The 57,671-nt window shown below is 64.0% G+C and carries 48 protein-coding genes, 1 other RNA gene and 1 pseudogene (2 of these 50 running past the window's edge); 28 read left to right on the top strand and 22 right to left on the bottom strand.

Annotation, left to right across the window (positions count from 1 at the left end; all coding sequences use genetic code 11):
- Positions 1-2,189 carry the 5' portion of a pyruvate dehydrogenase (acetyl-transferring), homodimeric type gene (gene aceE / locus JAB1_RS18875; RefSeq protein WP_034786560.1) on the bottom strand. 508 nt of this gene lie to the left of the window's left edge, so 2,189 of the gene's 2,697 nt are visible here — the first part of the coding sequence; its start codon is at positions 2,187-2,189; its stop codon lies beyond the left edge, outside the window.
- Positions 2,190-2,854: 665 nt separating this feature from the next.
- On the opposite strand from aceE, the gene folD reads away from it, so the two are divergent.
- The 5 genes from folD to JAB1_RS18900 all read left to right on the top strand — a co-directional run bounded on the left by folD (position 2,855) and on the right by JAB1_RS18900 (position 8,018).
- Positions 2,855-3,700: a bifunctional methylenetetrahydrofolate dehydrogenase/methenyltetrahydrofolate cyclohydrolase FolD gene (gene folD / locus JAB1_RS18880; protein ID WP_070281365.1), complete on the top strand. Its 846-nt coding sequence runs from the start codon at positions 2,855-2,857 to the stop codon at positions 3,698-3,700.
- Positions 3,701-3,735: 35 nt separating this feature from the next.
- Entirely contained in the window at positions 3,736-5,817 is a 2,082-nt protein-coding gene (locus JAB1_RS18885; protein WP_175445086.1) for a M3 family metallopeptidase, read from the top strand.
- 8 nt (positions 5,818-5,825) lie between these two features.
- Positions 5,826-6,251 (top strand): DNA polymerase III subunit chi, encoded by a 426-nt coding sequence (locus tag JAB1_RS18890; protein ID WP_070281367.1) that lies wholly within the window; start codon positions 5,826-5,828, stop codon positions 6,249-6,251.
- Positions 6,248-6,610, top strand: coding sequence for a hypothetical protein (locus tag JAB1_RS18895; RefSeq protein WP_070281368.1), 363 nt, complete (start codon positions 6,248-6,250; stop codon positions 6,608-6,610). Before JAB1_RS18890 ends, JAB1_RS18895 begins: the two co-directional genes overlap by 4 nt.
- Before the next feature lie 265 nt (positions 6,611-6,875).
- Positions 6,876-8,018, top strand: coding sequence for a branched-chain amino acid ABC transporter substrate-binding protein (locus tag JAB1_RS18900; RefSeq protein WP_070257968.1), 1,143 nt, complete (start codon positions 6,876-6,878; stop codon positions 8,016-8,018).
- A 91-nt stretch (positions 8,019-8,109) separates the two neighbouring features.
- On the opposite strand, the gene JAB1_RS18905 is transcribed toward JAB1_RS18900, so the two are convergent.
- The gene (locus JAB1_RS18905; RefSeq protein ID WP_070281369.1) at positions 8,110-9,012 is read right to left on the bottom strand and encodes a LysR family transcriptional regulator; all 903 of its coding nucleotides are present in this window, start codon (positions 9,010-9,012) and stop codon (positions 8,110-8,112) included.
- Between the two features lie 91 nt (positions 9,013-9,103).
- Between JAB1_RS18905 and JAB1_RS18910 the strand changes: the two genes are divergently transcribed.
- Positions 9,104-10,117, top strand: a complete 1,014-nt coding sequence (locus tag JAB1_RS18910) for an NAD-dependent epimerase/dehydratase family protein (protein WP_070281370.1) — start codon at positions 9,104-9,106, stop codon at positions 10,115-10,117.
- A gap of 21 nt (positions 10,118-10,138) precedes the next feature.
- Here the strand turns inward: JAB1_RS18910 and JAB1_RS18915 are convergent, their stop codons facing one another.
- On the bottom strand, positions 10,139-10,450 hold the full coding sequence (locus JAB1_RS18915) for a c-type cytochrome (protein WP_034786554.1): 312 nt from the start codon (positions 10,448-10,450) through the stop codon (positions 10,139-10,141).
- Positions 10,451-10,795: 345 nt separating this feature from the next.
- Positions 10,796-12,661 carry a dihydroxy-acid dehydratase gene (gene ilvD / locus JAB1_RS18920; protein WP_070281371.1) on the bottom strand — a complete coding sequence of 622 codons (1,866 nt, stop codon included), beginning with the start codon at positions 12,659-12,661 and terminating at the stop codon, positions 10,796-10,798.
- A 170-nt stretch (positions 12,662-12,831) separates the two neighbouring features.
- Here ilvD and JAB1_RS18925 point away from each other — a divergent pair, with 170 nt between their 5' ends.
- From JAB1_RS18925 to JAB1_RS18935, 3 genes are all read left to right on the top strand, one after another.
- Positions 12,832-13,743 carry a LysR family transcriptional regulator gene (locus tag JAB1_RS18925; RefSeq protein WP_070281372.1) on the top strand — a complete coding sequence of 304 codons (912 nt, stop codon included), beginning with the start codon at positions 12,832-12,834 and terminating at the stop codon, positions 13,741-13,743.
- Between the two features lie 79 nt (positions 13,744-13,822).
- Complete coding sequence (gene lgt / locus JAB1_RS18930; protein WP_034786551.1) at positions 13,823-14,653, top strand: prolipoprotein diacylglyceryl transferase; 831 nt, start codon at positions 13,823-13,825, stop codon at positions 14,651-14,653.
- Positions 14,654-14,845: 192 nt separating this feature from the next.
- Entirely contained in the window at positions 14,846-16,327 is a 1,482-nt protein-coding gene (locus tag JAB1_RS18935) for a diguanylate cyclase (RefSeq protein ID WP_070281373.1), read from the top strand.
- Here the strand turns inward: JAB1_RS18935 and JAB1_RS18940 are convergent.
- The 5 genes from JAB1_RS18940 to JAB1_RS18960 form a co-directional block, all read right to left on the bottom strand.
- Positions 16,324-16,788: an EVE domain-containing protein gene (locus JAB1_RS18940; protein WP_070281374.1), complete on the bottom strand. Its 465-nt coding sequence runs from the start codon at positions 16,786-16,788 to the stop codon at positions 16,324-16,326. The genes JAB1_RS18935 and JAB1_RS18940 overlap by 4 nt on opposite strands.
- A 79-nt stretch (positions 16,789-16,867) precedes the next feature.
- Positions 16,868-17,045, bottom strand: a non-coding RNA gene (gene ssrS, locus JAB1_RS18945) — 6S RNA.
- 189 nt (positions 17,046-17,234) lie between these two features.
- Positions 17,235-17,546, bottom strand: a complete 312-nt coding sequence (locus JAB1_RS18950) for a cell division protein ZapA (protein ID WP_034747344.1) — start codon at positions 17,544-17,546, stop codon at positions 17,235-17,237.
- Positions 17,546-17,836 (bottom strand): DUF904 domain-containing protein, encoded by a 291-nt coding sequence (locus tag JAB1_RS18955; RefSeq protein WP_343215998.1) that lies wholly within the window; start codon positions 17,834-17,836, stop codon positions 17,546-17,548. The genes JAB1_RS18950 and JAB1_RS18955 overlap by 1 nt, the downstream gene beginning before the upstream one ends.
- Positions 17,837-17,965: 129 nt before the next feature.
- Positions 17,966-18,712, bottom strand: coding sequence for a hypothetical protein (locus tag JAB1_RS18960; protein WP_070281376.1), 747 nt, complete (start codon positions 18,710-18,712; stop codon positions 17,966-17,968).
- Positions 18,713-19,225: 513 nt separating this feature from the next.
- Here JAB1_RS18960 and groES point away from each other — a divergent pair.
- From groES to JAB1_RS18985, 5 genes are all read left to right on the top strand, one after another.
- Positions 19,226-19,516: a co-chaperone GroES gene (gene groES, locus JAB1_RS18965; protein ID WP_010400979.1), complete on the top strand. Its 291-nt coding sequence runs from the start codon at positions 19,226-19,228 to the stop codon at positions 19,514-19,516.
- 50 nt (positions 19,517-19,566) lie between these two features.
- A complete protein-coding gene (gene groL / locus JAB1_RS18970) occupies positions 19,567-21,216 on the top strand; it encodes a chaperonin GroEL (RefSeq protein ID WP_070281377.1) in 1,650 nt (549 codons plus the stop codon).
- A gap of 234 nt (positions 21,217-21,450) precedes the next feature.
- Positions 21,451-21,927 (top strand): hypothetical protein, encoded by a 477-nt coding sequence (locus tag JAB1_RS18975; protein ID WP_070281378.1) that lies wholly within the window; start codon positions 21,451-21,453, stop codon positions 21,925-21,927.
- 85 nt (positions 21,928-22,012) lie between these two features.
- Positions 22,013-22,570 (top strand): GNAT family N-acetyltransferase, encoded by a 558-nt coding sequence (locus JAB1_RS18980; protein WP_070281379.1) that lies wholly within the window; start codon positions 22,013-22,015, stop codon positions 22,568-22,570.
- 81 nt (positions 22,571-22,651) lie between these two features.
- Positions 22,652-24,226, top strand: a complete 1,575-nt coding sequence (locus JAB1_RS18985) for an oligopeptide:H+ symporter (RefSeq protein WP_070281380.1) — start codon at positions 22,652-22,654, stop codon at positions 24,224-24,226.
- Positions 24,227-24,277: 51 nt separating this feature from the next.
- On the opposite strand, the gene JAB1_RS18990 is transcribed toward JAB1_RS18985, so the two are convergent.
- Positions 24,278-25,921 carry an alpha-D-glucose phosphate-specific phosphoglucomutase gene (locus tag JAB1_RS18990; protein WP_070281381.1) on the bottom strand — a complete coding sequence of 548 codons (1,644 nt, stop codon included), beginning with the start codon at positions 25,919-25,921 and terminating at the stop codon, positions 24,278-24,280.
- Between the two features lie 168 nt (positions 25,922-26,089).
- Here JAB1_RS18990 and JAB1_RS18995 point away from each other — a divergent pair, with 168 nt between their 5' ends.
- From JAB1_RS18995 to JAB1_RS19045, 11 genes are all read left to right on the top strand, one after another.
- Positions 26,090-26,575 (top strand): sigma-70 family RNA polymerase sigma factor, encoded by a 486-nt coding sequence (locus tag JAB1_RS18995; protein WP_170846370.1) that lies wholly within the window; start codon positions 26,090-26,092, stop codon positions 26,573-26,575.
- A complete protein-coding gene (locus tag JAB1_RS19000) occupies positions 26,575-27,699 on the top strand; it encodes a FecR domain-containing protein (protein WP_070281382.1) in 1,125 nt (374 codons plus the stop codon). The genes JAB1_RS18995 and JAB1_RS19000 overlap by 1 nt, the downstream gene beginning before the upstream one ends.
- 64 nt (positions 27,700-27,763) lie before the next feature.
- The gene (locus JAB1_RS19005) at positions 27,764-30,160 is read left to right on the top strand and encodes a TonB-dependent receptor (RefSeq protein ID WP_070281383.1); all 2,397 of its coding nucleotides are present in this window, start codon (positions 27,764-27,766) and stop codon (positions 30,158-30,160) included.
- Between the two features lie 294 nt (positions 30,161-30,454).
- Positions 30,455-32,716, top strand: a complete 2,262-nt coding sequence (locus JAB1_RS19010) for a TonB-dependent siderophore receptor (protein ID WP_083299814.1) — start codon at positions 30,455-30,457, stop codon at positions 32,714-32,716.
- Positions 32,717-32,789: 73 nt separating this feature from the next.
- Positions 32,790-33,536, top strand: coding sequence for a DUF4198 domain-containing protein (locus tag JAB1_RS19015; protein ID WP_070281384.1), 747 nt, complete (start codon positions 32,790-32,792; stop codon positions 33,534-33,536).
- A gap of 2 nt (positions 33,537-33,538) precedes the next feature.
- Positions 33,539-33,874 carry a DUF3649 domain-containing protein gene (locus tag JAB1_RS19020; protein WP_083299815.1) on the top strand — a complete coding sequence of 112 codons (336 nt, stop codon included), beginning with the start codon at positions 33,539-33,541 and terminating at the stop codon, positions 33,872-33,874.
- Positions 33,871-35,493 carry a PepSY-associated TM helix domain-containing protein gene (locus JAB1_RS19025; RefSeq protein WP_070281385.1) on the top strand — a complete coding sequence of 541 codons (1,623 nt, stop codon included), beginning with the start codon at positions 33,871-33,873 and terminating at the stop codon, positions 35,491-35,493. The genes JAB1_RS19020 and JAB1_RS19025 overlap by 4 nt, the downstream gene beginning before the upstream one ends.
- Positions 35,493-35,846 carry a DUF3325 domain-containing protein gene (locus JAB1_RS19030; protein WP_070281386.1) on the top strand — a complete coding sequence of 118 codons (354 nt, stop codon included), beginning with the start codon at positions 35,493-35,495 and terminating at the stop codon, positions 35,844-35,846. Before JAB1_RS19025 ends, JAB1_RS19030 begins: the two co-directional genes overlap by 1 nt.
- Before the next feature lie 123 nt (positions 35,847-35,969).
- Entirely contained in the window at positions 35,970-36,512 is a 543-nt protein-coding gene (locus tag JAB1_RS19035; protein WP_070281387.1) for a sigma-70 family RNA polymerase sigma factor, read from the top strand.
- Positions 36,509-37,462, top strand: coding sequence for a FecR domain-containing protein (locus tag JAB1_RS19040; protein WP_070281388.1), 954 nt, complete (start codon positions 36,509-36,511; stop codon positions 37,460-37,462). The genes JAB1_RS19035 and JAB1_RS19040 overlap by 4 nt, the downstream gene beginning before the upstream one ends.
- Before the next feature lie 78 nt (positions 37,463-37,540).
- Positions 37,541-39,988, top strand: a complete 2,448-nt coding sequence (locus JAB1_RS19045; protein ID WP_070281389.1) for a TonB-dependent receptor — start codon at positions 37,541-37,543, stop codon at positions 39,986-39,988.
- On the opposite strand, the gene JAB1_RS19050 is transcribed toward JAB1_RS19045, so the two are convergent.
- From JAB1_RS19050 to JAB1_RS19105, 12 genes and pseudogenes are all read right to left on the bottom strand, one after another.
- Complete coding sequence (locus JAB1_RS19050; protein WP_083299816.1) at positions 39,979-41,793, bottom strand: EAL domain-containing protein; 1,815 nt, start codon at positions 41,791-41,793, stop codon at positions 39,979-39,981. The two genes, JAB1_RS19045 and JAB1_RS19050, sit on opposite strands and share 10 nt — an antisense overlap.
- A gap of 168 nt (positions 41,794-41,961) precedes the next feature.
- Entirely contained in the window at positions 41,962-43,590 is a 1,629-nt protein-coding gene (locus JAB1_RS19055) for a methyl-accepting chemotaxis protein (RefSeq protein ID WP_070281390.1), read from the bottom strand.
- 226 nt (positions 43,591-43,816) lie between these two features.
- Positions 43,817-45,292 (bottom strand): xylulokinase, encoded by a 1,476-nt coding sequence (xylB, locus tag JAB1_RS19060; RefSeq protein ID WP_070281391.1) that lies wholly within the window; start codon positions 45,290-45,292, stop codon positions 43,817-43,819.
- Positions 45,293-45,309: 17 nt separating this feature from the next.
- Entirely contained in the window at positions 45,310-46,200 is an 891-nt protein-coding gene (locus tag JAB1_RS19065; RefSeq protein WP_034786532.1) for an AraC family transcriptional regulator, read from the bottom strand.
- A 69-nt stretch (positions 46,201-46,269) separates the two neighbouring features.
- Positions 46,270-47,358: pseudogene (gene ugpC, locus JAB1_RS19070) on the bottom strand (sn-glycerol-3-phosphate ABC transporter ATP-binding protein UgpC); the annotation flags it as partial.
- A 2-nt stretch (positions 47,359-47,360) separates the two neighbouring features.
- Entirely contained in the window at positions 47,361-48,401 is a 1,041-nt protein-coding gene (locus JAB1_RS19075) for an NAD(P)-dependent alcohol dehydrogenase (protein ID WP_070281392.1), read from the bottom strand.
- An 11-nt stretch (positions 48,402-48,412) separates the two neighbouring features.
- Entirely contained in the window at positions 48,413-49,240 is an 828-nt protein-coding gene (locus JAB1_RS19080; protein WP_070281393.1) for a carbohydrate ABC transporter permease, read from the bottom strand.
- Complete coding sequence (locus tag JAB1_RS19085) at positions 49,228-50,118, bottom strand: sugar ABC transporter permease (protein WP_034786529.1); 891 nt, start codon at positions 50,116-50,118, stop codon at positions 49,228-49,230. The genes JAB1_RS19080 and JAB1_RS19085 overlap by 13 nt, the downstream gene beginning before the upstream one ends.
- 81 nt (positions 50,119-50,199) lie before the next feature.
- Positions 50,200-51,462, bottom strand: a complete 1,263-nt coding sequence (locus JAB1_RS19090) for a sugar ABC transporter substrate-binding protein (protein WP_225317477.1) — start codon at positions 51,460-51,462, stop codon at positions 50,200-50,202.
- 145 nt (positions 51,463-51,607) lie between these two features.
- The gene (locus JAB1_RS19095) at positions 51,608-52,138 is read right to left on the bottom strand and encodes a GNAT family N-acetyltransferase (RefSeq protein WP_083299868.1); all 531 of its coding nucleotides are present in this window, start codon (positions 52,136-52,138) and stop codon (positions 51,608-51,610) included.
- Between the two features lie 8 nt (positions 52,139-52,146).
- Complete coding sequence (locus tag JAB1_RS19100; RefSeq protein ID WP_034786527.1) at positions 52,147-52,665, bottom strand: N-acetyltransferase; 519 nt, start codon at positions 52,663-52,665, stop codon at positions 52,147-52,149.
- 36 nt (positions 52,666-52,701) lie between these two features.
- The gene (locus JAB1_RS19105) at positions 52,702-53,976 is read right to left on the bottom strand and encodes an amidohydrolase family protein (RefSeq protein ID WP_070281394.1); all 1,275 of its coding nucleotides are present in this window, start codon (positions 53,974-53,976) and stop codon (positions 52,702-52,704) included.
- Between the two features lie 381 nt (positions 53,977-54,357).
- Between JAB1_RS19105 and JAB1_RS19110 the strand changes: the two genes are divergently transcribed.
- The 3 genes from JAB1_RS19110 to JAB1_RS19120 form a co-directional block, all read left to right on the top strand.
- Positions 54,358-55,209, top strand: coding sequence for a phasin family protein (locus tag JAB1_RS19110; RefSeq protein WP_070281395.1), 852 nt, complete (start codon positions 54,358-54,360; stop codon positions 55,207-55,209).
- A 165-nt stretch (positions 55,210-55,374) separates the two neighbouring features.
- Positions 55,375-57,126, top strand: a complete 1,752-nt coding sequence (locus JAB1_RS19115) for an ATP-binding cassette domain-containing protein (RefSeq protein WP_070281396.1) — start codon at positions 55,375-55,377, stop codon at positions 57,124-57,126.
- Positions 57,116-57,671: the 5' portion of an ABC transporter transmembrane domain-containing protein gene (locus JAB1_RS19120; protein ID WP_070281397.1), read on the top strand. It continues 1,253 nt past the right edge of the window; the window shows 556 of its 1,809 coding nt (coding positions 1-556); the start codon lies at positions 57,116-57,118; its stop codon lies off the right edge, out of view. Before JAB1_RS19115 ends, JAB1_RS19120 begins: the two co-directional genes overlap by 11 nt.

The following is a 57,671-nucleotide window of genomic DNA, read 5'->3' on the forward strand; positions in this document are numbered from 1 at the left end:
TCAGCCTGGCCTTCCTGCAGCTTGTACATGCCTTTCAGGATGCCTTCTTCCTGGCCTGGCTTGATGCCTGGCTGGGCGTAGTTCTCGTTCATGATCGTGATGTAGTAGAACACATCTTCCTGGTTGGCGATCATGCGGCGCAGGCCGTCCTGGATGATGACGGCGACTTCATGGCTGAAGGTCGGATCGTACGGCATGCAGGTCGGGATGGTCGCGGCGAAGATATGGCTGTGGCCATCTTCATGCTGCAAGCCTTCGCCGTTCAGGGTCGTACGGCCAGCCGTGCCGCCCATCAGGAAGCCGCGGGCGCGCATGTCGGCCGAAGCCCATACCTGGTCGCCGATGCGCTGGAAGCCGAACATCGAGTAGAAGGTGTAGAACGGGATCATGATGCGGTCGTTGGTCGAGTACGACGTCGCCGCGGCGATCCACGAGCTCATGCCGCCCGCTTCGTTGATGCCTTCTTGCAGGATCTGGCCAGCCTTGTCTTCGCGGTAGTACATGACCTGGTCTTTGTCGACTGGCTCGTACAACTGGCCTTTCGGGTTGTAGATGCCGATCTGGCGGAACAGGCCTTCCATGCCGAAGGTACGCGATTCATCGACCAGGATAGGCACCACGCGCTGGCCCAGGTTCGGGTCTTTCAGCAGGGTCGAAATGACGCGCACGAACGCTTGCGTGGTCGAGATTTCACGACCTTCCGGCGTCGCTTCCAGCACGTTCTTGAAGGCGTCCAGGCCAGGCACCGGCAGGGTTTCTTCCGACTTCTGGCGGCGCTGCGGCAGGTAGCCACCGAGGGCCTTGCGGCGCTCGTGCAGGTAGACCATTTCCGGCGCGTCGTCGGCCGGCTTGAAGAACGGGATGTCGGCCAGCTTGTCGTCAGGGATCGGCAGCGAGAAGCGGTCGCGCATTTCGCGGATGGCTTCGTCGTCCAGTTTTTTCGTCTGATGCGCCGTGTTGCGCGCTTCGCCGGACTTGCCCATGCCGTAGCCCTTGATGGTTTTCACCAGCAGGACGGTTGGCTGGCCCTTGTGTTCCTGGGCGATCTTGAATGCCGCGTAGATCTTGTGCGGATCGTGACCGCCACGGGTCAGGCGCCAGATGTCGTCGTCCGTCATGTTGGCAACCATTTCCAGCAGCTTCGGATGCTTGCCGAAGAAGTGCTTGCGCACGTAGGCGCCATCTTTCGCCTTGTAGTTCTGGTATTCGCCGTCGACGGTTTCCATCATCACGCGCTGCAGGATGCCTTCCTTGTCCTGTGCCAGCAGGGCGTCCCAGCCCGGGCCCCAGATGACCTTGACGACGTTCCAGCCGGCGCCGCGGAATTCGCCTTCCAGCTCCTGGATGATCTTGGTATTGCCGCGCACAGGGCCGTCCAGGCGCTGCAGGTTGCAGTTGACCACGATGACCAGGTTGTCGAGCATGTCGCGTGCGGCCAGGCCGATCGCGCCCAGCGATTCCGGCTCGTCCATCTCGCCGTCGCCGCAGAAGGCCCAGACCTTGCGGTTGTCGGTCTTGGCGATGCCGCGTGCGTGCAGGTATTTCAGGAAGCGCGCCTGGTAGATCGCCATGTGCGGGCCCAGGCCCATCGACACGGTCGGGAACTGCCAGAAGTCAGGCATCAGCTTCGGATGCGGGTACGAAGACAGGCCCTTGCCGTCGACTTCCTTGCGGAAGTTCAGCATTTGCTCTTCCGTCAAACGTCCTTCGAGGAAGGCGCGCGCGTAGACGCCGGGCGAGGAGTGGCCCTGGATGTACAGCAGGTCGCCGCCGTGGTCGGCCGTTGGCGCGTGCCAGAAATGGTTGAAACCGATGCCCAGCATGTTCGCCAGCGAAGCGAACGAGGACAAGTGGCCGCCCAGGTCGCCGTCGGCACGGTTGGCCTTGACGACCATGGCCATGGCGTTCCAGCGCATCCACGAGCGCAGGCGTTCTTCGTATTCGAGGTTGCCGGGGCAGTGTGCTTCTTGCTTGGTGGGGATGGTATTGACGTAGGCGGTGGTGCTGGAGAACGGGATCTGGGCGCCGCGGCGGCGAGCCAGGTCAACCATGCGCTCCATCAGGTAATGCGCGCGCTCCGGACCTTCATTTTCCAGAACGGCTTCGAGCGCGTCCAGCCACTCCTTGGTTTCCTGCATATCCGGGTCGGTGCCGATCTGTGTCGTTACCTGGTTCAGTTGAGCTGACATCTGTTGAGTCTCCTTTGTGAACGCCCCACCCCGATTTTCCGGATCGCTGTCGGACGGTATTTCGCTGATTATTTACTATTAAGTCGATTTAGTGTGGGGATTCTAACAGCGTATTTACTATTTTTCAAATTACGATATAGCATTTCACATCATGAAATTACCCTATGAAATTTATGCTGCACTGCCGCAAATTCTGCCCGGAAACTAGGGTGATCAAAGTGCCAAAAACGGCGCCAAAAGAACCGCAGGCCCTTGCACTCCCTAGGCCACCAGCACACCAGCAAAACGCATTAACGCCCCAGTCGTCCGCACAGGCATACCGGGCCAAGCGGGCCTGAAAAATGTCGAGGGCAAGGCGCGGCGACGCAGACAGTACGCCAGTACGGCAAGGAGCCGTAACGCAGCCATCGGCATTTTCTCAGGCCCGCGTCTCCGGCCCGCTTTTATGCCGGGCCAGGCGGGCCTGAAAAATGTCGAGGGCAAGGCGCGGCGACACAGACAGTACGCCAGTACGGCAAGGAGCTGCAACGCCGCCATCGGCATTTTCTCAGACTCGCGTCTCTGGCCCGCTGTTGTTACGCCTTTGCATAGCCAAAACCGCCCCTTTGCGCCGCCCGGCTTTATAATCTGACTTTTCCCTCCTACCAGCTCTCAGCCTCCCTACCATGCCAGCACAACTGATCGACGGAATCGCCCTCTCCCAAAAACTGCGCAGCGAGATCGCCACGCGCGCCGCCGCCCTCACGGCCAAGGGCACCCAGCCCGGCCTGGCCGTGATACTCGTCGGCGAAGACCCGGCCAGCCAGGTGTATGTCCGCAACAAGGTCAAGGCGTGCGGCGACGTGGGTTTTCACTCGGTGCTGGAAAAATATGAAGCGGACCTGTCCGAAGCGGACTTGCTGGCACGTATTGCCGGCCTGAATGCCGACCCGGCCATCCACGGCATCCTCGTGCAGATGCCCTTGCCCAAGCACATCAACCCGCACAAGGTCATCGAAGCGATCGCCACGACAAAAGACGTCGATGGCTATTCCGTCCTGAGCGCCGGCGAACTGATGACGGGCTTGCCCGGCTTCCGCCCGTGCACGCCGTACGGCTGCATGAAACTGATCGAAAGCACGGGCGTGGACTTGCGCGGCAAGCACGCCGTCGTCATCGGCCGCAGCAACACCGTCGGCAAGCCGATGGCCCTGCTGCTCTTGCAAGCGAACGCTACCGTCACCATCTGCCATAGTGCGACCCCGGACCTGGGCCACCACACGCGCAACGCCGACATCGTCGTTGCCGCCGTCGGCCGCCGCAATACCCTGACGGCCGACATGGTCCGTCCGGGCGCCATCGTGATCGACGTGGGCATGAACCGCGACGATAACGGCAAGCTGTGCGGCGACGTGGATTTTGCCGGAGTGAAAGACGTCGCGTCGCACATCACGCCCGTGCCGGGTGGCGTGGGGCCGATGACCATCACGATGTTATTGATGAATACCGTCGAGGCGGCAGAGCGCGTGTAAAAACACCGGGGCGGCCTGACCGCCCCTTTTAATATATGGAACCGACGATGAATACCAATCCCCTGCTTGATTTTTCCGGCCTGCCACGCTTCGACGCGATTACGCACGAGCATGTCACGCCTGCCATCGACACCTTGCTGGCCCAGGCGCGCGCCACGGTGGCGCGGCTGGAAGCGCCCATGGAAGAAGTCAGCTGGGAAAACTTCGTCACGCCCCAGGACCAGATCGCCGAAACCCTGGGCCGCGCCTGGAGCATCGTCAACCACTTGAACAGCGTGATCGATACGCCGGAACTGCGCGCCGCCTACAATGCGAACCAGCCCAAGGTGACGGAATTCTTGACCGAACTGGGCCAGAACGAAATCCTCTTCGGCAAATACAAGCAATTGCAGGCCCGCGCCGATTTCGCCAGCCTGTCGCCATCGCGCCGCCGCATCGTCGACAATGCCGTGCGCGATTTCCGCCTGGGTGGCGCCGAGTTGCCTGAGGACAAGAAAGAGCGCTTTGGCGCCATCCAGGAAGAACATGCGGCCGTCTCGACGCGTTTTTCCGAAAACGTGCTCGACGCCACCAATGACTACAAGCTGCTGGTCGAGAGCGAAGCTGAACTGGCCGGCCTGCCCGACGACGTGAAGGCTGCCGCGCGCGCCGCCGCCGACAAGGCGGGTAAGCAAGGCTATGAATTCTCGCTGCACTTTCCCTCTTACTACCCGATCCTGCAATTTGCCGACAACCGCGCGCTGCGCGAAACCATCTACCGCGCCAACGCCACCAAGGCCTCGGACCAAGGCGACGTGTTCAGCAAGAAAGAGGACTGGGACAATACGCTCAACATCGTCACTCTGTTGCAATTGCGCGACGAAGAGGCAAAACTGCTCGGCTACGCCAATTTCGCCGAAGTGTCGCTGGTCTCCAAGATGGCCACCTCGCCCGCGCAAGTCATCGCTTTCCTGGAAGACCTGGCGAAACGCGCGCGCCCGTTCGCCGAGAAGGACTTGGCAGAACTGAAACAATTCGCGAAGGAAGAGCTGGGCATTGCGGAACTGCAAGCGTGGGACGTGCCGTACGCTTCCGAAAAACTGCAGGAACGCCGCTACGCGTTCTCGGCCCAGGAAGTCAAACAGTATTTCCCTGAACACAAGGTGATCGACGGCCTGTTCCGCCAGATCCAGAACCTGTTCGCCGTCGAGATCAAGCCTGATACGGCACCCGTGTGGCACCCGGACGTGCGTTTCTACCGCATCGAGCGCGACGGCACACTGGTCGGCCAGTTCTACCTGGACCTGTATGCGCGCGCGGGCAAGAGCGGCGGCGCCTGGATGGACGACGCGCGCGGCCGACGCGCCGACGCGCAACACGTGCAAACGCCGATCGCTTATCTCACCTGCAACTTCACGGAACCGGCCGTGGTCGACGGCAAGGTACAGCCAGCCCTGTTCACGCACGACGAAGTGATCACACTGTTCCACGAATTCGGCCACGGCCTGCACCATATGCTGACCGTCGTCGACGAGCTGGGCGTGTCGGGCATTGCCGGCGTCGAATGGGATGCCGTGGAACTGCCATCGCAATTCATGGAAAACTTTTGCTGGGAATGGGAAGTGCTCGAACACATGACGGCGCACGCCGTCACGGGCGCGCCGCTGCCGCGCGCGCTGTACGACAAGATGCTGGCCGCCAAGAATTTCCAGTCCGGCTTGCAAACCCTGCGCCAGGTGGAGTTTTCCTTGCTCGACATGCATTTGCACTATGACTACGACGCCAGCACGGGCCAGAGCGTGCAGCAACTGATCGACGGCGTGCGCGCCAAGTTCGCGCTGCTCATCCCGCCCCCGTTCAACCGCTTCCAGAATGCCTTTGGGCATATCTTCTCCGGCGGCTACGCAGCTGGCTACTACAGCTACAAATGGGCCGAGGTGCTGTCCGCCGACGCCTATGCAGCGTTTGAAGAAGCCAGGGCGCTGGGACCGGCCGCTACCACTGCAGCGGGCAAGCGCTACCTGCAAGAAATCCTGTCCGTCGGCGGCTCGCGCCCCGCGCTGGAATCGTTCACGGCCTTCCGTGGCCGCGAGCCGTCCATCGACGCCCTGCTGCGCCACAGCGGCATGGCTGCCTGAGCCCCGCCATGAGCCGCGTCGATTTTCACAGCAATGTGCCGGACAAGCTGGCCTACGCCTGCCGCCTGGCCCGCAAGGCGTATATGGCCGGCAACAAGGTCGTCGTGCTGGCGGCCGACAGCGCCCAGCTCGACGCCTTGAACAGCGCCATGTGGACCATTTCCGCCACGGATTTCCTGCCCCACGTGCTGGCCGGCGATCCGCTGGCGGCGCAGACGCCCATCATCCTGACCGATGACGAGGCGGCCGAGCTGCCGCATCACGACATCCTCGTCAACCTGTCGCAGTTGCCGCCCGCCAATTACGCGCAATTCCAGCGCGTCTTCGAGATCGTTTCCATGGATGAGCAGGATGCGCAGGCGGGCCGCCAGCGCTTCCTGCATTACCGCCAGCAAAACGTGCAGCCGACCCACTACGTGGCAGGGAAGACATGAATCAACCGCCATTCGACCAGGGCATTCCCCTGCTGACGGAGGTGCTGCTGGGACCGGAGGCGGCGCCCGCCATGCCAGTCGAGCCTGTTGTCGAGGCAACGCCGGCGTTGCCGCCAACGGTGGCGCAACCAGACTGGGACGCCATCGAACAGCGGCTGACCCAGCGCATCCTGCACCAGGTGCAGGGCAAGATCGACCATCTGCTGGAAGAGCGCATCGCCCACGTCCTGCAGACGGCCCTGCAAAACGCCCTGATCGGCATGCGCGGCGCCCTGCGCGAAGATCTGCAGCAGTCGCTGGAGCAGATCGTCGCGCATGCCGTGAGCCATGAATTAGGTCACCTGCACCCTCCCGCATAGCCCTGAGCAGTCGGGTTACGCGCTGCGCGCTAACCCGACCTACCCGACCTACCCTATTCTTTCCTCCAACGCCATTCTTTGGTGCGCTCGCGCCTGCGAAATCGGTGCATCGCGCCTCACTTTGGTGATTGTTGCGACAAAATGTAAAAAGCCCGAAATGCGGCTTTGCGCCGCCTGTTTTTTGTTGTACCTTTCTTCACACGTACCGCCTGTCGAAGCGGTTTTCACGAGACGCCGCCGTATCTTTATCCATTGGAGAATGTTTATGCTGCTCAAGACCAAAGTCCTTCCTCTCGCCGTCGCCCTTGCCTTTGCCGGCCATGCGGGCGCACAGGAAATCATCAAGATCGGCCACGTCGCCCCGGTCTCTGGCGCCAGCTCCCACCTGGGCAAGGATAATGAGAACGCGGCCAAGATGGCCATCGAGGATTTGAACGCCAAAGGGTTCAAGATCGACGGCAAAGCCGTGAAATTCGTGCTGGTCCCCGAAGATGACGCAGCCGATCCCAAGCAGGGCACGGCCGTGGCGCAAAAGCTCGTCGACGCCAAGGTCAACGGCGTGGTCGGCCACCTGAATTCGGGCACGACGATTCCCGCCTCGCGCATTTACTTCAATGCCGGCATTCCACAGATTTCACCGGCCGCCACCAACCCGACATATACCCAGCAGAAATTCAACACGGCCTTCCGCGTCGTCGCCAATGACAACAAGCTGGGCGGAACGTTGGGCGCGTATGCCGTGGGCAAGCTGCAGGCGAAGAAAATCGCCGTCATCGATGACCGCACGGCCTACGGCCAGGGCGTGGCGGAACAATTCGTCAAGGGCGCCAAGAAGGCGGCCCCGGGCGTGCAAATCGTCGGCAAGGAATTTACGAATGCCAACGCGACGGACTTCAATGCCATCCTGACCAGCATCAAGTCGAAAAATCCCGACCTGATCTTCTTTGGCGGCATGGACTCCGTGGGCGGCCCCATGCTGCGCCAGATGAAGGCGCTGGGCATCAAGGCTAAGTTCATGGGCGGCGATGGCTTGTGCACGGAGCCGCTGGGCAAGCTGGCGGGCGACGCCGTGGGCGAGGACATGGTCACCTGCGCGGAAGCGGGCGGCGTGACGGGCGCGCAGCAAAAAGGCATGGACGACTTCCGCGCCCGCTACAAGCAGAAATACAATATGGAAGTGCAGCTGTACGCGCCATACGTCTACGATGCCGTGATGACCATGGCCACCGCCATGGCCGACGCGAAATCGTCGAAACCATCCGTCTACCTGCCTTTCCTGGCCAAGGTGCACTACCAGGGCGTGACGGGCCCGATCTCGTTCGACGCCAACGGCGACATCAAGGATGGCGCGCTGACTTTGTTCACTTATCGCGATGGCAAGAAGACCAAGATGGAAGTGGTCAAATAATAGAACCTACTGCGCGGCGCGATTTGCGGCCTGCGATGCTCACTGTGCATTAGCACAGCTCCGCTTCTCAGCCACAACTCACATCCGCTCGCTACGGTTCTTGCTGTCCGGCCACGTAAGCCAGCAAGCCTTCGGCCAGCGCGTCGAAGGCGGCGCGGCAGCGCAGGCTGCCGCGCAAGTCTTCATGCATGGTGACCCACGTTTCCATCGGTAGCGCAAACGCTTGCGGCAACACGCGCCGCAGGGCAGGATCGCGCGCCGCCAGACCCGCCTGGCACACGCCGACGCCGGCGCCTGCGCGTATCAGGGCCAGTTGCGCCAGGTCGCTGTCGCTGCGCCAGGCAAAATTTTCCCGCGCAAATCCGTTGAAAGCCGCGCCCGCGTTGCGCACGAAGGGGCTCGCCTCGTCGTAGCCGATGACGGCATGCTGCGCCAGATCGGCCAGTACCAGCGGCGTGCCATGCCGCGCCAGGTAATCCACGTGGGCATGCAGGCCCAGTTCGATATCGCCCACCTTGCGCGCCACCAGCTGTTCCTGCCGCGGCCGCAGCATGCGCACGGCGATGTCCGCTTCCCGTCGCAGCAAATCCTGCACCTTGTTGCTCAATACCAATTCAATGGTCAAGCCCGGATGGCTCGCGCGCAGGCGGGCCAGGATGGGCGGCAGCACTTCGACGCCCACCACTTCGCTGGCCGCGATGCGCACGACGCCGGCCACGCCCTGACCCTGGCTGCTGGCGGCGCGCTGCATCAGGGCGGCAGTATGTTCCATGGTTTCCGCATGGGGCCGCAGCGCGAGGGCCACTTCCGTGGGCAGCAAGCCCAGCTGGGAGCGCGTGAACAGGGTCGCGCCCAGCGCCTGCTCGAGCGCGGCGATATGCCGGCCGACGGTGGGCTGCGTGATGCCCAGCGCGCGTGCCGCGCCGGACAGGGAGCCGTGCTTCAGCACGGCCAGCAGCGAACGGTAGTATTCCCAGGCGATCGAGGTGGTCATACATAAATGTATAGCCCATGGTCGATACTCGTCAATTCCCAATTAGCCTTGCGCAGCAGATACTGGCGCCATCAACCACACGGAGGACAATATGGACAAAACGGTATTGGTACTGGGCGCGACGGGCGGCATCGGCGGCGAGATGGTCCGCCAACTGCAGGCAGCAGGCTGGCAGGTGCGCGCCTTGACGCGGGGAGAAACGCCATCGCCACGCGGCGATAACATCGAGTGGCTGCGCGGCGATGCCCTGTCGCGCGCGGACGTGCTGGCGGCCGCGAAAGGCTGCGCCGTCATCGTGCACGCCGTCAACCCGCCCGGCTACCGCCACTGGGGCCGGCTGGTGCTGCCCATGCTCGACAACACGATTTCAGCGGCGATTGCCGAGGGCGCCACCATCGTGCTGCCGGGCACCGTGTACAACTTCGGTCCCGACGCCTTTCCCGCATCGGGAGACTTACTTGCGGAAGATGCGCCGCAACGCCCGCTCACGCGCAAGGGCGCCATCCGCGTGGCACTGGAAGCGCGGCTGGAATGGGCCAGCACGCAGGGCGCCAGGGTCATCATCGTGCGCGCGGGCGACTTCTTCGGCCCCCGCGCCGGCAACAACTGGTTTTCGCAGGGGCTGGTGAAACCGGGCCAGCCCGTGCGCAGCGTGCTGTATCCCGGTGCGCACGGCGTCGGCCACCAGTGGTCCTACCTGCCCGACGTGGCACGCACAATGCTGCAATTGCTGGCCATGCGCGCCACCTTGCCGGCGTTCTCCCGCTTTCACATGGCTGGCCACTGGGACCACGACGGCCGGCAAATGACGGGCGCGATTGCCCGCGTGGTGGAACAGGCGACAGGAACTTCGCCCGCCATCCGGCGTTTTCCGTGGTGGCTGGTGGCGCTGGCGTCGCCGTTCGTGGCGACCCTGCGCGAAATGCGCGAGATGCGCTATCTGTGGCAAACGCCCTTGGCCATGGACAATGCGCGGCTGCTGGCGGTGCTGGGCCAGGAGCCGCATACGCCGCTCGACGAGGCGGTGCGGGCGACATTGGAAGGCATGGGCAATCTGCAGAAGGCAGCGGGCAAAAAAAACGCGCCGGGATTGCCGGCGCGCTGATTGCAGTTACTGCGGCACAGATTATTTCTGTGCGAGTACCCATTTGACCAGGGTGTGGGCTTCCGCATCGCTCACTTGCGGGTTCGCTGGCATCGGGATCGCGCCCCAGGTGCCGGAACCGCCCTTCATGACTTTCGCCACGAGCTTGGCTTCCGCGTCTTTCTGACCGGCATACTTGGCAGCCACGTCCTTGAACGCAGGGCCCACCAGTTTCGTGCTCACCGCGTGGCAAGCCATGCAGTTTTTTGCTTTCGCCAGGTCCGGATTGGCCAACGCTGCTTGCGATGCCAAAGCCGATACGGCCAATACACTCACCAACATAAAACGTTTCATTGTCTTTTCTCCAAAGTTACTTCCTGCGGCATTTTACTGTGTTTCCGCAGATGCACCACGAGCCCAGATCAAGCGTTTCAATGTAGTAACGCAATGTAGTCAGGAGGCATGCATATTCTGCCCCATCTGCGCGTCCATGACCATGTTGTTTGTAAGGCGATGTAACGACAGCCGGCCCCGCGCAGCAGATCGGGGCCGGCTGTCTTACCTGCGCAACAGTATCCAACACCTGGCAAAACCGTAGCGAGCGGCAGCGAGTTGTGGCTGAGAAGCGCAGCTGTGCGGATGCACAGTGAGCATCGCAGGCCGCAAATCGCGATGCGCAGTAGGTTTTGCCTGGTGTGGTCAGCGCTTCTTCAGTTGGGAGAGATCGCGCACGGCGCCCCGGTCAGCCGACGTCGTCAGCGCCGCATACGCCTGCAGCGCCTGCGACACATAGCGCTCGCGGTTGACGGGCAGCCAGGCAGCGTCGCCCTTCGCTTCCATGGCGGCGCGGCGCGCGGCCAGTTCACCGTCCGTCACGCGCAAATTAATGGTGCGCTCGGGGATGTCGATGTCGATGAAGTCGCCCTCTTCCACCAGGCCGATGGCGCCGCCTTCGGCCGCTTCCGGCGAGGCGTGGCCGATCACCAGGCCCGAGGAACCGCCCGAGAAGCGCCCGTCCGTGAACAGCGCGCACGCCTTGCCCAGACCTTTGGATTTGATGTACGAAGTCGGGTACAGCATTTCCTGCATGCCAGGGCCGCCTTTCGGGCCTTCGTAGCGGATGATGACCACGTCGCCTTCATGCACGGTATCGGCCAAAATCGCTTCAACAGCGGCATCCTGGCTTTCGAACACGCGCGCCTTGCCCGAGAATTTCAGGATGCTTTCATCGACGCCTGCCGTCTTGACGATGCAGCCCTTTTCCGCCAGGTTGCCGTACAAGACGGCCAGGCCGCCATCCTGCGAGTAGGCGTGCGCCTTGTCGCGGATGCAGCCCGTGCTGCGGTCCGTGTCGACTGCCGCAAAACGCTCCGATTGCGAGAACGCCGTTTGCGTCGGTACGCCGCCTGGGGCGGCGCGGAACAATTCATGCACGGCCGGATTGTCCGTGCACATGATGTCGTTTTGCGCGATGGCGTCGGCCAGGGTCGGCGCGTGGATGGTCGGCAGGGTCGTGTTCAGCAAGCCGGCGCGCGCCAGTTCGCCCAGGATGCCCACGATGCCGCCCGCGCGGTGCACGTCTTCGATATGGTATTTGTCCGTCATCGGCGCGACCTTGCACAGGCACGGTACCTTGCGCGAGATGCGGTCGATGTCGGCCATCGTGAATTCCACTTCCGCTTCGTGCGCGGCGGCCAGCAAGTGCAGCACGGTATTCGTCGAGCCGCCCATGGAAACGTCGAGCGCCATGGCGTTTTCAAATGCGGACTTGGTGGCGATCGAGCGTGGCAGCACCGAGTAATCGTCCTGCTCGTAATGGCGCTTGGCCAGTTCCACGATCAGGCGGCCCGCGCGCAGGAACAGCTGCTGGCGGTCCGAGTGCGTGGCCAGGATGGTGCCGTTGCCGGGCAGGGCCAGGCCCAGCGCCTCGGTCAGGCAGTTCATCGAGTTGGCCGTAAACATGCCGGAGCAGGAACCGCAGGTAGGACAGGCCGAGCGTTCGATCTCCGCCACGTCGGCGTCGGACACCGTGCTGTCGCCCGCCTTGATCATGGCGTCGACCAGGTCCAGCTTGATGATCTTCTGCGTGCCATTGACCACCTTGACGACCTTGCCCGCTTCCATCGGGCCGCCGGAAATGAAGACGACGGGGATATTGATGCGCATGGCGGCCATCAGCATGCCCGGCGTGATCTTGTCGCAGTTCGAGATGCAGACCATGGCGTCGGCGCAGTGGGCGTTGACCATGTATTCGACGGAATCGGCGATCAGGTCGCGCGAAGGCAGCGAATACAGCATGCCGCCGTGGCCCATGGCGATGCCGTCATCGACGGCGATGGTGTTGAATTCCTTGGCTACGCCGCCGGCCGCCTCGATTTCGCGCGCCACCATCTGGCCCAGGTCCTTCAGGTGCACGTGGCCGGGCACGAACTGGGTAAACGAGTTGACGACGGCGATGATCGGCTTGTCGAAGTCGCCATCCTTCATGCCGGTGGCGCGCCACAGGGCGCGGGCGCCAGCCATGTTGCGGCCGTGGGTGGTGGTGCGGGAGCGGTATTGCGGCATGATGGACCTTCCAAAAGTGTTGGTGCCTGTCTGCCCGGATTTTCAGCAAAACCCTGCATGCAGTGGGGGTACGTCAGATTGCCTTGCGCGCGCCCCACTGTCAAATATATGATGCACGTGTCTGTGAGTCATTTTATATATCACAGAACTTATTCCACATGGAAACGCATATGAACCTTGAACTGCGCCAGCTGCGCTATTTCGTCACCGTCGCCGAGGAATTGCACTTCGGCCGCGCCGCCGCGCGCCTGCACATGACGCAACCGCCCCTGTCGCAAACCATCATGGCCCTGGAAGACTTGCTGGGCGCGCCCCTGTTCGTGCGCACGCGCCGCGAGGTGCAGCTGACGCCGGCCGGCACGGCCCTGCTGCCCGAGGCGCGCCGGCTGCTGGCGCAGGCGTTCGATTTGCCCGCGCTGGTGCAACGGGCCGCGCAGGGCGAGGCGGGGCGATTGAGCCTGGCGTTTGTTTCCTCGGCCGACTACAGCGTGCTGCCGCCGCTGCTGCGCGCGTATCAGACGGCTTATCCGCAAGTACAGATCCAGTTGCAGGAGGCCACTTCCGACCTGCAGCTGGACGAATTGCTGGCCGGCCGCACGGATGCGGGCCTGTTGATCCCGCCCCTGCCCGAAAAGGCCAAAGGGGCGCTCGACTACCTGCCCGTGCTGGCCGAGCCGCTGGTGCTGGCCGCGCCGTCCGGCCTCGACATCTTGAACACGCCGGGCGCCGTGCGCCTGCGCGACGTGCCGCCCCTGCCCTTGATCATTTTCCCGCGCGCGATCTCGCCCGCCCTGCACGATGCCATCCTCGGCGTGTTCCGCGCGGCCGGCATCACGCCGCAGATCGGCCAGGAAGCGATCCAGATGCAAACCATCGTCAGCCTCGTCTCGGCTGGCATGGGCATCGCGCTTGTGCCACAATCGGTATCGAATCTGATGCGCCCGGGCGTAGAATACAGGCCGCTGCGGGACGCCACGCCGCTGGTGGAAACGGGCCTGGCCTGGCGCCGCGACAATCCGTCCGCCGTGCTGCAAGGCTTTCTGGCGCTGTTGCGCAAGCAGATAGGCCAGCCAGCACGATAAATTAAGTGGCCGCTAAGGCAAAGAACCGCAAGCGCCCCCATACTACGCAACCTTGGCTTTAAACAAAGAAAGAAACTCCATGCTGATACACCCGATGCCCGACCCGATAGCCATCCAGATCGGCCCGCTCGCCGTGCACTGGTACGGCCTGATGTATGTGCTGGCCTTTGCCCTGTTTATTATCCTGGGCCGCGTGCGCATCAAGCAGCCGCATATCGCCGTGCTGGGCTGGAAGAAGGAAGACCTCGATGACATGCTGTTCTACGGCATGCTGGGCGTGGTGATCGGCGGGCGCCTGGGCGAAGTGCTGTTCTACCGCCCCGAATACTTCATGCACAATCCGCTCGAGATCTTCATGGTCTGGCATGGCGGCATGTCCTTCCATGGCGGCTTCCTCGGCGTCATCCTGGCCATGTACCTGTGGAGCCGCAAGGCGGGCCGCAACCTGTTCGATGTGCTCGACTTCATCGCGCCGCTGGTGCCGCTCGGCTACGCAGCCGGCCGTCTGGGCAACTTCATCAATGCAGAACTGCCGGGCCGCATCGCCCCGGAAACCCTGCCGTGGGCCATGCAATGGCCAGGCATTCCGTATCCCGTGCACCCGTCGCCGCTCTACCAGATGCTGGTCGACGGCATCCTGGTGTTCATCATCCTGTGGCTGTATGCGCGCAAGCAGCGTCCGCGCATGGCCGTCGGCGCCATGTTCACCCTGCTGTACGGCTGCGCGCGCTTCTTCACGGAATACTTCCGCACGCCGGACTGGGAAGTCGTGTGGTTGGGCGTGCCGATCACGTCGGGCCAGATGCTGTCCCTGCCGATGATCGTCGGCGCCATCGCGCTGCTGGTGTGGGCGTATAAAAGCCAGGTAATGGGCACGCCGCCCACCAAGGCCCGCCCGGCCAACACGTAAAACCGCTGTTCCCCCCGATGGCGCGCCAGGCAGGCGCGCCATCACCTCCTCCGGCAACCTTTCCCTCAAAGCAGCATAATTTCCTTGCGGAATGAATCTTCGCTTGCGATAGCGCAATGATCGCTTTACCCTGCAGCAAGAGCAGGGCGTGCAATCATGCTGTGTTGGCAATTCGAGCGGGGAGTCCCATCCATGCAGTATGCGAGGAAGACCACGACATTCTGGCTGGCGCTGGCGGGCGGCTACGTGCTGGCGCAACTGGCCTTGACGGCTTGGGCAGGGACACGCGGTCCCGCCGTAAGCTACCTGTTCGGCGTGATGGCGCCACTGCTGGCGCTGGCCGCCTGCTGCCGCAACGCCAGCCTGAGCCCCCCCGGCGTCGTGCGCACGGGCTGGGGCCTGTTTGCGGCCGCCATGCTGTTCTGGAGCGTAGGCATGGCGTTGTCCGCCTGGCAAGACCTGAGCGGCCATGTGGCGTCCGACACGACGTATTTCTCCGATTTTGCCTATTTCATGTATGGCGCGCCCTTGCTGCTGGCCATTTCCTCCGTCAGCGACCGCCACCCTTCGCGCACCCTGCAATGGCTGGACGCCGTGCAAGTGCTGCTGGCAGCTTACCTGACCTATACGGCCATCTTTTCCGTCTCGCCCTTCGACCAGCGCTCGATCGCGCCGATACCCGCCAGCCTGCTGGTGACGACGTACAACGTGGAAAACCTCGTCCTGGCCTGTTGCGCGTCGCTGCGCCTGCTGGCGCACCGCCGCGATGGCGCACAAGGGCGTTTCTACCTGCTGCTCAGCGTGTTCCTGTGGTGCTACGCCGCCTGCGCGGGCGCCTATAATTACCTGACCCTGCATGCGCTGGCCGAAGCCGGTCCCAGCGAGGTACTGCCCAGCCTGCCTTTCCTGCTGCTGGCGGTGCTGGCCATGCGCGTGCAGCCGGGCGAGGAAGAAGCACGGCCGCCGAGGCCGTTGACCTTGCTGATTGACAACTTCAGCCCCATCTTCTTCACGGCAGCCCTGCTGGGACTGGGATTCGTCGTGCTGCGCGAGCATTTCTACCTGGCGGCCAGCGCCCTGTTCGTCGCGCTGACGGTCCACGCGCTGCGCTCGGCCACCCTGCAAAGCCGCTACATGCAAAGCGAACGGGCTTTGCGCGAAGCCCACGACAAACTGGAAAAGCTGTCGCTGACGGATGGCTTGACGGGCATCGCCAACCGGCGCTGCTTCGACCAGACCCTGCAGTTGGAGTGGCAGCGCGCCGCGCGCAACAATCAACCGCTGGCGCTGCTGATCATCGATATCGACTTCTTCAAAAGCCTCAACGATACCTTCGGCCACCCGTATGGCGACGCCTGCCTGCAGCAGATCGCGGCCGCCCTGCATTCGGCGCTGCCGCGCGCCAGCGACCTGGCGGCCCGCTTCGGCGGAGAGGAGTTTGCCGCCATCCTGCCCGCCACCGATGGCGCGGGTGCACTGGCCGTGGCGCACAAGATGCAGGAAGCGATTGCCGCGGCCGCCATCGTCCACGCGCCGTCGCGCGGCGGCCTGGTGACGGCCAGCATCGGCCTGTCGCTGAATGACGCAGGACAGACGCCGGAACAATTGCTCGCCGCCGCCGACCAGGCCCTGTACCGGGCCAAGCAGAATGGCCGTAACCGGGTCGAAGGCTAGCCTGTCAGCTTGCCGGTAATGACTTTCCATTGCGCCGGCGTCACGGGCGTGATGGACAGACGGCTGCCTTTCTTGAGCAGCAGCATGTCTTCCAGTTCCGGCATCTGGCGCATCTCGGACAGGGGCAGCAGCGCCGTCTTCCTGACGCCGCGCACGTCGACGCTGATCCAGCGCGGCTGTTCTTGCGTGGCCTTGGCATCGAAATATTTTCCGCCCTCTTCAAACTGGCTGTGATCGGGATACGCGCCGCTGGCCACTTCGGCCACGCCCGCCACGCCCGGCTGCGGGCAGCTCGAGTGATAGAACAGCACGCCATCGCCCGGTTGCATGCCATCGCGCATGAAGTTGCGCGCCTGGTAGTTGCGCACACCGAACCACGGCATGGTGTGTTTGGGCGCCGCCATGAGGTCGTCGATGCTCACTTCATCGGGTTCGGATTTCATCAGCCAATATTGTTTCATATTCACTCCCTATCAAAAGCAACAGGCGTAAAAAAACGGTTGCGCATCGATGCTGCAACCGTTTTCTTGGTACTGCAAATTGGGCCCCGCCTGTGCCGCTATGCCGGCATCCCGAACCAAACGGTTCAAGGTGGTCACGTTAGTTCAATTTCGGGTTCGTCGAACGAGCGACGCTCACTCCCATCAAACAAAATTCGCAACCGATGCGCATAAATGGTTCAAGGAATATATGGCAATCGCGAACACCGCAGGGTAGACCCAAGTTTACTCCTTTGATCGCGCATCGCAAAGACAAATCGTACCGTATCCGCTTAAAAACCAATTAATAACACCGAATAAAACCGTAGCGAGCGGCGATGAATTGTGGCTAAGAAGCGCAGCTGTGCTAAAGCACAGCGAGCATCGCAGGCCGCAATGCGCGACGCGCAGCAGGTTTGATTCGATGTTTAAAAAAGGTTTTCCTGGGGCGTCAGAGCGCTATCCAGGACAGTGTGCATGGCCGAGATTTTCTGCTTCACTTCCAGTATCGTCAATTCCGACAGCGGACCTTGCGGCGACTTCACGGAGAGGAATTCCGCGGCCACGCCCAGGGCGGCCAGCACGGCGATGCGGTCGTTGCCCTTGACCTTGCCCGCGTCGCGGATGGCTTTCATTTTGCTATCGAGATAGATCGCCGCTTCGCGCAGCGCGCGCTCTTCGCCGTCGCGGCACACCATGCTGTAGGACTGGCCCATGATATTGACATCGACACGCGGCATTACGCTTCCTTCTCGTTCTCGGCACTATAGGCGCCCGCTTCCGAAGCGGCTTGCTCCAGGCCGGCTTGCACCAGTTCGGGAATTTTTTCCAGCAAAGCTTCCACCCGCTCCTGCGCCTCGCGCATGCGCTGCACATACAGGGAGTTCTCGGCGGCCAGCGCGGCATTGTCCTTGCGCAGTTGCGCGTTTTCACGGCGCAGCGCATGGGTCATTTCGGCCAGCAGGCCTATTTTGTCGGATAATTCGTTGAATTCGGAAATCATCCCGCCACTATAGGGCGGACGCTCCATGGGCGTCAATCGAATCACGCCGCTGTCACACATATTTACATCAATGCAGGGCAGTTGGCGGACAATACACGCTTTTTCCGGCGCTTTTCGCCAAGTGCGCGCATCTGCCGGCGCCGCGATGGCAGCGTTTTACTCGTCGACGTAATCGGGTTCGATATCGAGTCCGCCATAGCGGTTTTCGCAAGAGCGGCGCGTCAGCGTCTGTTGTCCGCCCTTGCCGTCAAGAACCATCGTCAAGTCGCGGCAAGTACTGCGATAACTGCCAGGCTTGGCGTCCGTACCCGAGGGCGTCAGGCGCACTGCCAGCGGCACCGCATTGCCCAGGCCCTTGTTGCTCCACTGGCGCGTCTTGCCATCCTCTTCATCTTTCAAGGTGCGCACGGCGGCCGTCAGCAGCGCTTTCTGTTCCCTGGCATTGAGCTTGGCGATGGTGACGTCGGACAGGAATGGCGGATACACGACGGGCGCCGGGTCCTTGCCCTGCACATCCCAGCGTCCGCTGTTCTGCGAACAAGTGCGGCGGCTCAGGTCCTGCGACTTGTCGCCCGCGGTGACGACGAATTTCAGGTCGCGGCACACGTGCGCCTTCAAGCTGTGTTCCGTCATGCCGGAGTTGCTGAAGTTATATGTGACTTTCACCAGCACGCCGCTGTCGCCGCCGTTGTCCCACACATGGGCTTCCTGGTCGTCGTCATCCTTGTTCAAATCGTTGAACAAGTCATTGAGCAACATTTCCTTTTCCAGCGGCGTCAGGGCCGCCACGGTGATCTCGTCGACGATGGTGGGCGTTTGCGCCGCGGCATTGCCCAGGCAGGCGAGACCGACGAGAGTAGCGCCCAACAGGCGCAGGGCGGGATGGGAAATCGGGAATGGCATGGCGTGCTTTCTGGTGCGAGTGGTGATATTGATATGCAATTGCAATCATCTTATCAAATTTCATAGTCAAACTCTGTTTCCTATGCGTACAGGAACGCCCCCTCTCCGAACGGCATGCTAGAGTCGCGCCTGTTGCTGACGCCCGGGAACGAGGCTTGTGCTGGCGCAAACCCTGTGTAGATGCAGGCTCTGCTCAGCATCTATCTATATGTTCCCCTTGAATAAGCCCCCTACCGTCCCTATAATTAGCACTCGTTAGTAGAGAGTGCTAACAAACTCTTTCGTAGCAATCCTCAGGAAATGATGGTGCTTGCCAGGCCACTGCAGGGAACGCTACGCGGCGGGCGACGCCGCGATGCACCACTGCCGGATACAGGCAAGGACAGGATGACATGGGGTTTGCTTGACCGTTGCGGGCTGCTTTCAACGGCGGTCACTGAAAGCACGTCTGGCGCTGTGCCAGGCATGTATTCATTTAGCAACACCTATCCATTGAACTTTAAGGAGTTTTGTATGAATCTGCGCCCATTGAACGATCGCGTCATCGTCAAACGCCTCGACCAGGAAACCAAAACTGCGTCCGGCCTCATCATTCCTGATGCAGCTGCTGAAAAACCGGATCAAGGCGAAGTCCTTGCCGTAGGCAATGGCAAGATTCTCGACGACGGCAAAGTGCGTCCTCTGGATGTCAAAGTGGGCGACCGCGTCCTGTTCGGCAAGTACGCCGGCCAAACCGTCAAAGTTGACGGCGATGAGCTGCTGGTCATGCGCGAAGAAGACATCATGGCGATCGTCGTCAAGTAATTGTTTCCACGTTGTAGACAGATACATCCCGAAACTCAGGAGAATTGAACATGGCAGCTAAAGAAGTAGTATTCGGCGACGCAGCGCGCGCCAAGATGGTCGAAGGCGTCAACATCCTCGCCAACGCAGTCAAAGTAACGCTGGGCCCGAAAGGCCGCAACGTGGTCCTGGAGCGCTCGTTCGGCGCCCCTACCGTCACCAAGGATGGTGTCTCGGTAGCGAAAGAAGTTGAACTCAAAGACAAGCTCATGAACATGGGCGCGCAAATGGTCAAGGAAGTTGCTTCCCGCACCAGCGACAACGCCGGCGACGGCACCACCACCGCAACCGTGCTGGCACAAGCCATCGTGCGCGAAGGCATGAAGTTCGTTGCCGCCGGCATGAACCCGATGGACCTGAAGCGCGGTATCGACAAGGCAGTTGCTGCCACCGTCGAAGAACTGGCGAAAATCGCCCGTCCTTGCACCACGACCAAGGAAATCGCCCAGGTTGGCGCGATCTCGGCAAACTCGGACTACTCGATCGGCGAGCGTATCGCTGAAGCGATGGAAAAAGTCGGCAAGGAAGGCGTCATCACCGTTGAAGACGGCAAGTCGCTGAACGACGAGCTGGACATCGTTGAAGGCATGCAGTTCGACCGCGGCTACCTGTCGCCATACTTCATCAACAACCCGGAGAAACAAGTTGCCGTGCTGGACAGCCCATTCGTCCTGCTGTGCGACAAGAAAATCTCGAACATCCGCGACCTGCTGCCGGTACTGGAACAAGTCGCAAAAGCTGGCCGTCCACTGCTGATCATCGCAGAAGACATCGAAGGCGAAGCGCTGGCCACCCTGGTTGTGAACAACATCCGCGGCATCCTGAAAACTTGCGCAGTGAAAGCACCTGGCTTCGGCGACCGCCGCAAAGCCATGCTGGAAGACATCGCTGTCCTGACCGGCGGCCAAGTGATCGCTGAAGAAGTCGGCCTGACCCTGGAAAAAGTGACCCTGGCCGAACTGGGCCAAGCGAAACGCATCGAAGTGGGCAAGGAAAACACCATCGTTATCGATGGCGCCGGCGAAGCAGCTTCGATCGAAGCACGCGTGAAACAAGTGCGTGTACAGATCGAAGAAGCGACCTCGGACTACGACCGTGAAAAACTGCAAGAGCGCGTCGCCAAACTGGCTGGCGGCGTTGCCGTGATCAAGGTTGGCGCAGCCACCGAAGTCGAAATGAAAGAGAAAAAAGCCCGCGTTGAAGATGCACTGCACGCGACCCGCGCTGCCGTGGAAGAAGGCATCGTGCCAGGCGGCGGCGTAGCCCTGCTGCGCGCACGCGCCAACATCACGGTCAAGGGCGACAATCCTGATCAAGACGCTGGTATCAAGATCGTCCTGCGCGCAATGGAAGAGCCACTGCGCATGATCGTGCAAAACGCTGGCGAAGAAGCTTCGGTCGTCGTGGCAGCCGTACTGGCTGGCTCGGGCAACTACGGCTACAACGCTGCCAACGGCACGTATGGCGACATGGTGGAAATGGGCGTCCTGGACCCAGCCAAAGTGACCCGTTCGGCGCTGCAAAACGCCGCTTCGATCGCTTCGCTGATGCTGACGACCGACTGCATGGTCTGCGAAATCGCTGACGACAAAGCAGCCGGCGGCATGGGCGGCGGCATGGGTGGTATGGGCGGCATGGGCGGCATGGACGGCATGATGTAATGTCCGGCGGCCAGTCGCGCAGGCGACGGCGCGACTGGCCGCATACGCAGGGACAGGGCTGGCAGACCAAAAGCTGCCAGCGCCTCCCGGCGGCCCCGAAAGCCACCTTCTACGGAAGGTGGCTTTTTTTCGCCTGTTGATTTTACAAGCCTGTTTGGCAAGCCCGGCGATTGCCGGCCTGTGCGTTTTGCTTTAGCATGGCCGCCATCGTCCCTCTTTCTCACGCTCACCATCATGCCGCCACGCGCCTCTTCTTCCAAAACCACCATCATCGCCGGCATCCTGGCCGGCTTGCTGGCCGCCGGGCTCGGTGCTTTCTACCTGCATCAGCAATCCGCGCCGCAGGCAGACAATGCCCCGACCGCGAGCAGCCAGACGGCGGTGCCGGAGCAGAACGCGCGCGCCGTCGATGCGCTGATGGCTTTGCCGGAAATCAAGGCCTGGTCGGCGCATATCGAAAAGGCTTCGGGCGGACGCGCGCACGGCGCCGTGATGGAAACGTCGCCCGAGACGCGCCTCGTCGATGGCGTCGCCTGCTATCAGCTGAGCTTTTTCGAAAACACGCCCGATGCGGCGCACCGCTGGGAAAGCTTTGTCGTCACGCCCGACGGCAAGCGCATCCTCGTCGACGACATCGTCAGCGGCGACCTGATCAGCCTGGAACAATGGCGCAAGGACAACGCGCCCATGCAGCGCATCGCCACGCAGTAACGCCCTAAGCCGGCGCGATGGCCACGGACACTGGCGGTGCAGCGCAAGCTTTACTTTCTGGCATCAAAGCCCGATACTCGCCCACATGCCCGCCATCACTGTCCGCCCCCTCGCGCCCGACGACGCCAGCGCCTACCGCGCGCTGCGCCTGGCCGGCATTGCCGAACTGCCCGCCACCTTCTGCACCACGCATGCGGCGGAAAGCGGCTTGCCGCTGGCACAGATAGCCGAGCGCTTGCACGCCACCTCCCACCAAATAATATTTGGCGCTTTCGACAATGAACAATTGATCGCCATGGCCGGCCTGCGTCGCGAACCGATCGCCGTCGTGCATGACAAGGCCAGCCTGTGGGGCGTGTACGTGGCGCCGCAGGCGCGCGGGCGCGGCGCGGGACGGCAGCTGGTGCAGGCCGCCATCGCCCATGCCTGCGCCATTCCCGAGCTGGGCCGCGTGCGCCTGGCCGTGGCACAGGACAACCACGCGGCGTTGACCCTGTACCTGGCTTGCGGTTTTACCCTGGAGGACTGTCCCGCATCGGATGGCATGCTGCAAATGCAGCTGTTGCTGCCCCGCCCTGCGCGTGCAAGTGCCGAAAGTAATGTCTTTATGAAAATCAATACCTTACAAATCCCTGCGAAATAGCGGACAGGCCGTTTTTTCTGTTGCAAGCAAACGCGGCAGGCCTTAGCATCGCGGCTTACAAAAAAAACTTGGGGAGAGCCAATGTCATCGGCCGAGACACAAACCGCCACGGGCAAGATGCCCCGGCAAATACCGTACATCATCGCCAACGAAGGCTGCGAACGCTTCAGCTTTTATGGCATGCGCAACATCCTGACGCCATTCCTCATCAGCACCCTGCTGCTGATGATCCCGATCGACCAGCGCACGGGCGAAGCCAAGCACGTCTTCCACACCTTCGTCATCGGCGTGTACTTCTTCCCGCTGCTGGGCGGCTGGCTGGCCGACCGCTTTTTCGGCAAATACAACACCATTTTCTGGCTCAGCCTTGTGTATTGCGCCGGCCATGCCTGCCTGGCCCTGTTTGAAAACAGCGTCAACGGCTTCTATTTCGGCCTGTTCCTGATCGCCTTCGGTTCCGGCGGCATCAAGCCGCTCGTGGCCTCGTTTGTCGGTGACCAGTTCGACCAGACCAACAAGCACAAGGCCAAGCTGGTGTTCGACCTGTTCTACTGGATCATCAACTTCGGCTCCTTCTTCGCCTCGCTGCTGATGCCGCTGTTCCTGAAAAAATACGGTCCATCGATCGCCTTCGGCATCCCCGGCATCATGATGCTGGCCGCCACCATCGTCTTCTGGATGGGCGCCAAAAAATACGTGCACGTGCCGCCGGCACCGCCGAACCCCGATTCGTTCACCCGCGTGGCCCGCACGGCCCTGCTGGCGCGTGTCGACGGCGGTTCGCGTCCCGGCCTGTACGTGGCCTATGTCGGCGTGATCGGCGCCCTGTATGCGTTCTACAGCATTCCCGAATGGGGCTTCGTGATTTCCGCGTGTACGGCGCTGGTATTGCTGCTGGCCTTCGGCAGCATCGGCACGGCCATGCAGCTGGAACGCGCGCGCGGCATCCACCCCGACGAAGCCGTCGAAGGCGTGCGCGCCGTGCTGCGCATCCTCGTCATCTTCGCCCTCGTCACGCCCTTCTTCTCGCTGTTCGACCAGAAGGCTTCGACCTGGATCGTGCAGGCGAACACCATGGAAAAACCAAGCTGGTTCCTGCCGGCGCAGATGCAGGCGCTGAACCCGATGCTGGTGATGCTGCTGATCCCGTTCAACAACCTGGTGCTGTACCCGATGCTGAACCGCTTCGGCCTGGAAGCGACGGCCCTGCGCCGCATGACGGCCGGTATCGGCTTTTCCTCGCTGGCGTGGATCGTCATCGGCTTGCTGCAGCTGGCCCTCGACAGCGGCAATGCCGTCTCCATCATGTGGCAGATCCTGCCATATGCCCTGCTGACGTTTGGCGAAGTGCTGGTCTCGGCGACAGGACTCGAGTTTGCCTACAGCCAGGCGCCCGTCTCGATGAAGGGCGCCATCATGAGCTTCTGGAATCTGTCGACCACGGTGGGCAACCTGTGGGTGCTGATCGTCAACCGCAGCGTCATGAACGAAGGCGTGATCGGCAAGATCGCCGAAAGCGGCATCAGCGTGACGGCTTTCCAGATGTTCTTCTTCGCCGCCTTTGCCGCCGTCGCCATGCTGGCCTTCGGCCTGTATGCGAAGCGCTACAAGATGGTGGATAACTACCGCCAGGCGGTCATCCCGGCAAAAGCATGATGCCGGTTTGACCTGCCGCAATGAAGAAGGGCGCCCTCGGGCGCCCTTTTTTTACGTCGTCACGGTGGGCCCATCGCGCCCCGTGTGCGCGCGGATCTGCGCCACCTGCTCGGCCACGGCGATCAGTCCCGCCAGCGCTTCCTGGGTCGGAATGCCGTGCTGCGCGACATCGGCTTCATAGCGCTCCAGGTACAGGCGCAGGGTAGCGCCTTCGGTGCCCGTGCCGGACAGGCGCAGCACGATGCGCGCGCCGTCCGTCATGACGATGCGGATGCCCTGCTGCGTCGCCACGGAGCCATCGACGGGGTCGGTATAGCTGAAATCGTCGGCCAGCGCCACCGTGTAGCCATTGACTACCTGGCCCGGCAAGGCGGCCAGCTGGCCGCGCACGGCCTCCATCAACTGCTGCGCGCCGGCGCTGTCGATGTCTTCGTAATCGTGGCGCGAATAATAGTTGCGGCCATAGGCGGCCCAGTGCGCGCGCACGATCTCTTCCACCGACTGTTTTTTCTCTGCCAGCAGGTTGAGCCAGAACAGCACGGCCCACAGGCCATCCTTTTCGCGCACGTGGTTCGAGCCCGTGCCGTAGCTTTCTTCGCCGCACAGGGTGGCCATGCCCGCGTCGAGCAGGGTGCCGAAGAACTTCCAGCCCGTCGGCGTCTCGTAGCACGGAATGCCCAGCGCGCTAGCGACCCGGTCGGCCGCGCCCGACGTGGGCATGGAGCGGGCGATGCCCTTCAAGCCGGCGCGGTAGCCGGGCGCCACGGTGGCATTCGCGGCCAAAATCGCCAGGCTGTCCGATGGCGTCACGTCGAAGCGCCGGCCAACGATCATGTTGCGGTCGCCGTCGCCATCCGAGGCGGCGCCGAAGTCGGGGGCCTCATTGTCACCATCTCCGGCCGCCATGATGGAAATCAATTCCTGCGCGTTGACGGGATTCGGGTCCGGATGGCCGCCGCCAAAGTCTTCCAGGGGCACGCCGTTGATGACGCTGCCCTTGGGCGCGCCCAGCATGCCTTCCAGGATGGCCGTCGCATACGGGCCGGAGACGGCGTGCATGCCGTCAAAGCAGATGCGCAAGCCGCCCGCGAACAGGGCACGGATGGCGTCGAAGTCGAACAGCTGCTGCATCAGTTCCGCGTAATCTTGCACCGGATCGATCACTTCGACCGTCATCTGCTCGATGCGCACCGAACCCGGTTTGTCGAGATCGATGTCGGCAGCGTCGCTGATGCGGTATTCGGCGATGCCTTGCGTGCAGGCGTAGATGGCCTCGGTGACCTTTTCGGGCGCCGGGCCGCCATTGGCGATGTTGTACTTGATGCCGAAATCGCCATCGGGGCCGCCCGGGTTGTGGCTGGCCGACAGGATGATGCCGCCGCTGGCGCCATGCTTGCGGATGACGCAGCTGACGGCCGGCGTCGACAGGATGCCGCCCTGCCCCAGCAGCACGCGCGCGTAACCATGCGCGGCCGCCATGCGCAGCACCGTCTGGATGGCCGCGCGGTTGTAAAAGCGCCCGTCGCCGCCCAGCACCAGGGTCTGGCCGCGGCAGTCGCCCAGCGTGTCAAAAACGCTCTGCACGAAGTTTTCCAGATACTGCGGCTGGCTGAACACAGCCACCTTCTTGCGCAGGCCCGAAGTACCGGGCCGCTGGCCGGCTACCGGCGCCGTGTTGATGATTTGAATAGCCATCTTGCCTCCATATTAACTTCCGATGGTAACGCATGCCTGGCAAGCGGCAAAGCGTTGTACGCCTGCCACGGTGCGCCAAGCCGCTTAGCGCTACACTCCGGCATGCCATATAATGAGAATCATTCTCATATGCGGCACTCCTGGCTGCGGACTCATACATCGGACGCCGTGGTTGCACGCTATTACCAAGAACTGTTGAACTTTTGCTGGCGCAGCTTGCGCAACCGCGAAGCTGCTGCCGACCTGGTGCAGGAAAGCTATGCGCGCGTGCTGGGCGAAGCGGCCGTGCGCGAACCGCGCGCGCTGCTGTACCGCACGGCGCGCAATCTGCTGATCGACAATCACCGCCGCGCCGCCCTGCGCCAGCATGAGGAGCTCGACGCCCTGCCCGAGGCCGCGCATCCGGCCGCGCCGCGCCACTTGCAGCCGGAGCAGGCGCTCGAAAGCAGCCAGGACTGGCAAGCCTGCGTGGCCGCCATCGACGCCTTGCCGCCCCGCTGCCGCGACGCCTTCGTGCTGCACGTCTTCGAGGAATTGCCGCACGCGCAGATCGCTGCGCGCATGGGCATTTCCGTGAGCATGGTGGAAAAACATATCGCGCGGGGCATGCTCAGTTGCCAGGCGCAGTTGCATTCTTTGCGGGAAGCCACATAATGGCGCCCATGACCGCCCACCCGCCCCGCTACGATTTCGGCCCGTCCGCGCAGGACGAGGCGGACTTGCGCGAGTACGCCGACTTTGCCGCCACGCAGGACGGCGTGGCGCTGGCCGCAGCAAGCTGGTTCAGCCGACGCGGCAACCTCGATGCACAGCAACAGGCCGAATTTTCCGTCTGGCTGGCAGCCGACGCGCTGCACGCGCAAGCGTACGCGCAGCTGCGGGACACGCACCGCGTGGCGCGCAAGATTCCCGCGCAGGTCGCCGCGCGCTGGGCAGTGCCCCACGCCGCGCCTTCCTCCCGCCCCCGCCGCCACTGGCTGCGCGCGCTGCCGTATGCGGCCGCCGCCATGTTGCTGCTCAGCGTGGGCGCGGGCGGCTACCAGTGGTGGCAACAGCAAGCCGTGTTCAGCCAGTCGTATGCCACCATGCGCGGCCAGCGCCTGGCCGTCTCGCTGCCCGACGGCAGCAAGGTAGAACTCGATACGGCCACGCAGCTGCACGTCACCCTGTACCGCCAGCGCCGCGAAGTGCGCCTGGCGCACGGCGAAGCGCTGTTCCAGGTGCAAAGCAGACAGGGCCAGCCCTTCGACGTGCTGAGCGGTCCCTTGAAAGTGACGGTAGTGGGCACGCAGTTTTCCGTACGCAATACGCTCGAACACGACGGCCAGCTGCGCGTGGCCGTGCAGCAAGGTTACGTGCGCGTGGCGGGCGCAGGACAAGACCTGGCCGACCTGCGGGCCGGCCAGGGCGTCAGCGCCGACGCCGGCGGCCGCCTGTCCGCCATTGCCAGCCTGGCCCCAGGCAGCGTGGCGCCATGGCGCAACGGCAGGGTCACCTTCGACAATGTGCCGCTGGGCGCGGCACTGGCCGAATTCGAGCGCTATGGCGACACCGGCTTCGTCGTGCGCGATCCCGCCGTGGCGCAGCTGCGCATCGGCGGCAGTTTCAGCCTGACCCAGCTCGACCGCTTCGCCGCCGCCCTGCCGCAGCTGTTGCCCGTGCAGATCGTGCGCAGCGGCGCCACCAGCACCATCGGCATGGCGCCGAAAGCCGCCGCGCAGGCGCCGGCAATGCAACTGCAAAAAAAACAAATGAAAATAATTCGCATTCGCAGGTGAGGGTTTTGCCCGCTGCCGCGTCTACCAAGTTAATCGACAATAAATTAACCTGGAGAAATGCAACATGTGGTCCCCCCGCCTCAATCTGACACCCGCCCCCCTCGCCCTGGCCGCCATGCTGGCCCTGGGCACCATTTCCCTGGCACAGGCGCAAACGGCGCCCGCCGTCACACTGGCCATCGCCGCCCAGCCGCTGGGCCAGGCGCTGAATGAGCTGGCGCGGCAAGCCAATCTGCAACTGCTGTTCGCGCCCGAACTCGTTGCCGGCAAGACGGCGCCCGCCGTCAGCGGCACCCTTAGCGTGGCCGACAGCCTGGAGCGTCTGCTGGCCGGCAGCGGCCTGGCTGCCAGCATCGATGGCAACAGCGTCATCATCCGCTCCGCCCCCGCCGCCACGGGCAAGGTGGCGACCCTGGCGGAAATTACCGTCAGCGCGCGCCAGGAGGCAGTGATCGACAGCGAGCTGACCAAGTCATACGCGGCGCAAGCGGTCAGCATCGGCAAGGGCCAGCAAAGCCTGCGCGAAATTCCCCAATCCGTCTCCGTGCTGACGCGCCAGCAGTTGAATGACCAGAATTTGCTGAGCCTGGATGACGCCATGCGCGGCGTGACGGGCATCACCGTCGAGGCCAGCAGCACGGGCGGCAACCACGGCAACTTTTATTCGCGCGGCTATGCGCTTGACTCGGTGCAGGTCGATGGCGTGATGACGCCGGCCAGCACGGGCAACGACCTGTCGGCCGGCTTCGGACTGGCCATCTATGACCGGGTGGAAGTGCTGCGCGGCCCCGCCGGCCTGTTCCAGGGCGCGGGCGACCCGGGCGGCACCATCAACCTGGTGCGCAAGCGCGCGCGCGACACCTTTGCCGCCAGCGGCGTGCTCAGCGCAGGTTCCTGGGACCGCTACTACGCAGAAGCGGACGTCACGGGCCCCCTGAGCGCGGATGGCAAGGTGCGCGGCCGCCTGGTGGCCGCGTATGAACACCGGCGCTCCTTCGTCGACCATGTGTATGCGGAAAAACCGCTGTTGTACGGCACTGTTGCCATCGACGTGGCGCCAGGCACCGTGCTGACGGGCGGCGTCACCCACCAGCAATACAAGGGCCGTCCCGCCTTCGGCCTGCCCGCGTATGAAGACGGGCGCCTGCTCGACGTGCCCCGCTCCACCTATCTCGACCCGGCCTGGAACCACATCACGGAAAAGGTCACCGAATACTTTGCCGAACTCGATCATAAACTGGCGAACGGCGGCCAGTTCAAGGCGACCGCCCTGTACCGCGAGCAGGATGAACCGTCGCGCAATTTCGGCTGGTCCGACTGTTCCGCCGATCCCGTCACGGGCGACAGCTGCCTGGTCAGCTGGACCTACCGCAGCCACTGGAAGACGCAGGGCCTGGACGCTTACCTGGCCACGCCATTCCAGGCATTTGGCCGCAGCCACGACCTGATCGTGGGCGCCGACTACCGCCAGGTGCACAAGAATTTCCAGTATGGCGGCGGAGACAATGCGCCGATCAACATCTTTCATCCCGATAACAATATCGCGCGGCCCAGCTATACCTTTTCCAACGGCAATGACAACCGCACCAAACAGTTCGGCCTGTACGCGCGCACCCGCCTGCAAGCGACCGAGCGCCTGGCCGTCAACCTGGGCGGGCGCCTGACGCACTGGGACAACCATACCGTCAACCGCAACGCGTATTTCAACCAGTTCACCGATGTCAGCAACACCATCAAGGCCAAGTTCACGCCGTATGCGGGCCTGGTCTACGAGCTCGACAAGCAGGTGTCGGCCTACGGCAGCTACACGCGCATCTTCTCGCCCCAATCCACCACGGACGCTGCCGGTCAGACGCTGAAACCGCGCACGGGCCAGCAGTTCGAGCTGGGGCTGAAGGCGGAGCTGTTCGACAAGAACGTCAACGCGCATGCGGCCCTGTTCCGCATGGAAGACGAGAACCGCGTCATGCCCGACCCGGCCAACCCGCTGCTCTCCATCGGCGCCGGCAAGATGCGCAGCCAGGGCATGGAAGCCGAGCTGAGCGGCAGTCCCCTGCCCGGCTGGAACATCACGGGCGGCTATTCCTACACCAGCACGCGCACCCTCGAAGGCAGCGACGACCAGAAGGCACAGCTGTATTCCTTCATCGCGCCGCGCCACAATGTCAATCTGTGGACCAATTACCGGCTCGCCGGCGCGCTCGATAAAGTCAGCGTGGGCGGCGGCTTGCGCAGCGTCAGCAGCATGTACCGCCTGAACGGGCCAGTGAAATTCGAGCAGGGACCCGTCACCACGGTGGGCTTGCAGGCTGGCTACCGCCTCAGTCCCACACTGGAGCTGTCGCTGACGGTGAACAACCTGTTCGACAAAAAATACTACACGCGCGTGTGGGCCGCCTATGGCTCCAACTTCTATGGCGAACCGCGCAACGCCATGCTGACCCTGCGCGGCCAGCTGTAAACGCCCGCGCTCCTGCGCATGCACGGCCGCCGCCAGCAATGGGGCGGCCGTGCGCGTTGACGGCATCGCTGCGGCTTCATTACCACATCGCTCTCTTGCATGTCTCGCAACCCCGCACTATAATAAGAATAGTTCTCATTCACATTTAGACTCCCACCCGAGTTTGCGCACAGTCGCCTGACTGATGCGCGGCTGGATGACACGCTGCGCCAGCCAGGCACCACCGCCAAGCAAGCCTCCCATACCAAAAACGCCAGCCGCTCGACGGCGGGCACACGAGAAGAAGGATGTTTCATGGCGCGAGCACGTTCGCTGGCCGGCATGGTTGCCGGCCCGTTTTCCCCACCAGTTTCCAATGTCGCCATGCGTCCGCTGGCCATCGCCGTGCATTCCGCATTGCTGACGGCAGCGCTGGGCGCCGGCGCGGCCCTGGCTGCGGAGGCACCCGCCAAGCCCGATGAAGCCACTCTGAGCGAGATCAAGGTAGTGGGCCAGCAAGACAAGGCATCGACCGAGCACACGGGTTCCTACACCACCAAACAGATGGCCACGGCAACCCGCATGGGCCTGTCGATCCGCGAAACGCCGCAATCGATTTCCGTGGTGACGCGCCAGCGCATGGACGACATGGGCCTGAACAGCCTGGCCGAGGTGCTGGTGCAGTCGACGGGCGTGACGGTGCAGGAAAACGACAGCGAACGCACGAGCTTTTCGGCGCGCGGCTTTTCCATCGGCAATTACCAGATCGATGGCGTGGCCGTCAATTCAGGCAGCAATGCGCTGTTCGACACGGCCATCTATGACCGCATCGAGATCGTGCGCGGCGCCACGGGCCTGGTCAGCGGCAATGGCGACCCATCGGCCACCATCAACATGATGCACAAGCGTCCCGGCAAGGAGTTTGCCGCCTCGGCCGGCCTGACCGTGGGTTCCTGGAGCAAGGTCCGGCTCGAAGGCGACATCAGCGCGCCGCTGAATGCGGACGGCAGCATCCGCGGGCGCGTCGTGGTGGCAGGCCAGAACCGCCATTCCTACATGGACCTGTACAAGGAACGCAAGCTGGTGGGCGCCGTCATCGTCGAGGCGGATCTGACGCCTGCAACGTTGCTGACGGCCGGCATCGACTATCAAAAGAACACACCGAAAGGCACGAGCTGGGGCACCACGCCCCTGTTCTTCTCGGACGGCACGCCGGCCAACATGCCCCGCTCGTTCAACATGGCGGCCAAGTGGAGCAGCTGGGAGCGCGCATTCGAAAACAAATACGTCTACCTCGAACACCGCTTTGCCAACGACTGGAAAATCAAGGCCGCCTACGGACGCCTGGACAGCTCTTCGAACGGCAAGCTGTTCTACGGCGGCAGCGGCTATCCGAAACGCGACGGCAGCGGCCTGGAAGTCTGGAGCGGCGCCTTCCCCTACGATGAAAAGCAGGACAACTTCGACCTGTCGGCCAACGGCACCTTCCCCCTGTTCGGCCGCCAGCACGACCTGGTGCTGGGCGTGAACGGCTGGAAGCGCACCGGCACGACGAATGAAACCTTGCTGCCCGATCCGCTGCCATTCGCCACCACCATCCCCGACTTCCGCAACTGGACCGGCGACGTGCCCGAGCCGGCGCTCACGCGCACTGGCGCGCGCGACGTCGCCACCACCAAGCAGTCCGGCGCCTTCATCGCCACGCGCATCAATGTCACGGACAGTTTCAAGGTACTGGCCGGCGCGCGCGTCTCCAAATGGGAAACATATAACGACCGCTACGATACCCAGGGCCGTTTTGTGAAACGCAGCTCCGCCTACAAGACGGACGATGTCGTCACGCCGTACGCGGGCGTGGTGCTCGATGTCAGCAAGAGTACCTCGCTGTACGCCAGCTACACGGACCTGTTCAAGCCGCAAAACCTGAAGGACAAGAACAACGCCTTCCTCGACCCGATCACGGGCAGCAATGTGGAAGCGGGCGTGAAGAGCGAATTCTTCGACGGCGCCGTGAATGCCTCGTTTGCCGTGTATGAAGCCAAGCAGGACAACCTGGGCGAGGAAGACAAATCGGTGCCGCTGACCTTCGTGCTGCCGGACGGCAGCCGTCCCTATATCTCGACGGGCAAGGGCACGAAAAGCAAGGGTTACGAGGCGGAAGTGTCGGGCAGCCCCTTGAGCGGCTGGCAGCTGTTCGCCGGCTACACGCACAGCAAGTCGAAGACGGGCAAGGGCGTGGTGACCAACACCATCCAGCCGACCAACATGCTGCGCGTCTCGACCACCTACCGCCTGCCGGGCGAGCTGCAAAATCTCACCATCGGCGGCGGCTTGAACTGGCAGAACGAGATCTGGACGACGGCCACCCTGCCGAACAAAAGCAAGATCCGGGTCAGCCAGGGCAGCTACGTGCTGGCCAACCTGATGGCGCGCTATCAGATCAGCCCGAAACTGTCGGCCAGCCTGAATGTCAACAACCTGTTCGACAAGACGTATTTCCGCCGCGTGGGTTTCTATAACGGCGGCTATTACGGCGAACCGCGCAACGTGGCACTGAACCTGCGCTACCAGTACTGATGCATCGCAGGCCGCTGTCCCCCGGGAGCGCGGCCGCTTTGTCCATTTCACATAAGAAGATAAGGGATACACCATGCACATCACCTCCATCGCGCGCCTCGGCGCCCTCGCTGCCGCCCTGCTGGGCGCGGCCCTCGTTTCCGGCACGGCCAGCGCGCACCAGATCTGGCTGCAGCAGGACGGCAAGGCGGCCAGCGTGTACTTCGGCGAGTTCGGCGACAACCTGCGCGAGGCGTCGCCCGGCCTGCTGGACAAGTTCAGCATCAAGAACGTGACATGGGTGTCGGCCAAGGGCACGCAGCCGCTGCAGGCGAGCAAGACGGCCGGCGCCTTCATCCTGAATGGCAAGGTGGGTGCCGGCGAAAGCATCATCGTCGAGGAAGACAACTACCCGTCGTGGGAAGAGAAAAAGGATGGCAAGAGCACGCGCACCGTGTGGGTCCCGGCCGCGCGCCTGATCGCCGATAGCAAGGCGCAAGCACCCGCGCTGACCCTCGACCTGGTGCCGACCGGCAAACCAGGCCAGTTCCAGGTCAGCTACCAGGGCAAGCCGCTGGCGCAAGCCAAGGTCAACGCCGTGGTGCAATCGGGCTGGGGCAAGGAAGCGTGGAGCGATGCACAAGGCCTGGTCAGCTTCCCGCTGCCATGGAAGGGCACCTATGTGCTGGAAGTGCAGCACACGGACAAGACGGCCGGCCAGCGCGGCACGCAAGCCTATGACAAGGCCATGTTCGTGACGACCCTGAGCCTGGTGCAGCCGCAAGGCGTGACGCCGCTGCCGGCCGGCCCGGCCCTGCCGCCGAGCAAGGATCACGACTGACCATGCAAGCGCCAGCCATCATTAAAATGCCGCGCCTGCGGCTCTCCGCCGGCGCGCTCTACCGCCTCGGCGTGGCTTCGCGCAGCGTGGCGGCCATCGTTGGCGGCTACGTGCTGGCCGCGCTGGTCACCATGCTGCTGTCGGTAAGCCTGCCCATGGCCCGTTCCGAAGCCGTCATGACAGCCACCCTGCTGTCGTTTGCCATCTACACCTGCGCCGTGATGTGGGTCTTCGCCACGCGCAGCGCCCTGCGCGCCTGGCTGGGCCTCGCGATCCCCGCCGCCATCATCGCCGCCATCCTGCAGTGGATGGACGCACTATCCTGGAGTTTCGCATGAAAGAAGGTTTCCGCCAGTCGATGGCATGGCTGCACACCTGGTCCGGCCTGCTCGTCTGCTGGATTTTGCTGCTGGTGTTTTGCGCCGGCACGGCCAGCTACTACCGCAATGAAATCACCCTGTGGATGCAGCCCGAATTACACGGCGCCGCCGCCAGCCAGGTCAGCACCGAGGAAGCGGCCAGCGTGGCGCAGAAGGCGATGGAAGAGCGGGCAGAAGGCGCCACGCGCTGGTTCATCAGCCTGCCCGGCGAACGCAGCCCGGCCACGCAACTGGGCTGGAGCAAGCCTTCGAAGCCCGGCGAAAAGAAACGCGGACGGCGCGGCAATTTTCATAGCGAAAAAGCCGACCCGGCCACGGGCGAAGTGCTGTCCAAGCCGCGCGAGACGCGGGGCGGCGAATTCCTCTACCGCCTGCATTTCGACCTGCATTACATGCCGGCCATCTGGGCCCGCTGGATCGTGGGTTTCTGCGCCATGTTCATGTTTGTCTCTATCATCAGCGGCATCGTCACGCACAAGCGCATCTTCAAGGACCTGTTTACCTTCCGGCCGAAAAAGGGCCAGCGCTCGTGGCTGGACGCGCATAACGTGACGGCCGTGCTGGCCCTGCCCTACCACATCATGATCACCTACACGGGCCTGGTCACGTTGATGTTCCTGTACATGCCTTCCGGCGTCACGGCCGCCTACAAGGGCGACCAGGATGCCTTCTTCGCCGAAGCCTTCCCGGGCCGCTCGGGCGACAGCAAGCCAGCCGGCGTGGCCGCGCCGTTGGCACGGTTGGCGCCCCTCGTGCGCCAGGCGGAACAGCATTGGGGCGGCGGCAAGGTCGAGCGCATTTCCGTCAACCACCCGGGCGACGCCAACGCCACCATTTCGCTGACGCGCGCCGGTGGACGCGACATGTCGTCGAAGCAGCCGTCGATGGAATTCGATGGCGTTTCCGGCAAGCTGTTGTCAAGCGATGGCGACGCGCAGCCCGGCGCGGCAGCCACGCAAGGCGTGATGGTTGGACTGCACGTCGCGCATTTCGGCGGGCCGCTGCTGCGCGCCCTGTTCTTCCTGTCCGGCCTGGCCGGCTGCGCCATGGTCGCCACGGGCGCCTTGCTGTGGGCCGTCAAGACGCGCCAGAAGCAGGCAAAGGCGCTGGCCGCCGGCAAGCGCGCCAGCTTCGGCCTGCGCCTGGTCGAAGCGCTCAACATCGGCGCCATCGCCGGCATCCCGATCGCCTTTGGCGCCTACTTCTGGGCCAACCGCCTGCTGTCCGTGACGATGGAAGACCGGCCGAAAGAGGAAATCGCCTGCTTCTTCGGCGCCTGGGCCCTGGCCGCCATCATCGCCCAGCTGCGCCCGTCGCGCGCCATGTGGCGCATGCAGCTGGCCGCCGGCGCCTTCCTGCTGGCATCGCTGCCTGTGCTGAACGTCTTCACGACCGGTTCGCACCTGGGCGTGACCCTGTTCCTGGGCCGCGGCCCAGTGGCGGTCGCCGCCTTCGACCTGGTGGTGCTGGTGCTGGGCCTGGGCCTCGCGTATGCGGCGTTCAAATTGAAACCGCTGCCCGTGAAGGCGGCCAAGGCAGCACCTGTGAAACCGGCGCAAACGATGGAGGCCGCGTGATGGAACTGTTAGCGAATTTCCTCGTCTTCGCATTGTGCTATGCGGGCCTGTCCTCGCTGTGCCTGGCGATGGACCGCCATTACGCCGACCTGCACGGACGCGGCGCCGAACCGCCCGCGCCACTGCGCCGCCGCCTGCAATGGGCCGGCTGGCTGGCGCTGGCGGCCGGCCTCGCCTGGGCCATGCACATCGCCGGCGGCGGCTACGGCCTCGTCTACTGGGTCGGCAGTCTGACGGGCTGCGGCTTGCTGCTGATCTGGCTGCTGCCCTACGCGCCGCACCAGGCCATGCGCCTGGCGCGCATCATCGGCGGCGCGGCCGTACTGGCCGCCGTCGCGCTGGCCTTGCTGTAGAGGACCTGGCGGTCCCGCCACGTGACGGCAAGTGCGTGGCGGGACAGCAACAGCGCATTGCATCGGCACGCTCACCGCGCTAAAATGAGAATAATTCTTATTTGCATTAAGGCCATCCCCACTATGCCAGGCAGTCCGTTCGCGCCCTCCCCCTTGCTGGCCACGCAGCTGGAAAGCCATTACCGCGCACACCACGGCTGGCTGGCGCACTGGCTGCAGCGGCGCCTGGGTAACGCTGCCGAAGCCGCCGACCTGATGCAGGATACTTTCGCGCGCCTGCTGGCCGGCGCGCCAATGCAGCCGCAAACGCCGGCCCTGCGCGCCCCCAAGGCTTACCTGGCGACCGTCGCCAAACATCTGCTGATCAACCATTTGCGCCGCCAGTCGCTGGAGCGGGCGTGGCTGGCAGCGCTCGCAGCCCTGCCCGAACAGCATCTGCCATCGACCGAGCAGCGCGTGGAAATCCTGCAGGCGCTGCAAGCGGTCGATGCCATGCTCGACGGCCTGAAACCGAAGGTGCGCGCCGTCTTCATCATGGCGCAGATCGAAGGCCATGCCTACGCGGATATCGCCGCGCTGCTGGGCATCGGCGAGCGCTCCGTGAAACGCTACATGGCCGAGGCGCTGACGGAATGCGTGCTGCTGGCGCCGGATTTTCCGGCATGAGCGCCGCTGCTTCGCCATATCCTCCGCTGTCGCGCAAGGTGGCGCGCCAGGCCGTCGAATGGTATTTATTGGAGCAGTCTGGCCAGGCCACGCCGGACGACCTGGCCGCCAGCGCCGAATGGCGCGCACGCGACCCGGAACATGCGCGCGCCTGGAACAGGGTGCAGCAGGTGAGCCAGACGGCTGGCCTGCTGCCGCCGGATCTGGCCGTGCCTGTGCTGCGCCGGCCGCAGCGCCGCGTGGCCGTGCAGGTATTGCTGGCGCTGATGGCGGCGCCCGCCGCGTGGCTGCTGGTGCGCCACGAAATGCTGGCCGATTACCGCAGCGGCGTGGGAGAACGGCGTGTAGTGTCCCTGCCCGATGGCGGCACCCTGGTGCTCAACACGGACAGCGCCGTCGACGTGGCGTATGGCGCCGGCGAACGCCTGCTGACCCTGCGCCGCGGTGAAGTGCTGGTGCAGACGCGTCCCGATCATGCGGGCAGCCGCCCTTTCATCGTCGCCACCTGCCATGGCCGCATCCGCGCGCTGGGCACGCGCTTCACCGTGCGCGTCGACGACGACAGCAGCCGCGTGACGGTGCTCGAACACGCGGTGGAAATCACGCCGCGCGCGCCCTCGGCCACCGTCCGCACGCTCATGGCGGGACAGCAAAGCCGCTTCGACGCCAGCCACGCCGGCCTGCCCACGCCGGCGCCGCTGCAAGCCGATGCGTGGACGCACGGCATGCTGGCGGCGCAGGACATGCGCCTCGATGCCTTCGCCTTGGAGCTGTCACGCTACCGCCCCGGCCTGCTGCGCGTGGAGCCGCAAGTGGCGGGCTTGCGCCTGTCGGGCGCCTTCCAGCTCGACGACACGGACGCCGTGCTGGAAAGCCTGGCGCGCATGCTGCCCGTCGACATGCTGTACCGCACTCCGTACTGGGTCACCATCGCGGCCCGCAAAAAATAGTTGACAAGAATTGGCCCCTTTTTTCGGCATGGCCTGTCCTGTGAGTATTACAACGACACTCACCGGAAAGGCAAGACCATGCACCCACCCCGTTTGACTCCCCTCGCGCGCGCCATCGGCAGCGCCGTGATCCTGCTGTCGCTGGCGCAGGCACCGGCCATGGCAGCCGATGCCGCCACACCAGCCGCCGCGCAAACGGTTTTCCACGTGCAAGCCGGCGAGCTATCCACCGCCATCGCCAGCTTTGCCATCGAGGCGAAGGTGAGCGTGGGCGCGGCGGCCGAACTGCTGCAAGGCGTGCGCACGCAGGGCCTGAGCGGCAGCTACACGGTGCCGCAGGCACTGGCCCGCCTGCTGGCTGGCACGGGCCTCGATGCGCTGCCCAGCGGGGAACGCAGCTACGTGCTGCGCAAGGCAGGCACGGCATCGCCCGCCGCGCCGATTGCCGCGACCCTGGGCGAAGTAGCCGTCAGCTCCAGCGCCCTGCGCGACGGCACCACGGAAGGCAAGCGCGGCTACGCGGGCCTGACCAGCGCCACGCGCCTGAACCTGTCGCTGCGCGAAACGCCGCAAGCCGTCAGCGTCGTCACGCGCCAGCAGATCGAGGACCAGGGCTTGCGCACCTTGCAGGACGTGCTGGTGCAGGCGCCCGGCATCACGGTCGACCATTCGTCGAGCACGCGCGAATACGACCAGGTATTTTCACGCGGCTTCGAAGTGACGTCGTACATGTTCGACGGCATCCCGACCAGCAAGAACCTGGAAGCGCGCACCTACGACATGGCCATCTACGACCGCGTCGAAATCATCCGCGGCGCGACGGGGCTGATCAGCGGCACGGGCAGCCCGTCGGCCGCCATCAACCTCGTGCGCAAGCGCCCGGGCCGCGCGTTTGCCGCCACGGCCGGCGCGCAGCTGGGCTCTTGGGACCGCTACCGCATCGAAGGCGATGTCTCGACGCCCTTGACGGCGGACGGCAAGGTGCGCGCGCGCATCGTCGCCGCGCATGAAGACCAGCGCTCGTTCATCGACCGCTACCAGCAGAAAAAGGACGTGCTGTACGCCATCGTCGAAGCGGACCTGACGCCGTCGACGGTGCTCAGCGCCGGCATCAACTACCAGCAGGAAAAACTCAAGGGCGCGGGGCGCGAATTCCCCATGTTCTATGCCGACGGCTCGCAAACCCATTTTTCCCGCTCGATGAACGGCACGGCCGCGTGGAGCACGTATGACCGCGAACAGAGCATGCTGTTCGCCACGCTCGATCATTATTTCGACAATGACTGGATCGCCAAGGTGGCCGTCAGCCGCAGCAGCAACCAGTACGATGCCTTGCAGGGTTTTTCCGGCAACGGCTACCCGGACCGCGTGACGGGCGGCGGCATGAAGCTGTGGCTGGCCAACTGGCACAGCAAGCCGCAACAGACCTCGCTCGACGCCTACGTCAGCGGCCCGTTCCAGGCCTTCGGCCGCAAGCATGAACTGGTGCTGGGCGTGAGCGCCTCGGAACTCAAGACGAATAGCCCCATCTATCCGGGGTGGCGCCTGACTGGCTACGACTACACGGTGCCGGATATCCACGCCTGGAATGGCGCCATGCCGGTGCCCGACTACAGCGGCACGCGCCTGGGCAGCTCGTACGACAAGGAGCGAGAAAGCGGCCTGTATTCGACCCTGCGCCTGCGCCCGACGGACGCGCTGTCGGTGATTTTGGGTGCGCGCCTGTCGTACTGGAAGCGCGACATCCGCAGCGATTACGATGCCGACACGGACTTGTACGACGCGATGCGCGAAAACGGCAAGATCACGCCGTATGCGGGCCTCGTCTACGACCTGGGCCGGCACTGGTCGGCCTATGCCAGCTACACCAGCATCTTCACGCCGCAAAGCCAGCGCGACGTCAACAGCCGCTTCCTGGCGCCGCTGGAAGGCAAGAACTACGAAGTGGGCGCCAAGGGCGAATTCTTCGACGGCAAGCTCACCACCAGCGCCGCCCTCTTCCAGCTGAAGCAGGAAAACCTGGCCGAAGCCGATCCGGGCAATGTCTGGATCATCGGCACGGGCGGCGGTTCTTACGCCTACCACACGGTCAAGGGCGCCACCACGCGCGGCTTCGAGGCGGAAGTCTCGGGCCAGCTGCGTCCCGACTGGCAACTGACGGCCAGCTATGCCTATAGCCGCATCCGCAATGCCGCCGGCGCACGCATCCAGACCAACCAGCCGCAGAACATGGCCAAGCTGTGGACCACCTGGCGCCTGGCGCAAGGCGTGCCTGGCCTGGTGCTGGGCGGCGGCGTGAACTGGCAAAGCGATATCTACATGGATGACCGCGGGCCGAACGGCGAACGCTTCACGCAGAAGGCCTATGCGGTGGCGGGACTGATGGCGCAGTACCAGCTCAGCAAGCAACTGGTGGCGACCCTGAACGTCAACAATGTCTTCGACAAGCGCTACTACTCGACGGGCATGGGCGGCTATTACGGCGATCCACGCAACGCCATGCTGTCGCTGCGCTATCAGTTCTGAATGGCTTCGCCACTTTTGAGCAGCGCCTCGATACCCTCGGGCGCCATGGCGCGGCCCAGGTAGTAGCCAAACGCCTCGTCGCAGCCCATCTCGGCCAGCAGTTCCAGCTGCTCGCCGCTTTCCACCCCGCCGGCGATGGTGCGCAGTCCGAGCGTGCGTGCCATCGCCACGATGGCACGCACCATGGCGCCGTCGCCGCCCGGCTTTCCCACGTCGTCGACAAAACACTTTTCGATCTTCACGGCATCCGTGGGAAAGCGTTTCAGATAGTTCAGCGAAGCGTCGCCCGTGCCAAAATCGCTGATGGCAATCGCCATGCCCAGCTGGCGGAACTGGCGCAGTATCAGTTCGCAGTTCTGGTTGCGGGCGATCAGAATGCCGGCGGCGATTTCCAGTTCGATGCAATGCCCCGGCACGCCGGCCGCCTCCAGCGCAGCGGCGAAATTGCGTGCGATATCGCGCTGGTAGAACTGGCGCGCCGACAGGCTGACGGACACCGTCAGCATCTGCCCTTGCGCGATCCAGCTGCGCGCCTGCTCCACCGCCGTGGCCATCACCCACGCTCCCACCGGCAAGATCAAGGCGCTTTCCTCCAGCACCGGTAAAAAGTCGAGCGGCATCATCAGGCCCAGTTCCGGGTGCTTCCAGCGCAGCAGCGCCTTCACGCCCGTGATCCTGCGCATCTTCAAGTCCATGCGCGGCTGGTAGTACAGCGCGAATTCATCGCGTTCGAGCGCGTGGCGCAGGGCCGTCTCGAGGATGGTGCGCGAATACGACTGCGTCTGCATGCGCGGCGCGTAGCGCAGGCAGGTACCGGGCGCATGGCGCTTGGCCGCATACATGGCCAGGTCGGCCTTTTCGATCAGCGCATTGACGTCGTCGTCGTCGTCCGGGTACAGGGCCACGCCCACGCTGGCCGCCACCGACAGGCTGTATTCGCCGATGACGAAGGGGGCGGCGATGGCGCCGACGATTTTTTCGGCCACCCGCTCGGCATCGTGCGCCGTGCGCAGTTCCGTCAGCAGGATGATGAATTCGTCGCCGCCCTGGCGCGCCACCGTGTCGACCTTGCGCACGCACTGCTGCACCCGGCGCGCGAACTCCGTCAGCACCTGGTCGCCCACGTCGTGCCCCAGGCTGTCGTTGATGGATTTGAAGCGGTCGATGTCGACGAACAGCACGGCCAGCAACGCCTGGTGGCGGCGCGCGTAGGCGATGCCGTGCTCGAAGCGGATCTGGAAATGCAGCCGGTTCGGCAGCCCCGTCAAGCCGTCGTGGTGGGCGATGAATTCCAGCTGCTGCTCGGCACGCCGGCGCGCCGACACATCGTGCAGCAGCAGTACGGCGCCGCCCTGCGCCAGCGGCGCGCAGCTGTACTGCACATCGATGCGCTTGCCGTCGAGATGGCGCAGCAGCACGGCGCCGCGCGCCACTTCCAGCACTTCCTGCTGCGCCACGCAGTCGCGCACCTGGCGCGCCGCATCGATGGGCGTGCCGTCATGGAACAGGGGCAGCAGCTGTGTCACGGGCTGGCCCAGGCCACCGTCGCCCAGCAGTCCGCCCATGGCGCTGGCGCGGGGATTCAGGTACTGCACCACGCCATCGTGGTCTGTGCCGATGACGGCCGCCGGCAGCGCCTGCAACAGGGCCAGCGCATCGGCCATGCGCTGGCCCTGCTCTGCCTGCAGCACCACGCCCGTCGCATGGCGCAGGCGCCACGTGCGCGCCGCCTGCCACTGGCAGGCCAGCAGCAAGCTCAGCACCACGGCCAGGACCAGGCACAGCGCCAGCAGCAGCGCCGTCATGCGTCACCCGGCAGGCAAGATTTGGAAGACATGCTTTTCCTTTGCAACGCGCGCCATGCGGCCGGGCGCAGAACCATGCGGAAAGGAAATAGTATAAGAATTTGGGCGCGATATTTGCCTGATCGGGGGCCGCTTGACTGGCATCAAGCGGCACGGGGCAGGTCCTCGTCAGGCCAGCGACAGCCTCCGGGCCAGCGTGGCACCCGCCGGTGCGGCCGCGCCGGGCTCCGCATGCAACTTGAAGATACTGACGGCGTCGGCCAGGCTGGCCGCCTGCTGCTGCAGCGCGTCCGCAGCGGCGGCGGCCTGCTCCACCAGGGCCGCATTCTGCTGCGTCACGCCATCCATCTGGCTGATGGCGATGCTGATCTGCTCGATGCCGTCGCGCTGCTCCACGCTGGCCACGGCGATCTCGCCGATGATGGCGTTGACGCGCTGCACGCTGCTCACCACATCATCCATCGTGCGCCCCGCCTGGCCGGCCAGCACGCTGCCCTCTTCCGCCGTGCGCACGGATTCGCCGATCAGCTGCTTGATTTCCATGGCCGCCGCTGCCGAACGTTGCGCCAGGTTGCGCACCTCGGTGGCAACGACGGCAAAGCCGCGTCCCTGCTCGCCGGCCCGCGCCGCTTCCACGGCCGCATTCAGGGCCAGGATATTTGTCTGGAAAGCGATACCGTCGATGACGGCGATGATGTCGACGATACGCTTCGACGAGGCATTGATATGGCTCATGGTCTGCACCACCTGCGCCACGGCCTCGCCGCCGCGCTGCGCCACGTCGGAGGCGCCGCCGGCCAGCTGGCGCGCCTGGTCCGCGTTGTCGTTATTCTGCCGCACGGTGGACGTCAGCTCGATCATCGAGGCGGCCGTTTCTTCCAGCGAACTGGCTTGTTCTTCCGTGCGCGACGACAGGTCCATATTGCCGCTGGCGATTTCGCCGGACGCCGTGGCGATGGCCTCCGTGCCGGCGCGCACCCGTCCCACGATGGCGGCCAGGTTGCCGCTCATCGCTTTCAAGGCGCGCAGCAGGTCGCCGATTTCATCGCGGCTGCCGTCGGCCACCACGGCGCGCAGGTCGCCCGCCGCCACCTGCTGGGCGATGCCGACGGCCGCACCGAGCGGCACGGTGATGCTGCGGATCAGCCACCACACGGTCACGCTGCCGACGACCAGGGTCACCAGCACGGTGGCCAGCATGGCGATGCTGGCGCTGCGGTGCGCGGCCGCATCCTGCTCCTTCATCTGCGCCATCAGGGTGTGCGACTGCTTGCCGATGGTCGCGACGATGGCGTCGATCTGGCGCGTCGGTTCGCGGTCCATGCCTTTCACCAGCGCATCGACGGTATGGGCGCTGTCGGCGCGCGCACCATCATACTTTTGCAGCGCCGCCAGGTAGCTGACGCCCAGCGCGTCGTGCGCCTGCAGCGCGTGCTCCACGGACGCCGTGTCGAGTTTTAATGCGCCCATCATCGCCTGCAGGCTTTTCAATTCCTTGCGCGTCTGCGCGCCGCTGGCGACGAACGCTTCGCGGTAGCGCTGGAAGGCGGCAGCATCGCCGCCGCGCAGCAGGATGTTTTTCCATTCCTGCACCTGGATCTTGAATTCCACCTGCGCGCTGCGCGCCGCGTCGACCGCTTCCGTCAAGGCGACGGAACGCTGCATGGCGTCCGCGCTGCGCGCACTGGCCGCGTCGAGCGCGCTCCAGCCACGCGCGCCAACGAACACCAGCGCAAGGAAGAAGAAGGCGCCCAACAGACCCAGGCGGACGGAGATTTTCAGATTCGCGAGTTGCATGTGTTTCTCCCGGCGGCAAGAACAGGATGGCAACAAAGACGCCACCAAAACTATCCAATTCTCACCAAATAGGGAAATCATGGGGCGCGCCCCGTGAAAAACCAAGCAGCGCTTTCGTTAGAGAAACACTTTCAACATAGAAACAACAAATTACATGGAAAAGTTGACTGCCTGGCCATATTGGCGTGCCCACAGCATGGTCAGGCCGGCAATCTTGTTGGCAGCGTCAGCGCGCCACCACAGCCGCTCCCGCGAACTCTTCGCGCAGCAGCGGATACAGCCGCCGGTAGCGCGTCAGGCGGTCGTCCAGCATGGCGGACGCCTGCGGTGTGATGGTTTCCTGCACGGGCGGGCGCATGCACACTTGCGCGGGCGGCAAGCCCGTCACCGCCATCTGCGCCAGGCGCGCCGCGCCCATGGTGCCGCCAGCCACGCCGTGGTCGTGGCGCAGCACGTGCAAGCCCGAGGCATTCGCGCACAGCTGCGCCCAGAAGCGGCTGCGCGAGCCGCCGCCGACGAACGACGCTTCTTCCAGATGCGTGCCGGCGCTGCGCAAGGCCGCATTGCCGTCGGCCATGGCAAAGGCCACGCCTTCCATCACGCTGTAGGCCAGTTCGGCGCGCCCGTGTTCCGTCGACAAGCCGAAAAATACGCCGCGCGCGGAGGCATCGTTATGCGGCGTGCGTTCGCCGCTCAGGTAAGGCAGGAAGATGGGCGCCGTGCGCGCCTCGACATTTTCCGCCAGGCTGACCAGTTCGCCGATGTCGCCCGACTGCGTCAGCCGCGCCACCCAGCTGAGGCTGGACGCGGCGCTGAGGATCACGCTCATCTGGTGCCAGCGCTCGGGCAGGCAATGGCAGAACGCATGCACGCCCTGGCCCGGATTCGGCGCAAAACCATCGCTGCCGGCGAACAGCACGCCCGAGGTACCCAGCGACAGCAGGCCGGCGCCCGGCTCCACCACGCCCAGGCCCACGGCGGCGGCTGCGTTGTCGCCCGCGCCGCCGGCCAGCAGCACCGAATGCGCGATGCCCCACTCCTGGCACAGGGACGGGCGCACCTGCGCCGCAGCGTCGCTGCCTTCGACCAGGCGCGGCATATGCTCGCGCGTCAAGCCAGTAGCGGCCAGCATGCGCTCGGACCAGTCGCGCCTGGCCACGTCCAGCCACAGGGTGCCGGAAGCGTCGGACATGTCGGACACATACTCGCCTGTCAGACGCAGCGCCACGTAATCCTTCGGCAGCAAGACCTTGGCCGTGGCGCGGAACAGCGAGGGTTCGTACTTTTGCAGCCACAGCAGCTTGGGCGCCGTGAAGCCGGGCATCGCCTGGTTGCCCGTGATGGCGCGCGACTCGGGCACCAGCGCCTCGAGCTCCACGCATTCGGCAAACGCGCGCGTGTCATTCCACAGGATGGCCGCGCGCAGCACGTGCTGCTGCTTGTCGAGCAGGGTCGCGCCATGCATCTGGCCCGACAGGGCAATGCCGCGCAGGCCGGAAAACGCCACCGGCTGCGCGGCGCGGATGGCCGCGATGACGTCCAGGGTGGCGTGCCACCAGTCCTCGGGATTCTGTTCCGACCAGCCGGGATGGGGGCTGGAGACGCGCAGGGTCACGCCGGCGCTGGCAAGGATGGCCTGGGCGTCATCGGTGAGGATGGCCTTGACTTCGGAAGTGCCGATATCGATACCGAGATAAGTCATTTGATTCCAAAAGAAAGTTAAGAATGGCCGTCGCCTGACGGCTCGGGCATGTTCATCAGCAGGCAGGAGCGGAATTTCGACGGCGACATCTGCTTGTGTGCCAAAAACTGGCGGTTGAAATTGGAGAGGTTGTTGAAGCCCGTGCGATAGCAGATATCGGTGACCTTCATGTCCGTGTTCATCAGCAGCTCGCAGGCCAGCGCGATGCGCTCCTGGTTGACGTATTGAATGAACGAGGTGCCCGTATGCTTGCGGAAGAAACGCGTGAATTTGAGCGTATTCATCTCCGCCACGTCGGCCACGTCCTGCTCGCAAAAATCGAGCGTGATGTTCTGCTTGATATAGGCCAGCACCAGGTTGATGGTCGACGACATGTAGCGGCCCGCCTGCGCCAGGTAGGTGACGCTGGCCAGCGGACGCCGCTCGCGGCAGTCGCACAGCTCGCCGAACAGGCGCGTAAACAGTTCGACCCGGCGCAAGCCCTGCGCCGTCGTCAATTCCTTCATCAGCGGCACCAGGCGCAGGCCCAGCGCATCGGGAAATTGCAAGCCCCTGCCCGCCTCGGCCAGCAGGGCTTTCAGCGGTGCCATCTCCGGGAACAGCAGCGCGCAACGTTCGATGAAGTCGCTGGAAAACTGCAGCACCAGGTCGCGCTCGGGCAGGACCACGCCTTCCGGCAGTTCGCTGACCCAGTTATGCGGCAGGTTCGGCCCTGTCAGGATCAGATTGCCTGCCCCGTAACTGCCGATATGGTCGCCGATAAAAAATTTGCCATTCGATGTGATGATGAAGTGCAGCTCGTACTCGGGATGAAAATGCCATTTCGCCACAGTGTGCGGAAAGCCGTGCGCCCACGCGCGAAACGATTCGTGGATCGGTTTATGGATCAGTTCCAGGTCAGGCGTCACGGCAGTTTCCTTGCACGGTCTTGGTCACCCTATTCTAACCACTTACTGACCACCGGGCGCCACAGCCAGCCCGCTGTCGGCGTCGAACAGATGCATGTGCTCTTCGTCGAAGGCCAGCGCCAGGGTCTGCCCTACCTGCGCCGCGCTGTTGGCCGCATTCGCCGGCAGCAGGGCCGACAAGGTCAAGGCGCCGCACTGAAAGCTGATCAGCGCTTCGGCGCCCAGCAGCTCGACCAGGTCGATGGCGCACGCCAGGCCATGGCTGCCGGCGTGTTCCTGCGGCAGCGCCGCGCGCAAGTGGTTCGGCCGCAGGCCGAAGACCACGCGCATGCCGGCCGGCAGCGCGGCGAAGCGGGGCGAAATCAATGGCCAGCGGTAGCCGGCGCATACCAGCACCGTTTGCCCGTTCTCTTTTTCGATGACGCCGTCGATGAAATTCATGGCTGGCGTGCCGATGAAGCCGGCCGCAAACAGGGTGCGCGGGTGGTTGTACAGTTCCGCCGGCGTGCCGATCTGCTCGATATGCCCGCCCTTCATCAGCACCACCCTGTCGGCCAGGGTCATCGCTTCGAGCTGGTCGTGCGTGACGTACAGGGTGGTGGTGCGCAGGCGGCGGTGCAGGCGCTTGATGTCGGCGCGCAGCTGCGCGCGCAGCTTGGCGTCCAGGTTCGACAGCGGCTCATCGAACAGGAATACTTGCGGCGTCTTGATCATGGCGCGCGCAATCGCCGTGCGCTGCTGCTGGCCGCCCGACATGGCGCGCGGCTTGCGCTCGAGCAGGCTGTCCAGGCTGAGGATGGCCGCCACCTCGCGCACGCGGCGCTCGATCTCGTCGTTCGGCACCTTCAGGCGACGCAGGCCGAAGGCGATATTGTCGTACACCGTCATGTGCGGATACAGCGCGTAATTCTGGAACACCATCGCCACGTTGCGCGCGCGGGGCGGCAAGTCGTTGACGACGGCGCCGCCGATCAGCAGCTCGCCGCCGCTGATGTCTTCCAGGCCCGCGATCATGCGCAGCAAGGTCGACTTGCCGCAGCCCGATGGCCCCAGCAGGACGATGAATTCGCCGTCATCGATTTCCAGGTCGAACGGCTGCAGCACGGCCGTCTTCTCGTCATACGTCTTGTGCAGCTGCCTGCAGGCGATATTTGCCATGGTTAGTCTCCTGCCAGTTCAATCTGGATCTTGACGTCGCGCGGATGGCCCTTGGCCGCTTCCTCGAACGCCTGCACGCCGTCGGCAAAGCCGAAGGTACGCGAAATGAAGGGCTTCACGTCGATCTTGCCGGAGGCCAGCAAGGCGATGGCGCGCGGGAAGATGTTAGCGTAGCGGAACACCGACTCGATACGCACTTCCTTGGCCTGGATGGCAACGATATCCAAAGGTACCTTATCCGGCGGCATACCGACCAGCACCAGGCAGCCGTTCGGGCAGAGCAGATCGATGATGTTGTCGTAGGCGCGCATGCTGCCGCTGGCTTCAAAAACGATGTCGGCGCCCCAGCCGTCCGTCAGCTCGCGCACCGTATCGGCCAGGCTGGCCTGGCGCACGTCGACCGTGGTCACGGCAGGATTGCCGGCGAACAGGGCCAGTTTTTCCGGCACCAGATCGGCCAGGATCACGCGCGAGCAGCCGCCCGCCAGCGCGGCCAGGGTGTTCATGGCGCCAATGGTGCCGGCGCCGATCACCACGGCCACGTCGCCCGGCTTGATGGCCGCCTTCCTGGCCGCCTGCAGGCCGATGGCCAGCGGTTCGACGATGGCGCCTTCGCCGAAGCTGACGTTATCGGGCAGCTTGAAGGTGAACGAGGCCGGATGCACGACATATGGCGTGAGACAGCCGTGGATGGGCGGCGTGGCCCAAAAGCGCACGGCGGGATCGAGGTTGTACAGGCCGCGCATGGTGGCCGGCGAATCGAACTGCGGCACGCCCGGCTCCATGCAGACCCGGTCCCCTGCCTTCAGGTGCGTGACTTCCGCGCCCACTGCGGCCACCACGCCGGATGCCTCGTGGCCAAGCACCATCGGTGCTTCGACGGCGAAGGGGCCGATCTTGCCGTGCTTGAAGTAATGCACGTCGCTGCCGCAGATGCCCACGGTATGAATCTTGATTTTCACGTCGCGCGGGCCGACGGCGAGCGGCACGTCGATATCGCGCAGGGTGATGGAATGCGCCTGTTCCAGTACGAGTGCTTGCATGATAGCCTTCCTTATTTATGTTTGAGCATGGAGTTGAGCAGCCGTCCCAGGATGCCGACGAACAGCAGCGGCGGCAGCGCCAGCAGCACGGTGGAAGCGTTCACCACGCCCCACGGCACTTCCTGGCCCATCGACGTGAAGGCCGACGCCACCACGGGCAGGGTCATGCTTTTCGAGGAGGTGAGCGCCAGCGCAATCATCAGTTCGTTCCAGACCAGCACGAAGCTGAAGACGATGCCGCCCATCAGGGTTTTAGAGGCCACCGGCAGGGCCACGTGCCAGAACACATGATAAGGGCCGTAGCCGTCCAGCGCCGCCGCTTCCTCGATCTCTTTCGGGATGCGGGCAAACGCGGGAATCGACAGCCAGATGATGGTCGACAGGGTCACCAGCAGATATGTCACCACCATCGACAGGCGCGAGTCGTACAGGCCCAGGTCGATCCAGATCGAGATCAAGGGAATGGCGACAGCGACGGGTGGCAAAAAGCGCAGGGAGAGCAGGAAGAACTGGATATCCTTCTTGGCCGGGATCGGATAGCGGGCGATCGCATACGCGGCCGGCACGCCCAGCACGGCGCCCAGCAACACGGCCACGCCGACGATGGCCACGCTGTTGCCCAGTCCCGTCAGCACTTCGGGGCTGGCCAGCACCTGTTTGTAGTTGGCCAGGGTCGGGCTGAAGAAAAAGCGCGGCACGGGCGTGACGATATCCATCAACTCCTTGAAGGAATTGAGCACGGCCCACAGGATGGGAAACAGCGCCACCAGCACGATGGCGGTGGTAATGGCGGTGGTGGCGGCATGGTCCATGCCGCGCCGAACAGTCAGTTTTCCCATTTGGCGACCCGCTTCCAGAGTAAAGTGAAGATGACAGTCGTGGCCAGCATCATCAGCACGGCCATGCTGGACGCATACGACACCTTGCCCATCAGGCCGATGCCTTGCGCATACGCGTACATGTCCAGGGTTTCGGTGGAGATGCCGGGGCCGCCCTTGGTCATCACGTAGATCAGGTCGAACGAGCGCAGCGACTCGACCATCTTGATGAACACGAGGCTCATGATGGGCACCTTCAGCATCGGCAGCGCAATATACGCATACACCTGGAGCGTGCTGGCGTAATCGAGGCGCGCCGCTTCCAGCGGTTCGGCGGGCAGGGTTTCCAGCAGCTTCAGGATGACGGCGCCGAAGAACAGGCCCCATTGCCAGATGTCGACCAGCGCCACCGCATACAGGGCCGTGGCGGGATCGGACAGCAGGGCCGTGCCGCCCAGGCCCACGCACTCGAGCAGCCAGTTGAGGATGCCCATCAGCGGCGAATACATAAACTTCCAGATGAAGGCGGCCGAGACGCGCGGCAGCAGCACGGGCACGATCAGCAGCAGCGCGATGACGTCACGCGTGCGTCCCCTGACTCTCTCGAACAGGAACACGGCCAGCAGCACGCCGACGATCAGCGAGCCGGCCACGGTGACCACTTCCCAGATGGCCGATACCTGCACGGCATTGACGAAGCGGCGGTCGCCGAACAGGCGGATGAAATTGGCAAAGCCGACGTAATCGCTGTCGCTGTAGCGCAGCACGCGGTTTTGCAGGGCCAGGTTGATGGCGGCGATGCTGGGCACCAGACCCAGTATCAGCAGGACCAGCAGCGGCAGCGTCAGAAACACGGCCGGCAGCCAGGTATGGCGTTTTTTACGGATAGTGTGTGGCATAGGAGAGACTCTCGCAACGGACTGTCAGGCACAGGGAAGCTGGCCGCCGCCTTCACGGGCGGCGGCTGAACGGCATGCGGCTTACTTTCTTTTGCTGGCCCGTTGCATCACTTCCGTCGCGTACTCATTGGCTTCATCGAGCGCGCTTTGCACGTCGCCGCGCGTGCCCGTAAATACCTCTTCCAGCACCACGCCCAGGTTGTCGCCGATGTCCGGCCACTCGGGGCTAGGCCAGATGGTGACGCGCGAGACGGGCGTGGTGTCCGTCAGGCCCGCCTGGATCTGCGGCTTGACGTGCTTGCGGAAGTAGTCGCTGGCGATGGTGCTGCTGCGGTTGTAGTCGCTGAAGACGTTGTCCTTCAGACGCGCCTGCTCCTGTTCCTTGCCCGTGGCGAAAGCGATAAACTTGCCGGCCGCCTGGCGCGTGCATTCATCCTTCGCGCCCGTGGCGGAGATGGCCAGGCCGTGGCCATAGGCGGCCGATGCCAGCGGCGCAGGCGGGCGCACATAACCGACCTTGTCGACCACCGAGGATTTTTTCGGGTCTTCCATCCAGTCGGCAAACGGCGTCGACTCGATCATGAAGGCCACCTTGCCCGACCTGAACGCTTCGAGCGCATTGCTCCAGTCGTAGGTGGCGCCGCCCGGCGGCGAATACTTGAACAGGTCGCGGTACAAGGTGGTGGCCTTCACGGCCTGCGGCGAATTGAAGGTTGGCACGCCATCCTTTTCCCACTTGCCGCCGGCGGCCAGCATGAACGGCGACCAGCGCCACACATTCATGCCCGAGCCGCGCTGGCCCCGCGCCGCCCAGCCATACACGTTGGGCGGGCTGTTGAGTTTTTTCACGGCGGCGACCAGTTCGTCGAGCGTCTTCGGCACGGCGATGCCGGCCTTTTCCAGCAGGTCGCGGCGGTAGAACAGGAAGTCGCTGCCGCCGATCAGGGGCGCGAAATACGCCACGCCCTTGTACGAGGCGACGGCGCGGCGGCCCGGCAGGAAGTCGTCGTAGTCGGCTTCCTTGGGCAGGTATTTGAGCAGGGGGACGACCCAGCCGGCAGTGGCAAATTCGGCCACGTTGGCTTCGTCGATGTAATAGATCTGGTAGGAACCGGCCTTGGTGGAAGCATCGAGCCTGGCCTTGGAGCGGCGGTCGTTTTCGCCGAAATAGCTGATTTGTACCTTGGTGCCGCTTTTCTTTTCATACTCGGCGAGGGTCTTTTCCATCACGGTCAGGCCCAGGCTTTTTTGCGCCAGCACCTTGAGCACAGGCACCGAGCAACTTTGCGCCGAGGCGTCTGCGAACCCGGCGGACATGAGGGCGCCCCATGCAACAGCAGTCATGATTTTCATAACACGTCTCCATTTTTATAGTCCGGCGGTTTTCCACCGGTATGCCAACTATAAAAACAAAGACCGCGCGCCACCACTACAAAAGGCGCCGGTTTCTAAATACTTTTTTTCACTTCCCTGATACGCATTTGCCGCCTCAATCCAGACGAAAATCCTTGCGGTAGACATTCGTCTCCTTGCCATCCGGCGGCAGGCGCGAGAAACGCTCGAAGCGCAGGCCCAGCTTGTTGAGCAGGTTGATCGACGCCTGGTTCTGCTGCGAAGTGATGCCGTACAGGGTGCGCATGCGCAGCACGTGCTGCGCATGCTGCACGATGGCGGCCGCCGCTTCCCAGGCATAGCCCTGGCCCCAATAGGCAGGGCGCACGGCATAGCCGATATCGGGGCCGGGCAGGCTGTCGCGGCGCACCAGGCCGGCCATGCCGACAGGCGCGCCGTCGCTGCGGCGCTCGACGATGTACAGCGAATAGCCATGGTCGCGGAACTGCGCCATGGGTCCCGTTTCAAGCGCGGCGCGGGCCGCTTCCAGGGTGTGGATGTTGCGCTGCCCGATGTTGGCGATCCACGACGGGTCGTTGACCAGCTCCATGTAGAAGGCCGCATCGTCCAGGGTAGCGGTGCGCAGGCGCAAGCGGGGCGTCTCGATGACGGTGATCGGCTCTGTCATGGCGCCGCTCATGCCGGCCACTGCATCGGGTCGGTCAGCAGCTGGTACATCACGTAGGCATCGACATAGCCCAGCTGCGCATGGTGGTAGGCCAGCGGCAGTGTGGCGACGACAGTGAAGCCCAGTTTTTTCCACAGGGTGACGGCAGCCAGGTTGGTGCTGACGACGAAGTTGAACTGCATCGCCAGGTAGCCCGCGCGGCGTGCTTCTTCCATGCAGTGCACGCCCAGCAGGCGGCCCACGCCCACGCCCTGCGCGGCGGGATCGACCATGAACGAGGCATTGGCCACGTGCGATCCATGGCCCGGCTGGTTTGCCACGAGCTTGTACATGCCCAGCAGGCGCTCGCTGCCCATCACGGCGACAAAGCTTTGCACGCCGGGGCCGAACCAGTAGGCATGGCACTCTTCGCGCGTGGTATCGGCGGGGAAGGTATAGGTGTCGCCGCCGGCAACCAGGGTCTGGAAGATCGGCCACATGGCGTCGAAGTCGGCTTCGTTGGCCGGGCGGATATCAATTTCTTTCAAAGCGGTACTCCCGATAACAAGTGATGGCTGATTGTATCAGCGCCCCAGGCGAAAATTGACCGTTTCGGGCCGTCCCGGCAGGTGCAGGCGCGATTGCGCGCGGGGCGCCTCGCTGACCACTTTCCCCCGCCGCAGCACCAGGCGCCGCGCCGCGCGCAGGCGCAGCGCTTCCACCGTGGAGCTGCAATCGAGGATCAGCAGATCCGCATGGCAGCCGGGAGCGATGCCATAGCCATCGAGGCCCAGGATGCGCGCCGGCGTCTCCGTCACGGCCAGGAAGCAGTCGTGCATGGCTTGCTGGCCCGTCATCTGCGCCACGTGCAAACCCATGTGCGCCACTTCCAGCATGTCGCCCGACCCCAGGCTGTACCACGGGTCCATCACGCAGTCGTGGCCGAAGGCGACGGGAATGCCGGCGGCCAGCATCTCGGGCACGCGCGTCATGCCGCGCCGCTTCGGATACGTGTCGTGGCGCGCCTGCAAAGTGATGTTGATGAGGGGGTTGGCAATGGCCGCCACGCCCGCCTCGCGGATCAGGGGCAGCAGTTTGCTGACATAATAATTGTCCATCGAATGCATGGACGTCAGGTGCGACCCCGTCACCCTGCCCCGCATGCCAAGGCGCTGGCTGTGGAAGGCCAGGGTTTCGATGTGGCGCGACAGCGGGTCGTCCGACTCGTCGCAGTGCATGTCGACCATCAGGCCACGTTCACAGGCAAATTCGCACAGCAGGCGCACGGATTCCGCGCCATCGGCCATGGTGCGCTCGAAATGCGGGATGCCGCCCACCACGTCGACGCCCATGGCAATCGCGCGCTTCAGATTGTCGAAGGCGCCGGGGCTGCGCAGGATGCCATCCTGTGGGAATGCCACCAGCTGCAAATCGAGATACGGCGCCACTTGCCGCTTGACGTCGAGCAGCGCTTCGACGGCCAGCAGGCGCGGGTCGCAGATATCCACGTGCGAGCGGATGGCCAGCAAACCGCGCGCCACGGCCCAGTCGCAATACTGCAAGGCGCGATCCACCAGGGCGTCTTGCGTCAATTGCGGCTTCAGTTCGCCCCACAGGGCAATGCCTTCGAGCAGGGTGCCGGAGGCGTTCACGCGCGGCAAGCCGTAGCTGAGCGTGGCGTCCATGTGGAAGTGGGCGTCGACGAACGGCGGCGTGACGAGGTCGCCGGCGGCGTCGATCTCTTGCGCGCCCGCCACGGGCAAGGCGGGGCCGACGGCGGCGATGCGGCCGCCCTCGATGGCGATATCGATGGCGCGGCGCCCGTCGGGCAGGCTGGCATTGCGGATGACAAGGTCCATGCGGACACTCCTTCTGTTGGCTACTTGGGGGCAATGACATTATTGCCATTACATCTACTTCCGTGCGAATGCTGCAGTGCAAAAATATAGCGACTGGCAAAAACATAGCCATAGAATCACGATGCGCGCCTTGCGCGGGCGCAAACATTCGTCAGACAGCAACAAGCTGATGAATGCTATGCCGCCATGACAGGGCGGCGCGATAAAAATAACTTTCAACCAACTCGAATCACCGCTAGAATATTCATATTGCGTTGCATCAAAATCAGCCTATGATCAGCTATTCAGCACGCTACCCGCTTTACAAAACGCGGCCAACTCTGGTTTTCGGGATTTTGCAGAGCGTTTTGCCAGCATTTTAATCCGTACAAAGGAGTAAATATGTTTCCGCTTCCTGAACAAATTTCCAGCGCCGCCAAGTCGCAACTGGAAAACCAGCTGCAAATCTTCAGCACGCTGACCAGCAAAGTCTTTGAAAGCGCCGAGAAAATCATCGCCCTGAACTTGAACGCAAGCAAAGCCGCCCTGTCGCAGACAGCGGAAACGGCGCAGCACCTGCTGGAAACGCAGGACCCGCGCGACTTCTTCAGCTACAGCAGCAACCAGGCGCAGCCTAACATCGAGAGCGTGCTGGCCTACAGCCGCCAGCTGTTCGGCATCGCCTCGAGCACCCAGGCGGAATTGCTGGCCTCGGCCAAGGCCCGCCTCGATGCTGCCGCCCCTGCCGCCGCAACGGCCCCTGCCCCTGCCGCAGCCAAGCCTGCGCCGGCCATCGCCGCACCTGCCGCTGCCCCTGTCGCTGCACCTGCGCCAGCAGCGGCCCCAGCGCCCGTTGCCGCCAAGCCTGCCGAAGTGGCCAAGCCTGTCGCCAAGCCAGCGCCCGCCCCCGTTGCCGCCTCCGCCCCCGCAGCCAAACCGGCGGCAGCGCCTGCCAAGGTTGCCGAGAAGGCCGCCGACAAGCCCGCCGTGAAAGCGGTCGAAGCCAAACCGGTTGCCAAGCCTGAAGCGGCCAAGCCCGCACCTGCACCCGCCGCCGCGCCAGCGAAAGCCGCCGCACCAGCACCGGCCAAACCGGCCGCCAAGCCGGCCAGCGCCGTCGGCAAGAGCGTGGCCAAGGCCGCCGTGAAGCACGCGCCAGCGCCAGCCGCCAAGCCGGCAGCCAAGGCCGCCCCCAAAGGCACGCCATCGAAACAGCTCGACATGCTGGGCGGCAAAGGCAGCGGTCGCAAGTAAGCGTCGCGCGCCGCACTGATGCAGCAAAACAACGGGCTACGGCCCGTTTTTTGCGTGCCCGTCCACAGCGCGCTTTTCTACCTTGTTGTATCCTACGCGTACTTTCCGTCCGCGTGCCCGTCCTTCCGCCCCGCGACACCCCATTACTAAAAACAAAAGGTAACCATGAGTTTATCGAGGCTCATCGCCGGCTTCGTGCGTCAGCATTGGCCGGCGTATGCCGCCGCTGCCGTCATGCTGACAGGCGTGGCAACACTGACCGTCTGGATCCCGCGCCGCGTGGGCGCCATCATCGACGCATTGGCCGCGCACCGCATGACGGCTGCCGAACTGTGGCTTGAGCTGCTGACCCTGCTCGCCGTCGGCGTCGTCATCTACTTCCTGCGCGTGGGCTGGCGCATCACCCTGTTCAAGGCCGCCTACCAGCTGGGCGTGATGCTGCGCACGCGTTTCTACACGCGCATGTCGCAGCAGGGCGCGTCGTTCTACCAGAACCAGCGCACGGGCGACCTGATGGCGCTGGCGACGAACGACATCGACGCCATCGAAATGGCCGCCGGCGAAGCCATGCTGGCCGGCTTCGACGGCACATTGACCTTGCTGATGGTGCTGGGCATCATGCTGCTGGGCGTGGACTGGCGCCTGGCCTGCATCGCCCTCTTGCCCTTCCCGCTGATGGGACTGGCCTTCTGGCGCATTTCCAGCCATATCCACACGGCGTCGACGGATTCATTGAAGCGCTTTTCCGCGCTGAACGACCATGTGCAGGAATCGCTGTCGGGCGTGCGCACCCTGCGCGCGCTAGGCCTGGAAGAGCGTAGCAGCCAGCAGTTTTCCACCCTGGCCGGCCACGCGGCGAACGCGAGCCTGACGGCGCAGCGCTGGGAAGCGGCGTACGAACCGGCAGTCGGCCTGACGCTGACGGCCGCCACGGCGCTGACCCTGGGCCTGGGCGGCTACCTCGTGTGGCAAGACCAGCTGACCATCGGCGCGCTGACGAGCTTTTCCATGTACCTGGGCCAGCTGATCTGGCCCATGTTCGCCGCCGGCTGGGTACTTTCCCTGATCGAACGGGGCCGTGCCGCCTGGCAGCGCTTGCAGCCGATGCTGGACGCGCCGCTGGCCATCGACGACCATGGCACCATCGCCACCCTCACGCCCGGCCCCCTGCAATTGCAGGACGTCGGCTTCGCCTACGCGGGCCAGACGGCGCCCGCGCTGTCCGGCATCTCGCTGCGCCTGCAGCCGGGCCAGACCCTGGGCCTGGTGGGCCCGACGGGCAGCGGCAAGTCGACCCTGCTGCGCGTGCTGCTGCGCCAGGTCACGCCGCAATCGGGCACGGCCACGTGGAGCGGCCAGCCGCTGGACGCCTACACCCTGCACGCGCTGCGCGCTGCCATCAGCTGGGTGCCGCAGGAATCGTTCCTGTTCTCCGCCACCATCGCCGACAATATCGCCCTGGCCCGTCCCGGCGCCACGCGCGAGGAAGTGGAGCGGGCGGCGCAGCTGGCCGACATCCATGCCGATATCCTGCAATTCCCCGACGGCTATGCCACCCACGTGGGCGAGAAAGGCATCACCCTGTCCGGCGGCCAGCGCCAGCGCGTGGCGATTGCCCGGGCTCTGCTGGCCGACAACGGCTTGCTGCTGCTCGATGACGCGCTGTCCGCCGTCGACACGGGTACGGAAACGCGCATCCTGCAGCATCTGGAAGAACTGCGCCGCAAGCGCCCCGAACGCAGCGCCATCATCGCCAGCCACCGCCTGAGCGCCGTCGTCAACGCGGACCTGATCCTGGTGCTGCGCGACGGCCACGTCACGGAAACGGGCAACCACGACGCGCTGATGCAGCGCGACGGCTGGTATGCCAGCCAGTGGCGCTATCAACAACTGGAGGCCAGCCTCGATGCCATCTAAGACCGAACAAGCCACCACCGCCACGCAATCCGTGCGCCGCCAGGCCGCGCAAGCCATCGGCCTGCTGCGCCGCGCCGCCGCGCCCGACCTGCGCCATTTATACTGGGCCACGTTCTGGCTGATCCTCGCCGCCGCCCTGGAAGTGACGGGCCCCATTCTGGGCAAGGCCCTGATCGACCAGCATCTGCTGCCGCGCAACCTGGACTGGACGCGCATGTCGCTGCTGCTGGGCGGATGCCTGCTGACGGGCTGGGTCGCTTCCGGCCTGCGCTATCTGCAGCTGGTGCGCCTGTCCGGCCTGGCCATGCGCTCGGTGCAGCGTCTGCGCGAAACCGTGTATCAGCACGTGCTGCGCCTGCCCATGGCCTTCTTTGACCGCGCCATCACGGGGCAACTGGTCAGCCGGGTCACCAACGACACGGAAGCGGTGAAATCGCTGTACGTGCAAGTGCTGTTCGTCATCCTCGACAGCTCCATCGTCCTGGTCGGCACCATGGCCGCCATGGCCTTCCTCGACTGGCGGCTGATGCTGATCGTGCTGGCCC

This window comes from Janthinobacterium sp. MP5059B (assembly GCF_001758645.1).
In the GTDB taxonomy this organism is placed as follows: Bacteria; Pseudomonadota; Gammaproteobacteria; order Burkholderiales; family Burkholderiaceae_D; genus Janthinobacterium; species Janthinobacterium lividum.

Coding starts and splice junctions, on each gene's coding strand:
- JAB1_RS19080 (WP_070281393.1), bottom strand. CDS start 49,240: ATGGGAAAACTGACTGTTCGGCGCGGCATGGACCATGCCGCCACCACC.
- groL (WP_070281377.1), top strand. CDS start 19,567: ATGGCAGCTAAAGAAGTAGTATTCGGCGACGCAGCGCGCGCCAAGATG.
- JAB1_RS19000 (WP_070281382.1), top strand. CDS start 26,575: ATGGCGCCCATGACCGCCCACCCGCCCCGCTACGATTTCGGCCCGTCC.
- JAB1_RS18915 (WP_034786554.1), bottom strand. CDS start 10,450: ATGAAACGTTTTATGTTGGTGAGTGTATTGGCCGTATCGGCTTTGGCA.
- groES (WP_010400979.1), top strand. CDS start 19,226: ATGAATCTGCGCCCATTGAACGATCGCGTCATCGTCAAACGCCTCGAC.
- JAB1_RS19035 (WP_070281387.1), top strand. CDS start 35,970: ATGCCAGGCAGTCCGTTCGCGCCCTCCCCCTTGCTGGCCACGCAGCTG.
- JAB1_RS19075 (WP_070281392.1), bottom strand. CDS start 48,401: ATGCAAGCACTCGTACTGGAACAGGCGCATTCCATCACCCTGCGCGAT.
- JAB1_RS18905 (WP_070281369.1), bottom strand. CDS start 9,012: ATGACCACCTCGATCGCCTGGGAATACTACCGTTCGCTGCTGGCCGTG.
- JAB1_RS19095 (WP_083299868.1), bottom strand. CDS start 52,138: ATGACAGAGCCGATCACCGTCATCGAGACGCCCCGCTTGCGCCTGCGC.
- JAB1_RS18900 (WP_070257968.1), top strand. CDS start 6,876: ATGCTGCTCAAGACCAAAGTCCTTCCTCTCGCCGTCGCCCTTGCCTTT.
- JAB1_RS18910 (WP_070281370.1), top strand. CDS start 9,104: ATGGACAAAACGGTATTGGTACTGGGCGCGACGGGCGGCATCGGCGGC.
- JAB1_RS19005 (WP_070281383.1), top strand. CDS start 27,764: ATGTGGTCCCCCCGCCTCAATCTGACACCCGCCCCCCTCGCCCTGGCC.
- xylB (WP_070281391.1), bottom strand. CDS start 45,292: ATGACTTATCTCGGTATCGATATCGGCACTTCCGAAGTCAAGGCCATC.
- JAB1_RS18955 (WP_343215998.1), bottom strand. CDS start 17,836: ATGGAGCGTCCGCCCTATAGTGGCGGGATGATTTCCGAATTCAACGAA.
- JAB1_RS19030 (WP_070281386.1), top strand. CDS start 35,493: ATGGAACTGTTAGCGAATTTCCTCGTCTTCGCATTGTGCTATGCGGGC.
- JAB1_RS18950 (WP_034747344.1), bottom strand. CDS start 17,546: ATGCCGCGTGTCGATGTCAATATCATGGGCCAGTCCTACAGCATGGTG.
- JAB1_RS18885 (WP_175445086.1), top strand. CDS start 3,736: ATGGAACCGACGATGAATACCAATCCCCTGCTTGATTTTTCCGGCCTG.
- JAB1_RS19090 (WP_225317477.1), bottom strand. CDS start 51,462: ATGACTGCTGTTGCATGGGGCGCCCTCATGTCCGCCGGGTTCGCAGAC.
- JAB1_RS18895 (WP_070281368.1), top strand. CDS start 6,248: ATGAATCAACCGCCATTCGACCAGGGCATTCCCCTGCTGACGGAGGTG.
- JAB1_RS18975 (WP_070281378.1), top strand. CDS start 21,451: ATGCCGCCACGCGCCTCTTCTTCCAAAACCACCATCATCGCCGGCATC.
- JAB1_RS18935 (WP_070281373.1), top strand. CDS start 14,846: ATGCAGTATGCGAGGAAGACCACGACATTCTGGCTGGCGCTGGCGGGC.
- JAB1_RS19050 (WP_083299816.1), bottom strand. CDS start 41,793: ATGACGGCGCTGCTGCTGGCGCTGTGCCTGGTCCTGGCCGTGGTGCTG.
- JAB1_RS19110 (WP_070281395.1), top strand. CDS start 54,358: ATGTTTCCGCTTCCTGAACAAATTTCCAGCGCCGCCAAGTCGCAACTG.
- JAB1_RS19105 (WP_070281394.1), bottom strand. CDS start 53,976: ATGGACCTTGTCATCCGCAATGCCAGCCTGCCCGACGGGCGCCGCGCC.
- JAB1_RS19010 (WP_083299814.1), top strand. CDS start 30,455: ATGGCGCGAGCACGTTCGCTGGCCGGCATGGTTGCCGGCCCGTTTTCC.
- JAB1_RS18925 (WP_070281372.1), top strand. CDS start 12,832: ATGAACCTTGAACTGCGCCAGCTGCGCTATTTCGTCACCGTCGCCGAG.
- ilvD (WP_070281371.1), bottom strand. CDS start 12,661: ATGCCGCAATACCGCTCCCGCACCACCACCCACGGCCGCAACATGGCT.
- JAB1_RS19025 (WP_070281385.1), top strand. CDS start 33,871: ATGAAAGAAGGTTTCCGCCAGTCGATGGCATGGCTGCACACCTGGTCC.
- JAB1_RS18960 (WP_070281376.1), bottom strand. CDS start 18,712: ATGCCATTCCCGATTTCCCATCCCGCCCTGCGCCTGTTGGGCGCTACT.
- JAB1_RS18985 (WP_070281380.1), top strand. CDS start 22,652: ATGTCATCGGCCGAGACACAAACCGCCACGGGCAAGATGCCCCGGCAA.
- JAB1_RS19020 (WP_083299815.1), top strand. CDS start 33,539: ATGCAAGCGCCAGCCATCATTAAAATGCCGCGCCTGCGGCTCTCCGCC.
- JAB1_RS18990 (WP_070281381.1), bottom strand. CDS start 25,921: ATGGCTATTCAAATCATCAACACGGCGCCGGTAGCCGGCCAGCGGCCC.
- lgt (WP_034786551.1), top strand. CDS start 13,823: ATGCTGATACACCCGATGCCCGACCCGATAGCCATCCAGATCGGCCCG.
- JAB1_RS19085 (WP_034786529.1), bottom strand. CDS start 50,118: ATGCCACACACTATCCGTAAAAAACGCCATACCTGGCTGCCGGCCGTG.
- JAB1_RS19045 (WP_070281389.1), top strand. CDS start 37,541: ATGCACCCACCCCGTTTGACTCCCCTCGCGCGCGCCATCGGCAGCGCC.
- JAB1_RS18890 (WP_070281367.1), top strand. CDS start 5,826: ATGAGCCGCGTCGATTTTCACAGCAATGTGCCGGACAAGCTGGCCTAC.
- JAB1_RS19115 (WP_070281396.1), top strand. CDS start 55,375: ATGAGTTTATCGAGGCTCATCGCCGGCTTCGTGCGTCAGCATTGGCCG.
- JAB1_RS19015 (WP_070281384.1), top strand. CDS start 32,790: ATGCACATCACCTCCATCGCGCGCCTCGGCGCCCTCGCTGCCGCCCTG.
- JAB1_RS18940 (WP_070281374.1), bottom strand. CDS start 16,788: ATGAAACAATATTGGCTGATGAAATCCGAACCCGATGAAGTGAGCATC.
- JAB1_RS18980 (WP_070281379.1), top strand. CDS start 22,013: ATGCCCGCCATCACTGTCCGCCCCCTCGCGCCCGACGACGCCAGCGCC.
- JAB1_RS19055 (WP_070281390.1), bottom strand. CDS start 43,590: ATGCAACTCGCGAATCTGAAAATCTCCGTCCGCCTGGGTCTGTTGGGC.
- folD (WP_070281365.1), top strand. CDS start 2,855: ATGCCAGCACAACTGATCGACGGAATCGCCCTCTCCCAAAAACTGCGC.
- JAB1_RS19040 (WP_070281388.1), top strand. CDS start 36,509: ATGAGCGCCGCTGCTTCGCCATATCCTCCGCTGTCGCGCAAGGTGGCG.